The organism is Gillisia sp. Hel_I_86 (assembly GCF_007827275.1).
In the GTDB taxonomy this organism is placed as follows: domain Bacteria; phylum Bacteroidota; class Bacteroidia; order Flavobacteriales; family Flavobacteriaceae; genus Gillisia.
The window spans coordinates 2,422,201-2,479,871 of sequence record NZ_VISE01000001.1 but is presented as its reverse complement, the minus strand read 5'-3'; the positions used below and the strand labels follow the sequence as shown (position 1 = coordinate 2,479,871).

General features: G+C 37.6%; 58 protein-coding genes, 1 tRNA gene, 1 pseudogene and 1 riboswitch (1 of these 61 running past the window's edge). Of the genes and pseudogenes, 10 read left to right on the top strand and 50 right to left on the bottom strand.

Features of this window, described 5'->3' with window-relative positions; translation table 11 throughout:
- Nucleotides 1-177 (top strand): annotated as a pseudogene (locus JM83_RS11250) (transposase); its annotated part reaches 186 nt to the left of the window's first position; the annotation flags it as partial.
- 82 nt (nt 178-259) lie between these two features.
- On the opposite strand, the gene JM83_RS11245 reads toward JM83_RS11250, so the two are convergent.
- Nucleotides 260-1,156 carry a formylglycine-generating enzyme family protein gene (locus tag JM83_RS11245; RefSeq protein ID WP_144962146.1) on the bottom strand — a complete coding sequence of 299 codons (897 nt, stop codon included), beginning with the start codon at nt 1,154-1,156 and terminating at the stop codon, nt 260-262.
- Between the two features lie 901 nt (nt 1,157-2,057).
- Between JM83_RS11245 and JM83_RS11240 the strand changes: the two genes are divergently transcribed.
- Nucleotides 2,058-2,378: a helix-turn-helix domain-containing protein gene (locus JM83_RS11240; RefSeq protein ID WP_144962145.1), complete on the top strand. Its 321-nt coding sequence runs from the start codon at nt 2,058-2,060 to the stop codon at nt 2,376-2,378.
- Entirely contained in the window at nt 2,378-3,640 is a 1,263-nt protein-coding gene (locus JM83_RS11235; protein WP_144962144.1) for a type II toxin-antitoxin system HipA family toxin, read from the top strand. The genes JM83_RS11240 and JM83_RS11235 overlap by 1 nt, the downstream gene beginning before the upstream one ends.
- Nucleotides 3,641-3,848: 208 nt before the next feature.
- Here JM83_RS11235 and JM83_RS11230 read toward each other — a convergent pair whose 3' ends face one another.
- The 11 genes from JM83_RS11230 to JM83_RS11185 form a co-directional block, all read right to left on the bottom strand.
- A complete protein-coding gene (locus JM83_RS11230; RefSeq protein ID WP_222430231.1) occupies nt 3,849-4,553 on the bottom strand; it encodes a nucleotidyl transferase AbiEii/AbiGii toxin family protein in 705 nt (234 codons plus the stop codon).
- Between the two features lie 29 nt (nt 4,554-4,582).
- Complete coding sequence (locus tag JM83_RS19785; protein WP_409994705.1) at nt 4,583-4,702, bottom strand: nucleotidyl transferase AbiEii/AbiGii toxin family protein; 120 nt, start codon at nt 4,700-4,702, stop codon at nt 4,583-4,585.
- Between the two features lie 31 nt (nt 4,703-4,733).
- Complete coding sequence (locus JM83_RS11225; protein ID WP_261376445.1) at nt 4,734-5,519, bottom strand: type IV toxin-antitoxin system AbiEi family antitoxin; 786 nt, start codon at nt 5,517-5,519, stop codon at nt 4,734-4,736.
- A gap of 342 nt (nt 5,520-5,861) precedes the next feature.
- Entirely contained in the window at nt 5,862-7,217 is a 1,356-nt protein-coding gene (locus JM83_RS11220) for a site-specific integrase (protein WP_144962143.1), read from the bottom strand.
- 229 nt (nt 7,218-7,446) lie between these two features.
- Nucleotides 7,447-7,520: transfer RNA gene (locus JM83_RS11215), tRNA-Arg, on the bottom strand.
- 129 nt (nt 7,521-7,649) lie between these two features.
- Entirely contained in the window at nt 7,650-8,486 is an 837-nt protein-coding gene (locus JM83_RS11210) for a M57 family metalloprotease (protein WP_144962141.1), read from the bottom strand.
- A gap of 134 nt (nt 8,487-8,620) precedes the next feature.
- Nucleotides 8,621-8,899 carry an ATP-dependent Clp protease adaptor ClpS gene (locus JM83_RS11205; protein WP_144962139.1) on the bottom strand — a complete coding sequence of 93 codons (279 nt, stop codon included), beginning with the start codon at nt 8,897-8,899 and terminating at the stop codon, nt 8,621-8,623.
- A 54-nt stretch (nt 8,900-8,953) separates the two neighbouring features.
- The gene (gene prmA / locus JM83_RS11200; protein ID WP_144962137.1) at nt 8,954-9,787 is read right to left on the bottom strand and encodes a 50S ribosomal protein L11 methyltransferase; all 834 of its coding nucleotides are present in this window, start codon (nt 9,785-9,787) and stop codon (nt 8,954-8,956) included.
- Nucleotides 9,787-10,542, bottom strand: coding sequence for a triose-phosphate isomerase (gene tpiA, locus JM83_RS11195; protein WP_144962135.1), 756 nt, complete (start codon nt 10,540-10,542; stop codon nt 9,787-9,789). The genes prmA and tpiA overlap by 1 nt, the downstream gene beginning before the upstream one ends.
- 186 nt (nt 10,543-10,728) lie before the next feature.
- Nucleotides 10,729-11,826, bottom strand: a complete 1,098-nt coding sequence (locus JM83_RS11190) for a BT_3928 family protein (RefSeq protein ID WP_144962133.1) — start codon at nt 11,824-11,826, stop codon at nt 10,729-10,731.
- Between the two features lie 13 nt (nt 11,827-11,839).
- A complete protein-coding gene (locus tag JM83_RS11185) occupies nt 11,840-12,385 on the bottom strand; it encodes a DUF1599 domain-containing protein (protein ID WP_144962131.1) in 546 nt (181 codons plus the stop codon).
- A 97-nt stretch (nt 12,386-12,482) separates the two neighbouring features.
- On the opposite strand from JM83_RS11185, the gene folP reads away from it, so the two are divergent.
- Together folP and JM83_RS11175 are read left to right on the top strand one after the other, a co-directional pair.
- The gene (gene folP, locus JM83_RS11180) at nt 12,483-13,307 is read left to right on the top strand and encodes a dihydropteroate synthase (RefSeq protein ID WP_144962129.1); all 825 of its coding nucleotides are present in this window, start codon (nt 12,483-12,485) and stop codon (nt 13,305-13,307) included.
- A 29-nt stretch (nt 13,308-13,336) separates the two neighbouring features.
- Complete coding sequence (locus tag JM83_RS11175; RefSeq protein WP_144962127.1) at nt 13,337-14,110, top strand: diadenylate cyclase; 774 nt, start codon at nt 13,337-13,339, stop codon at nt 14,108-14,110.
- Nucleotides 14,111-14,227: 117 nt separating this feature from the next.
- Here JM83_RS11175 and JM83_RS11170 read toward each other — a convergent pair whose 3' ends face one another.
- Nucleotides 14,228-15,997, bottom strand: a complete 1,770-nt coding sequence (locus JM83_RS11170; RefSeq protein ID WP_144962125.1) for an ABC transporter ATP-binding protein — start codon at nt 15,995-15,997, stop codon at nt 14,228-14,230.
- Complete coding sequence (truA, locus tag JM83_RS11165; RefSeq protein WP_144962123.1) at nt 15,998-16,744, bottom strand: tRNA pseudouridine(38-40) synthase TruA; 747 nt, start codon at nt 16,742-16,744, stop codon at nt 15,998-16,000. It abuts the gene before it with no gap.
- Between the two features lie 109 nt (nt 16,745-16,853).
- On the opposite strand from truA, the gene JM83_RS11160 reads away from it, so the two are divergent.
- On the top strand, nt 16,854-17,345 hold the full coding sequence (locus JM83_RS11160) for a metallophosphoesterase family protein (protein ID WP_144962121.1): 492 nt from the start codon (nt 16,854-16,856) through the stop codon (nt 17,343-17,345).
- Nucleotides 17,346-17,485: 140 nt separating this feature from the next.
- Here the strand turns inward: JM83_RS11160 and JM83_RS11155 are convergent, their stop codons facing one another.
- Nucleotides 17,486-17,896, bottom strand: coding sequence for a DUF4293 domain-containing protein (locus JM83_RS11155; protein ID WP_144962119.1), 411 nt, complete (start codon nt 17,894-17,896; stop codon nt 17,486-17,488).
- 187 nt (nt 17,897-18,083) lie between these two features.
- On the opposite strand from JM83_RS11155, the gene rho reads away from it, so the two are divergent.
- Nucleotides 18,084-19,817, top strand: coding sequence for a transcription termination factor Rho (rho, locus tag JM83_RS11150; RefSeq protein WP_144962117.1), 1,734 nt, complete (start codon nt 18,084-18,086; stop codon nt 19,815-19,817).
- 269 nt (nt 19,818-20,086) lie between these two features.
- Here rho and gldC read toward each other — a convergent pair whose 3' ends face one another.
- Together gldC and gldB are read right to left on the bottom strand one after the other, a co-directional pair.
- Nucleotides 20,087-20,422, bottom strand: coding sequence for a gliding motility protein GldC (gene gldC / locus JM83_RS11145; RefSeq protein WP_144962115.1), 336 nt, complete (start codon nt 20,420-20,422; stop codon nt 20,087-20,089).
- Nucleotides 20,422-21,381, bottom strand: coding sequence for a gliding motility lipoprotein GldB (gldB, locus tag JM83_RS11140; RefSeq protein WP_144962113.1), 960 nt, complete (start codon nt 21,379-21,381; stop codon nt 20,422-20,424). The genes gldC and gldB overlap by 1 nt, the downstream gene beginning before the upstream one ends.
- 105 nt (nt 21,382-21,486) lie before the next feature.
- On the opposite strand from gldB, the gene nadE reads away from it, so the two are divergent.
- On the top strand, nt 21,487-22,278 hold the full coding sequence (gene nadE, locus JM83_RS11135) for an NAD(+) synthase (RefSeq protein ID WP_144962111.1): 792 nt from the start codon (nt 21,487-21,489) through the stop codon (nt 22,276-22,278).
- 126 nt (nt 22,279-22,404) lie between these two features.
- The gene (locus tag JM83_RS11130; protein WP_144962109.1) at nt 22,405-23,043 is read left to right on the top strand and encodes a response regulator transcription factor; all 639 of its coding nucleotides are present in this window, start codon (nt 22,405-22,407) and stop codon (nt 23,041-23,043) included.
- Here the strand turns inward: JM83_RS11130 and dnaG are convergent.
- The 16 genes from dnaG to JM83_RS11050 all read right to left on the bottom strand — a co-directional run bounded on the left by dnaG (nt 23,036) and on the right by JM83_RS11050 (nt 38,519).
- Nucleotides 23,036-24,997: a DNA primase gene (gene dnaG / locus JM83_RS11125; protein ID WP_144962107.1), complete on the bottom strand. Its 1,962-nt coding sequence runs from the start codon at nt 24,995-24,997 to the stop codon at nt 23,036-23,038. The genes JM83_RS11130 and dnaG overlap by 8 nt on opposite strands.
- Nucleotides 24,998-25,110: 113 nt before the next feature.
- Nucleotides 25,111-26,166, bottom strand: coding sequence for a hypothetical protein (locus JM83_RS11120; RefSeq protein WP_144962105.1), 1,056 nt, complete (start codon nt 26,164-26,166; stop codon nt 25,111-25,113).
- A 226-nt stretch (nt 26,167-26,392) separates the two neighbouring features.
- Nucleotides 26,393-27,151, bottom strand: coding sequence for a hypothetical protein (locus JM83_RS11115; protein WP_144962103.1), 759 nt, complete (start codon nt 27,149-27,151; stop codon nt 26,393-26,395).
- The gene (locus JM83_RS11110; RefSeq protein ID WP_144962101.1) at nt 27,141-27,701 is read right to left on the bottom strand and encodes an RNA polymerase sigma factor; all 561 of its coding nucleotides are present in this window, start codon (nt 27,699-27,701) and stop codon (nt 27,141-27,143) included. The genes JM83_RS11115 and JM83_RS11110 overlap by 11 nt, the downstream gene beginning before the upstream one ends.
- 256 nt (nt 27,702-27,957) lie before the next feature.
- Entirely contained in the window at nt 27,958-28,935 is a 978-nt protein-coding gene (locus JM83_RS11105) for a polyprenyl synthetase family protein (protein WP_144962099.1), read from the bottom strand.
- A 48-nt stretch (nt 28,936-28,983) separates the two neighbouring features.
- Nucleotides 28,984-30,027: a 23S rRNA (adenine(2503)-C(2))-methyltransferase RlmN gene (gene rlmN, locus JM83_RS11100; protein WP_144962097.1), complete on the bottom strand. Its 1,044-nt coding sequence runs from the start codon at nt 30,025-30,027 to the stop codon at nt 28,984-28,986.
- A 134-nt stretch (nt 30,028-30,161) separates the two neighbouring features.
- Entirely contained in the window at nt 30,162-31,217 is a 1,056-nt protein-coding gene (gene queA / locus JM83_RS11095) for a tRNA preQ1(34) S-adenosylmethionine ribosyltransferase-isomerase QueA (protein WP_261376444.1), read from the bottom strand.
- An 87-nt stretch (nt 31,218-31,304) separates the two neighbouring features.
- Entirely contained in the window at nt 31,305-32,528 is a 1,224-nt protein-coding gene (gene aroA, locus JM83_RS11090; protein WP_144962093.1) for a 3-phosphoshikimate 1-carboxyvinyltransferase, read from the bottom strand.
- Nucleotides 32,529-32,574: 46 nt separating this feature from the next.
- Entirely contained in the window at nt 32,575-32,841 is a 267-nt protein-coding gene (locus JM83_RS11085; RefSeq protein ID WP_144962091.1) for a hypothetical protein, read from the bottom strand.
- Nucleotides 32,841-33,167: a nucleotide pyrophosphohydrolase gene (locus JM83_RS11080; RefSeq protein ID WP_144962089.1), complete on the bottom strand. Its 327-nt coding sequence runs from the start codon at nt 33,165-33,167 to the stop codon at nt 32,841-32,843. Before JM83_RS11080 ends, JM83_RS11085 begins: the two co-directional genes overlap by 1 nt.
- The gene (dtd, locus tag JM83_RS11075; protein WP_144962087.1) at nt 33,167-33,619 is read right to left on the bottom strand and encodes a D-aminoacyl-tRNA deacylase; all 453 of its coding nucleotides are present in this window, start codon (nt 33,617-33,619) and stop codon (nt 33,167-33,169) included. The genes JM83_RS11080 and dtd overlap by 1 nt, the downstream gene beginning before the upstream one ends.
- The gene (rsgA, locus tag JM83_RS11070; RefSeq protein WP_144962085.1) at nt 33,616-34,572 is read right to left on the bottom strand and encodes a ribosome small subunit-dependent GTPase A; all 957 of its coding nucleotides are present in this window, start codon (nt 34,570-34,572) and stop codon (nt 33,616-33,618) included. Before rsgA ends, dtd begins: the two co-directional genes overlap by 4 nt.
- Nucleotides 34,573-34,597: 25 nt before the next feature.
- A complete protein-coding gene (locus JM83_RS11065) occupies nt 34,598-35,680 on the bottom strand; it encodes a bifunctional 3-deoxy-7-phosphoheptulonate synthase/chorismate mutase type II (RefSeq protein ID WP_144962083.1) in 1,083 nt (360 codons plus the stop codon).
- A gap of 24 nt (nt 35,681-35,704) precedes the next feature.
- The gene (locus tag JM83_RS11060) at nt 35,705-36,553 is read right to left on the bottom strand and encodes a prephenate dehydrogenase (RefSeq protein ID WP_144962081.1); all 849 of its coding nucleotides are present in this window, start codon (nt 36,551-36,553) and stop codon (nt 35,705-35,707) included.
- Nucleotides 36,553-37,695 carry a pyridoxal phosphate-dependent aminotransferase gene (locus JM83_RS11055; protein ID WP_144962079.1) on the bottom strand — a complete coding sequence of 381 codons (1,143 nt, stop codon included), beginning with the start codon at nt 37,693-37,695 and terminating at the stop codon, nt 36,553-36,555. The genes JM83_RS11060 and JM83_RS11055 overlap by 1 nt, the downstream gene beginning before the upstream one ends.
- Entirely contained in the window at nt 37,695-38,519 is an 825-nt protein-coding gene (locus tag JM83_RS11050) for a prephenate dehydratase (protein WP_144962078.1), read from the bottom strand. Before JM83_RS11050 ends, JM83_RS11055 begins: the two co-directional genes overlap by 1 nt.
- A 285-nt stretch (nt 38,520-38,804) precedes the next feature.
- Here JM83_RS11050 and gldA point away from each other — a divergent pair, with 285 nt between their 5' ends.
- Entirely contained in the window at nt 38,805-39,704 is a 900-nt protein-coding gene (gene gldA, locus JM83_RS11045) for a gliding motility-associated ABC transporter ATP-binding subunit GldA (protein ID WP_144962076.1), read from the top strand.
- Here gldA and JM83_RS11040 read toward each other — a convergent pair.
- From JM83_RS11040 to JM83_RS10960, 17 genes are all read right to left on the bottom strand, one after another.
- Nucleotides 39,691-40,443, bottom strand: coding sequence for a head GIN domain-containing protein (locus JM83_RS11040; protein ID WP_144962074.1), 753 nt, complete (start codon nt 40,441-40,443; stop codon nt 39,691-39,693). The genes gldA and JM83_RS11040 overlap by 14 nt on opposite strands.
- Nucleotides 40,444-40,446: 3 nt before the next feature.
- On the bottom strand, nt 40,447-41,550 hold the full coding sequence (locus JM83_RS11035) for an acyloxyacyl hydrolase (RefSeq protein ID WP_144962072.1): 1,104 nt from the start codon (nt 41,548-41,550) through the stop codon (nt 40,447-40,449).
- Between the two features lie 24 nt (nt 41,551-41,574).
- Nucleotides 41,575-42,531: a methylenetetrahydrofolate reductase [NAD(P)H] gene (metF, locus tag JM83_RS11030; RefSeq protein WP_144962070.1), complete on the bottom strand. Its 957-nt coding sequence runs from the start codon at nt 42,529-42,531 to the stop codon at nt 41,575-41,577.
- 4 nt (nt 42,532-42,535) lie between these two features.
- Nucleotides 42,536-45,223 (bottom strand): methionine synthase, encoded by a 2,688-nt coding sequence (gene metH, locus JM83_RS11025; protein WP_261376443.1) that lies wholly within the window; start codon nt 45,221-45,223, stop codon nt 42,536-42,538.
- A gap of 2 nt (nt 45,224-45,225) precedes the next feature.
- On the bottom strand, nt 45,226-46,245 hold the full coding sequence (locus JM83_RS11020; RefSeq protein ID WP_144962066.1) for a homocysteine S-methyltransferase family protein: 1,020 nt from the start codon (nt 46,243-46,245) through the stop codon (nt 45,226-45,228).
- 47 nt (nt 46,246-46,292) lie between these two features.
- Nucleotides 46,293-46,397: riboswitch (SAM riboswitch) on the bottom strand.
- 208 nt (nt 46,398-46,605) lie between these two features.
- Nucleotides 46,606-47,028, bottom strand: coding sequence for an OsmC family protein (locus tag JM83_RS11015; RefSeq protein WP_144962064.1), 423 nt, complete (start codon nt 47,026-47,028; stop codon nt 46,606-46,608).
- A 67-nt stretch (nt 47,029-47,095) separates the two neighbouring features.
- Nucleotides 47,096-48,352, bottom strand: coding sequence for a sulfate adenylyltransferase subunit 1 (locus tag JM83_RS11010; RefSeq protein ID WP_144962062.1), 1,257 nt, complete (start codon nt 48,350-48,352; stop codon nt 47,096-47,098).
- A gap of 15 nt (nt 48,353-48,367) precedes the next feature.
- Entirely contained in the window at nt 48,368-49,267 is a 900-nt protein-coding gene (cysD, locus tag JM83_RS11005; RefSeq protein WP_144962060.1) for a sulfate adenylyltransferase subunit CysD, read from the bottom strand.
- 11 nt (nt 49,268-49,278) lie between these two features.
- Entirely contained in the window at nt 49,279-49,908 is a 630-nt protein-coding gene (locus tag JM83_RS11000) for a phosphoadenosine phosphosulfate reductase family protein (protein ID WP_144962058.1), read from the bottom strand.
- A 370-nt stretch (nt 49,909-50,278) separates the two neighbouring features.
- On the bottom strand, nt 50,279-51,343 hold the full coding sequence (locus tag JM83_RS10995) for an NAD(P)/FAD-dependent oxidoreductase (RefSeq protein WP_144962056.1): 1,065 nt from the start codon (nt 51,341-51,343) through the stop codon (nt 50,279-50,281).
- Entirely contained in the window at nt 51,336-51,929 is a 594-nt protein-coding gene (locus JM83_RS10990) for a bifunctional precorrin-2 dehydrogenase/sirohydrochlorin ferrochelatase (protein WP_144962054.1), read from the bottom strand. Before JM83_RS10990 ends, JM83_RS10995 begins: the two co-directional genes overlap by 8 nt.
- A 2-nt stretch (nt 51,930-51,931) precedes the next feature.
- Entirely contained in the window at nt 51,932-52,756 is an 825-nt protein-coding gene (gene cobA / locus JM83_RS10985; RefSeq protein WP_409994696.1) for a uroporphyrinogen-III C-methyltransferase, read from the bottom strand.
- Complete coding sequence (locus JM83_RS10980) at nt 52,722-54,815, bottom strand: HEPN domain-containing protein (RefSeq protein ID WP_144962051.1); 2,094 nt, start codon at nt 54,813-54,815, stop codon at nt 52,722-52,724. Before JM83_RS10980 ends, cobA begins: the two co-directional genes overlap by 35 nt.
- A 382-nt stretch (nt 54,816-55,197) precedes the next feature.
- Nucleotides 55,198-55,602 carry a phosphoadenosine phosphosulfate reductase family protein gene (locus JM83_RS19725; protein WP_315897849.1) on the bottom strand — a complete coding sequence of 135 codons (405 nt, stop codon included), beginning with the start codon at nt 55,600-55,602 and terminating at the stop codon, nt 55,198-55,200.
- A 2-nt stretch (nt 55,603-55,604) separates the two neighbouring features.
- Complete coding sequence (locus JM83_RS10970) at nt 55,605-55,859, bottom strand: DUF2061 domain-containing protein (protein ID WP_409994695.1); 255 nt, start codon at nt 55,857-55,859, stop codon at nt 55,605-55,607.
- A 151-nt stretch (nt 55,860-56,010) separates the two neighbouring features.
- Entirely contained in the window at nt 56,011-56,418 is a 408-nt protein-coding gene (locus JM83_RS10965; protein ID WP_144962049.1) for an RrF2 family transcriptional regulator, read from the bottom strand.
- A 154-nt stretch (nt 56,419-56,572) separates the two neighbouring features.
- Entirely contained in the window at nt 56,573-57,643 is a 1,071-nt protein-coding gene (locus tag JM83_RS10960; RefSeq protein ID WP_144962047.1) for an aspartate kinase, read from the bottom strand.
- Between the last annotated feature and the right edge of the window lie 28 nt (nt 57,644-57,671).

Here is a 57,671-nt window from a genome sequence, read left to right as displayed (position 1 = left end):
TTGTTTAAAATGTGCCTTTTGCAAAGTTGGTACGGATTGAGCGATTATGAAGTAGAAGACCGGTTGAACGATAGTATCTCATTCAGTTGTTTTTGTGGAATGCACATAGATGAAGTTGCACCCGACCATAGTACCTTGAGCAGGTTTAGGACCGCCCTGACCAAAACCAAGACCTTTGAGAAGCTCTTCGGTCCCATCAATGATCAGCTTGAGGCCCACAAGATCATTGTCAAAAAAGGGATCATAGTGGATGCCAGTGTCATAGACACGCCACTTCGTCCAAAAGGAAAGACCAATCGCTTGTATATTCCCAGATATTTCCGGCCATATCATATATCCCATAGGGATTGGAAGGAAAGGATTTTACTGGCGCTATACCTTCAAAACCATCTTCTTTGGTATTGGTGGTAGGGAACTCTCCTTCCCAGGAATTAGCATTTTCAGATAGTTTTTCAAAATCATCTCCCCAGGTAAAAATCGCATCAGGCTGGCCACCTCTGGCGGCATACTCCCATTCTGACTCCGTAGGCAAACGTTTTCCTGCCCAATTTGCATAGGCCTGCGCATCTTCAAAAGCAATATGCACTACAGGATAATCCTCTTTTCCTTTAATAGAGCTTTTCGGTCCTTCCGGATGTTTCCAACTAGCTCCAATGCTCCAATTCCACCATTGAGAATAGTCATAGAGGTTAGGAACACTATTTTTAGTTTTCTTAAAAGTAAGCGAACCTGGTTGTAATATGGAATCATGAGGCTTAGGAGTACCAGGGGGCAGTTGGTTTTTCATTTCTTCCCAATCAATTTTACGTTCTGCTACCGTAACATATCCCGTCTCATCAACGAATTTTCGAAATTGGGCATTGGTCACTTCGGTTTTATCCATAAAGAATCCGTCAACTGCAACTTCATGCGCTGGTTTTTCGTGGTTCATTGCCATTTCATCTGAAGTAACAGCACCTTGTATAAAAGTCCCACCGGGTATCCAAACCATACCCTCAGGAACCTCGACTCCTTCAGGCTTTTCTTTGATTAATTTATATTCTTCCTTTACTGCTCTTTCCGTTTTGGTTATTGATTCACTGGTTTCTGGTTTTTCATCCCTACAAGAGACCATTATCACCAAAAATGCCAGTAGTATTCCTAAATTATTTTTCATAAAATCTAAAATAAAAAAATTGTGTGGATATTCTCTCTTTTTTACTTCTTTTATAATAGCCTTTTTTATTGCTTTTTTGAATTTCCTTCTGCTCTTTCGTTATAATAATCTTTTTTATTTTTTTATAAATTCCTTACGGGAATAGTGAATTTTTAGGATCAAGGAGAAACCAAATTGAACAGAGAAGTATATAACCACCTACTTAATGCGATAGGTGATAGGTTAGCTCCTAGTTTGGATCCCTGAAATATGTCGTCTGAAATCCTGATATTTAAAAGGCTGAACGATCAGGTATAACAACTTTAATGTATTTAAGGGGCATCTTTCTTTTTACCCTTCATAAAAGCAGAAGGAGTAAGTAATGAATTACAAACGTACGAGGTAACACCGACAGTACGGTAGTAGGTCTAAAGGACTTTGCGAAGTACCAACACATGGGAAGCGGCACCAAACGGTTAAATAGAATTACTACCAAGCGGACGCTATTCGCAATTTTGGTTCAGGAATGAAGTGTCCCTTCCCGGCAGCACGGGAAGGGTTAACGCAGTAGAAAGTAGAAATTGGGGATGGTGTCCAAGACTTTTCAAGGAAGCTCTTTGCCCGGAATGCAGCTTTTCGCGGAATGCAGGGGAGTGGGCTGAGTGAACTCCATAAAAGAATAATTCATTTCGGGCAAATTATGCTTTATAATGGAAAATATTTAGCTAAAATTTTCTCATAATGGAAAAAATTTGTTTTTAAATAATATAAGCGCCTTCTTAATGGAAAATATTTGTAACAAATTCAATTGTCCCAAAAAAAACACTTTTTTTGGGACAAAAATTAAGTTCTCTATATTTTTTTAAATAACGTAAAATACTATTTACTTTTTTACCTATATTTGTAAAATATATTTAACGTTATGTCTAGAAATAGTATTATTTTACTGCCTAAAAATAAGAAGCTTTTGCAAGCAGTGGGAGAAAATATCAAATTAGCACGCTTACGTAGGAAACTGACAATGGATCAGGTTTCAGAACGAGCAGGGATTTCCCGTCCCACACTTTCTTCCCTAGAAAAAGGAAGTCCTTCAATTTCTTTAGGTATTATTCTCCAAGTTTTATTAGTATTAGGGTTGGAGAAGGATATATTGCTTTTGGCCGACGATGATGTATTGGGCAGAAAAATACAGGATGCCAATCTAACCGTAAAGGAACGCGGCCCAAAAAATACCAAGAAATAATGGCACTGGAACGAAAAGAAATATTTATATATGCGCATTGGGAAGGAATTGAAGCTCCATTCTTAATGGGGAGTTTATACGCTACGCCATCTAGAGGGAAAGAAATATTTTCCTTTGAATATGATAAAGGATGGTTACAATCGGATTATGCCCAGATTATAGATCCAGACCTACAATTATTCGAAGGAGCTCAGTACCTCAATGATGAGAAGTCCAATTTCGGTATTTTCTTGGATTCCTCACCTGATCGATGGGGAAGGGTGCTAATGATGCGTAAAGAGGCTGCTAAAGCCAGGAAAGAAAATCGACGCCCCAAAACTTTAATGGAGTCGGATTATCTACTCGGGGTTTACGACAGTAACCGAATGGGAGGACTTCGTTTTAAAACAGTACAGGATGGTGCTTTTTTAGATGATAATGCAGCTATGGCCGCACCGCCTTTCGCTGCACTTAGAGATCTTGAATTTGCCAGCTTACAGCTAGAGAAAGAAGATGCCCCAGATAATCCGGAATACCTAAAATGGCTCAATAAGCTAATGGCTCCTGGATCTTCCTTAGGAGGCGCAAGACCCAAGGCAAATATACAGGATACAGATGGTAGTTTGTGGATTGCTAAATTTCCAAGCCAAAATGACCAGCAGGATATGGGTGCTTGGGAAATGTTGGCGTATCGACTTGCCATTCAATCCGGCATTGATATGGCACCATCAAGAATCCAAAAATTTTCACATCAACAGCATACCTTTATGACACAACGCTTTGATAGGACGAACGATGATACCCGTATCCATTTTGCTTCTGCGATGACCTTATTGGGATATACTGATGGAACGGACTATCAAGATGGAGTCAGTTATTTAGAGCTTCTGGAATTTTTAATGGAGAATGGTGCTGATGTTGATAATGATCTCAAGAAATTATGGAGACGTATTGCGTTCAATGTTTGTATTTCCAATACGGATGACCACCTTCGCAATCACGGATTTCTGTTAATGGATTCAGGTTGGATACTTTCGCCGGCTTATGATATCAATCCAACCCCGAACGGTACTGGTTTAAAACTTAATATTTCAGAAAATGACAATGCTTTGGATTTAGACCTGGTACGAGAAGTCGCGCCTTATTTTCGGTTAAAAGAAAAAGAAGCCAATGCTATTATCAATACAATTCAGCAGAATGTAGGTCAATGGCAACAACTGGCAATCGATTTAGGTATTCCAAGAAATGAAATGGAATTAATGAAAAATGCGTTTAAGCAATAAAATATTTCATCGATAATATTTTTTGCTACAAAATAATATCATTTGAAATCAAGATAAATGTCAAATCGAAAATACTACGATTCTTTACTTATTCTGTACTATATGAAATAAAAAAAAGGCTCTCGATTTCTCGAAAGCCTTGATTTTACTAGTAGCGGGAACTGGACTCGAACCAGTGACCTTCGGGTTATGAGTTGAGGTGTTATTGTTATCCTAGCAACTTTTTTAATGCTGTATGGAATATATTATACTTCTCTAAATTATTTGCCTTAAGTTTCGTGAGATTCTGCAATTTCCATTGCACGGCTGGAAACCGTTCAAAATCGTATATACTCCAACCAGGGTTTAAGTCGCTAAAACTTAGTAAAAACTTCTTGTCTTGAGCGGTTAAATTTTGAAGTATCGTTTCGATCGATTTTGTTCTAGTTTTCTTAAAATCTTCATAAGTAAAGGTTTCAGCACTCATACCATCAAAGTGATTGACCATTGTTTCCCTTTGGTCAATTAAGTTGGGCTGCAACATTTCGTTGATAGGTCGGTTGCTACTTAATAAAAGCAGCATAAATCCTTTTCTAATATCATCCGTGAATCCTTCATCCTCCAGCAAGTGTTTTATATCAAAGAGGTCGCGTGGATGTTGACGGTCAAGGGCAGCACAAATTTTACCACCATATAATTGTCCCATTGACACTACCTGAATTACACAAAACGCATCAAATTCCTCTTGAGCTTTATTGCATAATTTCAATTCTACAAGTCCATCCAATAAACCTCTATTTATTTGACTTACTTCTAATTTTATTTGCGCCTTAGCTGTTGTAATCTGCAATTTCAAAATCTTCTCCTTTACTGTAATTTCTGCATCAGGTAATATTTTTTCAGGATTTACTTTAATGCTTGCCAAAGCTGCCACGATTTTTTGAAGTGATGTTTCCCGATCTTCTATTGGGATATAGGTAAGTCAATATTTACCGATAATCGAGGCATATCCCTAATAAATAGATTAATTGCAGTGCCTCCGTGAAGTGCAAAGCATCTCTCTTTGGCTACCTCTGGCAACATTTGTAATAATAAAGCAACTTGATTTTTATAACTATTCATATTCTACCAGTGCTTTGGGAACAGTGATGCCATATTTGGCTATATAAACGCCATCTTTTACTAAAGACCGCTTCCCTTTTCCTATATCTATTTTTTCTGCATCCATATACTTGAACCAATCGTGATTTGATTTTTCGCTCATATATAAAAAAAGCCGTTTCACTTTTACAGAGGTGCATTGCTCTAAAAGATCATAAACCTGATTTGGTCTAAGGTTATTAAGTCCTTGCATTATTTCATAACACTCCACAAGGTCTTGTTTTTTTGGGGTCAGATATAAACATTCCATTAACGCTCTTATAGGGTTCGATATTTTCAAACTAAAATTGCCACGCTCTAAAGCCTGTAATCCTACGTTTGCCGGCAAAAAGGAAGTGCTAAAGTAATTTACTTTTACGTCCCAATTGTACTTAGTGAACCATGCAGGGAGTTTTTCTTTACTGCCACCGAACAGTGTAACTTGTTGTGTGGATAATTCTAAATAATGTGCCTTCCCTAATAAAGAGAGGGCTGTTTTGCCCCCCAAATGGATACTCTTATCACACTGTTGTTGCAATGCATATATTGCACCTTCGTATCTGGGTTCTTCTCCCACTCGCATCCAAGCACCTGTTCCGATGGAATAAAGCCAATTACTTTTCTTATAACGATTAAGCAATTGTGCGGAAAACCCATTTTCAGTTAACCATGAGCTTAGATAGACAGCCCCAGAAGGCTGGGAATTAAGTAAGCGGTTTATTTTTTGTTCTTTTCCCAAACTATTAGTTTCTATTTTCACCTTTTATTAAACTATTGAGATGTTGTTTAAATTACTTCAAATACACAAACTATTAGTTTGTGTATGAATATTTTTTTAAACTAAATAAAATATCATGGAGAGAAAAAAATAAAGTTTAATTAAACATTGCTTGGAACAGTTCGAGTGAACCATCTAAACAGGCGCTATTAGAAGTTTAGAAAAGGATTCAAGATAACTTCCATTATGAAGAGTGGCGATTCAGAAAACCAAAACATCCGGTGATAAAATCCGATTTAAGATAATGAAAGCGTCCGGATAAAATAATAGTAACCACAGCGCATTATGCGATCTAATTATTAACCACATCAATCATAATTAGGATTATTTATTAAGCACATTGTTCAACTTCTCAAGGAGTTCTCCTTTCGTCATATGTGAATAATTTTTCTTCTCAGCCGCAATAATCTTTTCCCGTAAATGCATAAGTTCTTTTTCCTCTTCAAGTTGCCTCGCTTTTTCATTAAGCCTTTTCTGAACCGCATCCATATCAGACTTTATTTTATGGTCCATCACACGAGCATAAATTTGAGTTGTTGTAATTTTAGTATGTCCCAAGATTTTGGAAACGGTTTCAATGGGCATTCCATTGCTCAATGCCACTGTTGTTGCAAACGTATGACGAGCCATATGAAAAGTTAGGTTTTTTTCAATTCCCACCTCCTTCGCAATTTCTTTCAAATATAAATTTGCTTTCTCATTTGTTATCGTGGGTAAAAGGGTATCCGATATTTCGGTGACTGGATGCACATCATTTTTATTCAGAATTTGTTCTGCTCTAAACAATAATGGGATCTTGATTTTATTATTTGTTTTTTGCCTAAATGTGCTAATCCATTTGTTGCCCTCATCGTCTCCTATCCATACATTCTTCTTGGTCAAATTCTTAATATCGACGAAAGAAATACCAGTATAGCTACTGAAAACAAAAAGATCCCTAACACGATCTAAACGGTCAATCTTGAAATGATGTGTTGCCAATTTCGACAGTTCGTTATCGGATAAAAACTCTCTATCCACTTTATCAAATTTCGATTTCCATCTACGGAAGGGATCTTCTTTTATCCATTCAAGGTTATATGCAAGCGTTACCATTTTCCGTAATCGTTGTATGTGCTTTGTTACGGTATTATGACTCATTGCCTTAGGATGACCTTTTGGATAGTATCCGTTAAGAAAGTTTTCGAAGTCACATAAAAACTCATAATTCAAATTAGATAAAGAGATATCAGTAAGCTTTTTTTTCTTTAAAAAACGTACAATATAACCTTCAGTCACTTTAAAATTTCTAATTGACCCAATTGCCAGAGTATTTTCAATTTTGAGACTGTGATATCTTAACAATTCAAGAATTGTTTTTGACTCTTCTCCTTCTTGTAGAAATTCATTCTTTATATTGGCTGCCGTAATAGGTTTATTATCACTGCGTAGAATTTGGTAAGTACTATAAATTTCCGATTTGGTTACTTCCAGATAATCATTAATTTCTTTTGATTTAGCAGAATTGCCTGTCATCTTTCGTTGTTTAAAATCCCAATGATCTAATGGGACTTTTCTTTTCAAGCTGATATTGACACGTTTCTTGTCAACAGTAATTCGTGCGTAAAGAAGCACTTCACCATCAATTTCTTTTTGCTTGTTAACCCAGAAATGAATTCCGAGAGTTTTCGATGTTCTCATAGTTGTTGTTTTAAATTAAACTTGATTTACGAAAGTCAAAATCAAACGAACAATTGAGCGATACCATTTTAGCTTAAAATACACCCGAGGTAACTTTTTAAAAATGAGGTAACCTCCGAGGTATCATTTTATACCAAACAACATCAAATTAAATGAACCCCTAAAAACCACGAAACCACGCAAATCTAAGGATTTGCGTGGTTTTGATGCTATTTAAGATAGCTTTTAGTGACCTCGGCTGGATTCAAACCAGCAACCTCTTGAGCCGTAATCAAGTGCGCTATTCAGTTGCGCCACGAGGCCTTTTTGCGGGTGCAAATATATGTTTTATTTTAAAATTAGAGAAGCATTATTGATCTTTTTTGAATAAAAAAAGTGAGCGTTGGGAACGCTCACTTCAGATTTTGAAACACCTTTCTGGTTGGTTAAGTTTTAATATAAATAATTGAATGCAGTAACATCATTAGACCCAAATTCTCCATCTTCGTTTGCAGAGAAACAAGCCAACATTACAGAAGTAGAATCATAGCCGGTTGGAGTGCCTGGAATATGCACAGCTCCATCAGGTTCTGCAGCTTCTCCAGATTGCCCACAGCTTTGACGACTAAACCAATCTGTATGGCGCATTCCTAAGGTGTGACCAATTTCATGTGTCATTACATGCTCATTGGTATCTACACTATATTGCTCCATTCCATTAAATATCTGAATATATTTGTAAGGATTACCATTACTTGGGAAGCCAGCTACCCCACCTGCTTGACCATTTGTAGTTTGATAAACTACAATATCGTAAGGTGTATAGTTCGTTCCAAAAGTCAAGGTAAAAGACAATCCAATATTTAAGGCATTGTAATTATTTATTGCATACTGTAAAGCTGTTCTTTGTTTAGAAGTTAAAGCTTGAGAACCTCCAGTATATCCAATTACATTTATCGTTCTGTTATTACTAACTAAATTATATGTACGATACTGTTTATCTTGAATATTGCTGGGACTCATATTATTAAGCTGGCTAGCACTTAATGCAATATCTCCTTCAACTATATAGGTTTTTTCGAAACCGCCACCTGGCAACATGATTTTTCCCACTTCCGCTCCTTTAGGGTTAAAATGTAGGGCTGCAATTTTTTGAAGTACAGATTCCGGCACTTCAGAATTTATGGCTAAAGCTTCTTCTTCTGGCAATGTGGTTAATTCATCTTTTTCACAAGAAGTGAATAATAATCCTGCTCCCGCAAGAAATAAAAATAATTTGTTAGTTTTCATAAGTAGGTTTTAGTTATAATAACCGTCAAGGTGTTTCGAAATCCTTAACTATTATGGCACAAACTTACGAAAATTATAATATATGTAGGAAAAATATTTCAATAATTTCAAAACAAAAAGCTAAAATTCAACCTTTAATCTGTTATTTCTGCACTTAATCCAGCTTCCAGCAATTTTGAGCATCTTGGTTTTAGATCATTATAAGGTCCTGTTTTTACTGTACATTTCCCTTTATAATGCACCAAAAGAGAACATTGCTCGGCTTGCTCCGGGGTATGGTCGCAAGCATAAATAAGGGTTTCAATCACATGATCAAAAGTATTATGCTCATCATTGAACAATACGATTTCATGGTTTTTATTCTCTTTAGTAACGGTTTTTCTTTCTTCTAATACCTCTTCTTTCGTGCTCATCTTCAAATGCTTATGTTTTATAAATTCGATTACAAAGATACAAATTCTTATAAATTATTCTTTCACAAAACTTGCTGCAGTCCAATTATTTTTAACCAATTTATTTTCAAATTTCAGTCCGTTTTTAGTGCAAACTTCCTCTATCGCTGGAATATCTTCAGTGTAAAATCCGCTTAAAAACAGCTTGCCTCCACTATTTAAACATTTGCCATAAGCAGGAATATCTTCCAGCAGTATATTTCGGTTGATATTGGCAAGCACCACATCGTATTGTTTGCCTTCCAACAATGCTGCTGTTCCCTCGGAAACGGTAATGTTTTTACAATTATTTCGCTCTATATTTTCCAGGGTATTTAAATAACACCAATTATCGATATCTATTGCATCTAATGTGGTGGCTCCCTTCATTTCTGCAAGAATAGCTAAAACCCCGGTTCCGCAACCCATATCCAACACTGATTTTCCTTCCCATTCAGCATTAAGAATATGCTGAAGCATCATATGCGTAGTTGCATGATGTCCGGTCCCAAAAGACATTTTTGGTTCAATAACAATATCATATTCTGTATCCGGTTTTTCATGGAAGGGTGCTCGCACCGAACATTTATTGGCCACTACAATTGGATTGAAATTCTTCTCCCACTCACTGTTCCAATTAACTTGTTCTATTTCTTGGGAAGAATAAGTTATCTCAAACTCATCTGACTCCAAGATTTGAATATCCTCCAAAATCTGATCCTTAAACTCATCAGTCTGAATATAGGCAGTGATTCCATCTTCATTTTCAACAAAACTTTCAAAACCTGCATCCCCCAATTCTGCGATCAATATCTCCGAACCTGGTTGTGTTGGGCTTATTTTAAATTGAACTTCTAAATAATTAGCCATTATTCAAAAGCATTTACAATGGCTAAAAAATCTATGGCATTTAAACTAGCTCCACCAATAAGTCCTCCATCCACATCTTCCTTCTCAAAGATCTCTGCGGCATTACCAGGTTTCACACTACCACCATATAAAATAGAAACATCCTGAGCGATCTCGTCCCCAAACTTATTTGCAACCAAACCTCTTACATATTTATGCATTTCCTGAGCTTGCTCAGGAGATGCTGTTTCTCCTGTTCCAATGGCCCAAACTGGTTCGTAGGCAAGAACAATATTTTTCCAGGAATCTTTACTCACATGAAATAAGCCATTTTCGAGCTGCTCTTTCACAACCTCGAAATGCTTTTCAGATTTCCTTTCTTTCAGTTCTTCCCCGAAACAAAAAATAATCTCCATATCATTTTTAAGCGCTGTATTTACTTTTTTTGCCAGCAATTCATCGGTTTCGTTAAAAAGTGCTCTACGTTCACTATGGCCTAAAATCACGGTATTCACCCCAATACTCTTTAACATTTTTGCTGAAACCTCTCCGGTGTATGCACCGCTTGCTGCATAATGCATATTTTGGGCAGCAACTTTTACCACAGTTCCTTTAAGCGACTGAAAGGTGTTATATAAATTCACAAAAGAAGGTGCCACATAAACCTCGCAGGTTGGTTCCTTAACCATTTGCAGCTTTAAATGTGAGATCAGTTCCTGCGTTTCAGCCAGGTCATTGTTCATTTTCCAGTTTCCTGCAACTATATTTTTTCTCATTATATATATTTTAAATTATTATAAATCTATCTCTGATGCATCTCCCCATCTCGTCACCCTGAACTTGTTTCAGGGTCTCCTCCCGTATTACTGGGATGCTGAAACAAGTTCAGCATGACGAAAAACCTAAATATAGATTAGTCAAAAGTAATTACTGGTATAAAAAGTATATTCAATTCAATTAAATTATTTTAAATCTATTTCTAATGCATCTCCCCAATGCTTTTTCTGGGTTATTGTGGCATTCATTAATGTCAGGATCCCAGGGTTTGCCCGAACAATTGTCTTAAGCACTGTTTCATCGCTCTGATAAAAATCAAATTTCAAACTAAATTTAGAAGTGATCTCTTTTTTAAGATCATCTCCGGAAGCGGTTAACCCCACTACCGTATATCCCTTTTTAAGTGCTTTCCCGCTCAATTCTTTTATGGCACTAAAACCTTCTCTCTCCGTTTTTCTTAGATCGTAGGCAACTATGAGCAGCAATTTCTTTTTGCTCAAGATCTCCTTAGTAATATCCTGTCCATCTTTTAAAATTGAAAAATCCGGGATTTTCGGTTTAAATCCTTCAGAAATTAAAGCTGTTTCTACACCCACATATTCACCTTTTACATTAGGATAAGCCCCAGAATTTTTAATAAGTACCTCTTCTCCATTCCTATCAAATTTCCAACGATATTCATAAACCGCTTTTTTAGCATCCTTTGGGATTTTCATCTCCTCCAGCAAATTATTGCCCACTTTATAAGCTCTAAAATCTATTGCCGGTAAATGCATAAGCACATAATAAGCAAAAATAAAACAAAGCATAAACGACAAGAAAATGATCCATCTATGGGAAACTGGAGCAAATATTGGAGCAATCAACTTTCTATTAAAGAAAAGCAGTAAAATAAGCCCTAATAAGATGGCATCTTTATAAAAGGACTGCCATGGTGTGAGCGGCAACGCATCCCCAAAGCACCCACAATCTTTAACCTTATCGAAATATGCCGAATAAAATGTAAGAAAAGTGAAGAACACGATCATTAACAGGAGGCTCCAAAGTGTGAATTTTGGCAAGTATCCTATAATAAGCATGATCCCTAGCACCAATTCAAAAATAACAAGAAAAATAGCAATTACCAGCGCAAAAGGCACTAAAACCTCTATATTTAATACTTCTGCACTAAAATATTCCTGAAGCTTAAAAGAAAATCCTATTGGATCATTCAGCTTTATAAATCCGGAGATTATAAACAAAATGCCCACAAATATTCTGGCAACCCCAACAAATATCTTCATTTATTTCTACTTTTCAGGCAGTATTTCCTTCCATTAAAATCATGGCAAAGACCGCATAATTTATCATATCTTGGTAATTGGCATCTATCCCCTCGCTTACAAGCGTTTTACCTCTATTGTCCTCGATTTGTTTAACCCTAAGCAATTTCTGGATAATAAGATCTGTCAAGGAACTCACCCGCATATCCCGCCAAGCTTCCCCGTAATCATGGTTTTTATTTTCCATTAACTCCTTTGTAAACTTGATTTTCTCATTATACAGCCTCATTGCTTCCTCTACTGATAGATCTGGTTGCGTAGCAATTCCCAGTTCCAACTGAATTAATGCCATTATTGAATAATTGATGATCCCTATAAATTCCGGTTTTTCGTCTTCTTCTACTTTCCTTACCCCATTCTCCTGAAGGCTTCTTATGCGTTGTGCTTTAATAAAAATCTGGTCTGTTAAAGACGGAAGCCTTAAAATGCGCCATGCACAACCGTAATCTTTCATTTTATTTACAAACAACTCGCGACAAGTTTTAATTACCGCATCGTATTGTTTTGAGGTATCCTTCATAGAACTATTCTAATTTGCGTAAATTTCGGGCAAATAATTTAGATAGTCAAAGTTAATTTAGCCTCCTCTTTTCAGAAGAAATATTATAAATTCCGCCATGACCATTAACTGTAAAGGTACTTTAATAGACTTAGCAACCCCCAAAGTAATGGGGATCCTTAACATTACCCCAGACTCCTTCTATTCTGAAAGTCGAAATGTGTCATTATTAACCTTGCTTAAAACTGCTGAAGAAATGTTGGAACAAGGAGCCACATTTTTAGATATTGGAGGATATAGCACAAGGCCCGGCGCCCAAGATATTTCTGAAGCTGAAGAATTAGATCGTATAATCCCAGCCATTCAAGCTATTCTCAAGAATTTCCCTGAAAGCATTATCTCCATAGATACTTTTAGAAGTACAGTTGCGACTGAAGCTTTGAAAGCCGGTGCGGCCATGGTAAACGATATTTCTGCCGGAAACCTGGATGAAAATATGCTGAAAGTGGTTGCAGAATTTCAGGTTCCATATATCATGATGCACATGCGGGGCAACCCAAAAACCATGAAAAATCTTAAGGACTATACAGACCTTACTCAAGAGCTACTATTTTATTTTTCTGAAAAAATCTCGGCTGCGAGGGCTTTGGGAATCAATGATATAATTGTAGATCCCGGGTTTGGGTTTTCCAAAAATATAGATCAGAATTTTGAATTGCTTTCCAATCTCAGGAAGTTCAAGGTGCTAGGGCTTCCCATCCTTGCTGGGTTATCCCGAAAATCCACTATTTATAAAACTTTGGGTTGTTCTCCGCTAGAGGCACTTAATGGAACCACAGTTCTAAATACGATGGCAATTGCCAATGGCACCAACATTTTACGTGTGCACGATGTAAAAGAAGCTATGGAAACCGTAAAATTAATGAGTCAGCTTACATTCTAATTTTCTATTTTTACACAAAGCCTTAAAATTTGGATTTCTTAAACCTTCGTATTCTGGATATTGTAGACATTGTTTTTGTTGCAATATTGCTTTACTATCTATACAAGCTTGTAAAAGGGACGGTTGCAGTAAACATCTTTATTGGTATCGTGATCGTTTACCTTATGTGGAAGCTTACAGAATTGCTTCAAATGGAACTTTTAAGCAGCGTGCTGGGAGAATTCATTGGGGTGGGAATGTTCGCCCTAATTGTGGTTTTTCAGCAGGAAATACGTAAATTCTTGCTGATGATTGGCTCCACAAACTTCACACAGAGAAGAAAATTCTTCAGGCAATTTAAGTTTGTGAAAGACGACACGCAAATAAAAACCAACCTCAATGCGATAGTGAAAGCCTGCGAAAGCATGGCGAGATCTTATACCGGCGCCCTTATTGTAATTCAAAAAAGCACAAAACTGGACTTTATTAAAATTTCCGGGGATGCCATGAATATTGAATTGAATCAGCCAATCATTGAGTCGGTGTTTTTCAAAAATTCCCCACTTCACGATGGCGCCATGATTATTGAAGATAATAAAATCACCGCCACAAGAGTCATACTTCCTGTATCTAACGATAGATCCATCCCCTTAAGATTTGGGTTAAGGCATCGCGCCGCTGTCGGGATTACTGAAAAAACAGATGCCCTGGCATTGGTAGTAAGTGAGGAAAACGGACAGATCTCTTATTTAAAGGATGGTGAATTTGTCATTTTTGAAGACACCAACGAGTTGGTGAATAAACTGAAAGAAGATCTTACCTGATACCTCGAGAAGCAAATCAAAAACCTCGGAGTAAGTCCACGAGGTATGTACTAGAAACACTTTTGACAAATTTGAGGTAAACCTCGGGGAATTTTTCGCTCAAACCCTCAATGAGGGTTAAATAGACTCCTCTTCTGCCATAAATTGCACTTCATATAAATTCTTATAGAAACCATTAGCAACCTTCAAGAGTTGTTTGTGCGTCCCTATTTCAACTATTTTTCCGGCATCCATCACCAAAATCCTATTTGCTTTTTTGATGGTTGCCAATCTATGAGCGATCACTATGGACGTTCTGTTCGCCGTAATTTTATCTGTTGCATCCTGGATCAACTGCTCGCTGTAAGAATCTACAGAGGAGGTTGCTTCATCCAGCACCAAAATACTAGGGTTAGACACATAAGCCCTTAAAAATGAGATGAGTTGGCGTTGCCCAGATGAAAGCATCACTCCCCGTTCCTTTACATTATAGTGATAGCCATTTGGCAATGAGCTTATAAATTCATGAATTCCAATCTCCTTTGCAGCTTTTATCACATCTTCTTCGCTAACCTCAGGATTATGAAGCGTGATATTATTCAGGATTGTATCTGCAAATAAAAACACATTTTGTAATACTACTGCAATCTCCGCCCGCAATGTTTTGAGGGTGATATCCTTAATATCCATTCCGTCTACCAAAATCCTTCCGGCATCAATTTCATAAAACCTATTCAGCAAATTGATCACCGTAGACTTGCCGGCTCCCGTAGCCCCAACAATAGCGATGGTTTCACCAAGTTCAGCTTTAAAAGAAACTCCTTTAAGCACTTCTTCGCCTTCATCATATCCAAATCGAACATTTTCAAATTCAATTTCTCCTTTTAAATTTGATATCGCTTTGGTCCCGGTATCCTTAATCACAGAGTCTGTGTCCAGAATCGCAAAAATCCTATTGGCAGCAACCATCCCCATTTGAAGGGTATTGAATTTATCGGCTATTTGACGAAGTGGCCTAAAGAGCATTTGAGCCAGTTCAATAAACATGATAATAATTCCCAAACTAAGCGCATCGCTTTCTACCACTCGCAAACCACCATACCAAACTATTAAACCAATAGTGATGGAAGTAGACATCTCTGCAATGGGAAAGAAAATGGAGTTATACCAAACGGTCTTAATCCAAGCGCTTTTATGTTTTTTATTAATATCTTTAAAATTCTGATATTCAACATCTTCCCTTGTAAAAATCTGAACGATTTTCATACCTGTAATACGCTCTTGTACAAAGGTGTTTAAGTTCGCAACCTGATTTCGAACATCTTCAAAAGCGATCTTCATTTTTTTCTGAAAAATCCGGGTTGCGTATAAAATAAAGGGCAAAACTATTAAAACCAATAAGGTTAACTGCCAACTTTTATAGAACATAAATCCAAGAACAACCAACATTTTTAAGAGATCACTGGCAATCATAAACAGCCCTTCGCTAAAGATACTTGCGATGGTTTCAATATCACTTACCGCTCGAGTTACCAGCCTCCCAACTGCAGATTTATCGTAATACTTCATTTTAAACTGAAGCATATGCCTAAACAAATTCACTCTTAGATCGCGTACCACTTCCTGCCCCAGCCAGTTGGCAAAATAAATAAAGAGGAACTGAAAGATCACCTCTAGAAATAAGACTGCCAACATCAGGGAGATATAGAAAACCAGATTATCATTGTCTTTGGGAATTATGGAATCATCTATGGTTATTTGAAGTAAATAAGGCCTTAAAACCGCAAAAAAGGACAACAATATGGCAGCCAAGGCCACAAAATAAAATGTCCACTTATATGGATTCGTATATTTTATAAGTCTTTTAAAAAGACCAAAATCAAATGCGTTACCTGTAGCTGCTGCCATTTATTTATTTAAAATAGATGTTGGATATTCAATTTTAACAAGGAACAGTGCTTTTGCCGGAACAGAGGTTCCCGCTTCCTGCCTGTCCCTGCTTTCTATTATTTCATGCAACCTGGAAACGGGAGTTTTACCTAAACCTATTTCCAATAATGTGCCCACAATTGCCCTTACCATATTCCGCAAGAACCTATCTGCCGAGATCTTAAATATCAAAACGTCCTTTTCCCTTACCCATTGTGCCGAAATGATCTTACAATTATAGGTGTGCACATCGGTTTTGGATTTGGAAAAACATTTAAAATCTGTATAATTTAATAAGGTGCCTGCTGCCTCATTCATTTTATTTACATCCAACCCGTTTTTCACATAATGAGCAGTTTCAAATCTAAATGGATCCTTTTGCTGCACCACATAGTACGCATAACTTCTACCAGTAGCATTAAAGCGTGCATGTGCTTCGTCGCTAACTTCAATGAGATCGTACACGGCAATATCATCTGGCAGTAAGGAATTCAGCTTATAAATCAATTTATCTTTATGCTTAATCTCTTTACTGTCGAAATGTGCGAAATATTCACTGGCATGAACCCCGGCATCGGTTCTTCCAGCACCAACTACGGGAGTTTCCACCCGCAATGCGGTTAAAAGGACTTTCTCCAAAATTTCTTGTACGGAAATAGCATTTGGTTGATATTGCCAACCATGATATGCCTTCCCATTATACGCCAGTTCTATAAAATATCTCAATCTAAATTGATACTTTTACGTGATTGCCTGCAAAGATACGGCAAACTTCGTAACCCTATCAGGGTTCATTAATCAGTTTTCAGAAAAACCAAAAATTAGAATTTAAGATTTGAAAAAGATTTTATTATTAAGCGATACCCATAGTCATATAGACGACCGAATTTTACACTATGTAAAAGAAGCAGATGAAGTATGGCATGCTGGCGATATAGGGGATCCAAAAGTAACCGACCAAATTAAAGCGTTAAAACCTTTGAAGGCTGTCTTTGGAAATATAGACAATCATGAAATCCGAAAGGAATTTCCATTGAATCAACGTTTTCTATGCGAAGAGCTGGATGTTTGGATCACCCATATTGGTGGTTATCCCGGGCGATATTCGCCCGCGGTCAAAGAAGAAATCAAGAAAAATCCGCCAAAATTATTTATAAGTGGACATTCGCATATTTTAAAGGTGATGAATGATAAATCCCTTCAACTACTACATATGAATCCCGGCGCAGCAGGAAAATATGGATTTCATAAAAAGAGGACCATGCTACGTTTTAAAGTTGAAGGAAGCACTATTTTCGATTTGGAAGTGATAGAACTGGAGAGTTAAATGCCATTTTAAATGTTCTAAGGCAATAAGTGTGTGGATTGAAAAAAATCTTCAAAATTTAAACCCACTTGTGGGCATAAAAAAACCCGAAGCTTTCACTTCGGGTTTTCTACGCACTAATAACACTAAGATAATAGGTTTTATCGTAACCGGTCTACAGATTTTACGAGATCTTCATCCTTTTTTATGGCCTTATTGGCCAAAACTAAAAAAACGATAGAAAGAACAGGAATAAACATCCCAATACCCTTCTCGGAGATTTCCATCTCTCCAGGTACACTTAGAGACCAATACACAAAAACTCCTAGCAAAAAAAAGTTTAATAATATATTGATTCGCCCCAAAACAAATTGAAGCTTTCTGTTTTTAAATAAAAATATACTAATAAAAGAAAGAACTGCAGAGCCTAAGAAAAGGCCCATCGCTACCAACACTTCTTCAACAAAAATGGATTCTCCCGCTTCATTGCTCCACAAAGAAACAAAAAATATTAAAACACCACTTATTAAAGCGGCAAGAAATAAATAAATAGTTTGAATACGTTGCAACATGATATTACCTCTATTTGGACAGCAAAAATAAGTGTTTCTTTTTAGAAATGGTATTCAAAAATTTAAAATAAAGTTGTATTATTGCAGTAAGAATATGTAACCAATTCAAAGTAGGTTACTTAAGTCTCCAAATTTTTTTTTCGATTCTTCCCCGAGAAGTTTACAATAAACAAACACAATCTTATTCATGTTTGAAATTTCAGATTTAAAAGCTAAAAAGCTTCCTGAGCTTCAGGATATCGCCAAATCATTAAATGTCCCTAAATACAAAACGGTTAAAAAGCTCGATTTGGTATACCAGATTCTGGATTATCAGGCAGCAAACCCAACTAAAGTGAAAGAGGCATTGAAAGATGAAAGCCCAGCCAAACCGGATAGCTCCGCTAGTCCGAAAAGCAAGAGCCCTGCAAAGACCAGGACCAAAAGCAAACCCGCTAAAAAAGCAACACCAAATCCTAGCAAGAAGGAACCTGAAGCAAAACCTTCGGCTACTTCTGATAAGACTGATGAAACTAAACCGGTTTCCAAAGAAACTTCTCAGGAACGAACTACAGAAAGAAAACCAAGACAGGAAAGATCGAGTGATGCTCCAAAGCGTCCTGTTCATAAAAATCAGCCTGTAAAAAAGGACGATAAACAAAACACTTCCCGAGACACCAGATCCTCTAGAGAACCTAGAAAAGATTCTAAGGACAACAGAGGAAACAGATCTGATGGGAATAGAGCTGATGGCAATAACTCGGGAAGCTCTAAGAACAATGGAAATAGGGATAGTAGAAATAGGTACCGCGAACCAGACTATGAATTTGATGCGATCATAGAAAGTGAAGGAGTTCTGGATATTATGCAGGATAACTATGGTTTCCTAAGATCTTCAGATTATAATTACCTTTCTTCTCCAGATGATATATATGTATCCCAATCTCAAATTAGATTATTCGGGCTGAAAACCGGAGATACTGTTTTAGGACAAATTAGGCCTCCAAAAGAAGGAGAAAAATATTTTCCGCTTATAAAAATCAGCAAAATTAATGGGTTGGACCCACAAGTGGTTCGTGACCGTATTTCTTTTGAGCATTTGACCCCTTTATTCCCAAAGGAGAAATTCAACATTGCAGAAAGACAGAGTACCGTTTCTACAAGAATCATGGACTTGTTTTCTCCAATTGGAAAAGGACAACGTGGAATGATTGTTTCCCAGCCAAAAACTGGTAAAACAATGTTGCTTAAGGATATTGCAAATGCAATTGCGGCCAATCATCCAGAAGTATATCAAATAATTCTTTTAATAGATGAGCGTCCAGAAGAAGTAACAGATATGCAACGTAACGTTAAAGGAGAAGTTGTTGCTTCTACTTTTGATAGGGAAGCTCATGAGCATGTAAGAGTTGCCAACATCGTTTTGGAAAAAGCAAAGAGAATGGTAGAATGCGGGCATGATGTAGTGATTTTACTTGATTCCATTACCCGTTTGGCAAGAGCATACAACACCGTTCAACCTGCCAGTGGTAAGGTATTAAGTGGTGGTGTAGATGCAAATGCTTTACATAAACCAAAACGTTTCTTTGGTGCTGCCAGAAATATTGAAAATGGCGGATCTCTTTCTATTATTGCAACTGCTTTAACAGATACTGGTTCTAAAATGGATGAAGTTATCTTTGAAGAGTTCAAAGGTACCGGAAACATGGAACTACAACTGGACAGAAAGATTGCAAACAGAAGAATTTTCCCTGCTATAGACCTTACTTCTTCAAGTACACGTCGTGACGACTTGCTTCTTGACGAAACGACCTTACAACGCATGTGGGTAATGAGAAAGTATCTTGCAGATATGAACCCTGTGGAAGCAATGGAATTTATAAATCAGCGTTTTAAACAAACGAAAAACAACGAAGAGTTTTTGATCTCCATGAATGGATAAAAGAGTCCACCGACTCATTTAAATATAAAAAAACCCCAACAATTTTAAAATTGTTGGGGTTTATATATTGATTTGCTTGCCAATAAAATATCAAACCAAACAAGAAGGTCATTCTGTCCCGAGCGTTCGGTTGTTTCCGAATCTTTATTGAGTGTAAATGAAGATAATATTGAGACCCTGAAATATCCCGAGGCTTCGGGACAGGGTGACAAAAGGTTTATTCTGTCATAGAACGAATATATTAAATATATTCACCTCAACTTTAACAACTACTGCTTCAACTCCATTTTTTCAGCAAAATAATCGCAGAAATCCTTCATGGTAGCGGTCATTTTTTCGTCTTGTGTAGCTCTATTAAAAGTATCGCTCATTGCAACCAGTGTTTGATGAAAGAACTTCTTCATTTCATCTACAGGCATATCTTTGGTCCATAGGTCTATGCGTAAAGTTTCTTGCTGCTTGCCATCCCACATGGACAACATCATGGCTTTAGCTTCCTCTTTATGGATAGCTCCATCGTCTGCGCTCCAGTACAATTCTTCGGGAACTTTATTCTCATCTAATATAACTTCAATATTGATTTCAGATTTCTTGAATTCTGCCATTATTTCTTTGGTTTATAATTTGCCTTATTAAAAATTGTTTCTGCATCTGTAGTCAGCATTTCCTGAATACTCAGCTCATTTTTGTCCATATATCGCCGTATCACTTGCCAGCCTATAAACTGTCCTAATCTTGCCGGGGATTCTGCATCCAGTTCTAAATAGAATTTAGAAAATGGAGCAGGATAAAGGAACCTGGAATACAGTTCAGGATTCGTATCGAATATCACTTCTTTTTCAACGAAATATCTCCATATTTCTTCCTCATTTTCAAGTGCCCACTTCAATTCTTCTTCTGTATATCCAATTTTATTATGATCGGCTACCTTTGGCAAAAAGCGATCTTTTAAATAAAGGATTTTACCGTAGTAAAGCATATGCGCCAAAAAAGTTTTAGAATCAGGCTGAGGCACATACACCTCTGCGATCTCATTGGCAATATCTGGAAGGATCTGGTCTTTTTCAAAATTCTTTTTTAGATATTCCTGTAATCCTATATAAAACGGGTGCTCTTTTCCTAAATATGTATCTAACGAAATGAATAAATAATCTGGAGTCAATAACACTTTATTTCTATAATCCACTTCAGAAGTAATCGTGATTACATGTGGAACCTTAAAAGATGGAAAGTAATATTTAGCATGCTGAAAAAGGGCATATAACCCATCTTCTTCCGAAGAAAAATCAGGGAAGGCTTTTTCCACCTCTTCATTTAATTCTTGCTGAATGGTATCATTGGCTTTTGCAAGCCACATACTATCTGTAAATTTTTCAGGAAACAAATAAGGGTATTCAGCTTTTAATTGAGGTAAATTATCTGCCGTGACCTGTGCGAATTTCTTGTCGAAACGAGTTACTTGTAGATCTATGGATATCTTCTCGATCTCTTTCTCCTCTTCTGACCGTGATTCGCAGGCAACCAAAATTAAAATCAAAAAGACAACCCCAAATAATCTAAACATATGTTATTATTGTGAAGCCTTTAACGCAGGCGGTTTTTAATACTACTTTAAACTTGCTAAATTTGCTTGCAAAGGTATTACTTAGAAATTTAAACACCCAAAATTATGCAAACTGAAAAGGTAGTAAATCACATTGTAGATTGGTTAAAAGACTATGCGACCGCAGCCAATATGAATGGATTTATTGTCGGGATAAGTGGAGGGATAGACTCGGCCGTTACTTCAGCCCTATGTGCCAAAACCGGAATGCGCACCTTGTGTGTAGAAATGCCAATCCACCAAGCCCTTACCCAAGTGGGACGGGCCCAATACCATATTGCCTATTTAAAAGAACATTTTGCCAATGTTACCAACTTAGCTGTAGATCTCACCCCTGTTTTCGAACAATTTAGGGAAGCAGTGCCTTTTGAAGGGGAAAACCCAAATATCGAACTCACTTTAGCAAATACGAGAGCAAGATTGCGTATGACCTCCTTATATTATTTTGCTGGTTTACATAAATATTTGGTGGCCGGAACCGGCAATAAAGTTGAAGATTTTGGTGTAGGATTTTACACCAAGTATGGAGATGGTGGAGTAGATTTAAGCCCTATTGCAGACTTAATGAAAAGCGAAGTTTACGAAATTGGAAGGTTCTTAAATATAAGTGAAGAGATTTTGAATGCAGCCCCTACAGATGGACTGTTTGGGGATAGCAGAAGTGACGAAGACCAAATTGGAGCGAGCTACGACGAACTGGAATGGGCAATGGAAATGGACCGATTGGGAATGAATGTCGAAGATTATTCTGGAAGAGAACACGAAGTTTTTGAGATCTTCAAAAGCAGGAATAAAGCAAATAAGCATAAAATGGTTCCAATACCCCTTTGCGAAATCCCCATTAATCTTAAAAATTAAACTTTTTATCGATTAAATGAGTTGAGTGGTTCTATTAAAAGATTAAACTGGTAATTTTAAATTAATTCATCTAACAATCGAACTAACGGGCATACCTGCTGCTGTAGTCTAAGCCAACACATTCCTATGAGTACAATTTTAATTGCAGACCACCATCCTATTACACGTGAAGGAATAGAATCCTTACTTAGGGAGCAAAATGAACTAAACGTTATTGGAAGCGTAACCAACAGCAATGAGCTAACAAAATCCCTAAGAATTCATTCTCCAGACGTTCTAGTGATAGAAATAGACCTACCAGAGATAAATGGAATTACTGCGCTGCGCACCATTAAAACCGAATTTCCCAGAATTAGGATTTTGGTTTTTAGTTGTCACCCCGAGGAAATGTATGCATTAAGTGCGATAAAAGCAGGTGCGTCCGGTTATTTATCTAAAACAGCTTCTATAGAGAAACTTTTTAATGCAATCCAACAAGTGGCAAGAGGTGGGATTTACTTGAACAAGAATATAACCGATAAAATAAACTCTGGAGCTACACACGGAAATGGTTTAATCGCGAAATTCAAAAGGTTATCTACCAGGGAAACCGAAGTTCTTAATTTACTTTCTAATGGTAAACGGAACAAAGATATCGCCGAAGCCTTGGACATCAATGAGAAAACTGTGAGTACTTATAAGACCAGGTTGCTGAAGAAACTTAAAGTAGATAACCTAGCCGATCTTATTAACCAATCTAGATTGCTACAACTTCGCGTTACATAACACGGTTCAACTTATCGGAAAGAATTTTCTTAAGCGAAAAATAATCAATAATATCATCCAGAGAACTTGGCGCACCATCTACAGTAGATGCTTCTTTAATTTCTTTGGATAATTCATCGATCTTTTTGGTAATTAAAAAACGCCTAAGCGCAAGGATAGTCTCATTTACCAATCTGGCAATACTGGCATCTTTTTGCTTTACCATGATATCCATACGTTCCCAATCATGTAGGATATACTGTTCCTCTTCCATCAAGATATTGGTAACCTCACCAGATAATTTAGCATCCAGTTCATTCACGAAGGTTTCTAGGGTGAGCTTGCCTTCCTCATTCAGCTTAGCTATCACAAGTCCGTATAATTCCTTAAAGAGTTCATTGGTAAAGGCCACCTCATCTTCCTGAAGATCCAAATAGATCTTCTCAAAAACCTTCGCTTTTTGTACTTCGGGCTCTAAAACCAATTCTCCCTGTTTATTCTCTTTCCAAACCAGGTCTTCAAATTCCTCCTCCACAGATCCATATAAAAGCAAGAGGCTGATTATTTTTCTTTCCAGCACAAATAGCTCATCGACCTTTGTTTGCGGAGAGGTTGCCTCCTTTACTACTTCAAAAGTTTTTTTGTTTCCTTTATTTTGGGAAGTGTTTTTCCCTTCTTTAACCAGCAGTTGGGACAAAGTGGAAAACAACACTTCTTCAGAAATATCCATGATCCTGGAACATTCCTGAATATAGACTTCCTGCTGAATTTGATTTGGGATCTTTGCAATACTCGAAACCATATCATGAATTAAATTTGCACGCTTCACAGGATCGTTCTTCGCATCTTGATATAAAAGAGAAGCCTTGAATTCTATAAAATCTTTTGAATTTTCTTCTAAATATTCCTCCAATTCGGTTTGGGAATTCTTCTTTGCAAAGCTATCTGGATCTTCGCCATCTGGGAAAACCACCACTTTTACATTCATCCCTTGCTCCAAGATCAGATCGATCCCGCGAATGGCTGCACGCATTCCTGCTGCATCTCCATCAAAAAGCACGGTAATATTCTTGGTGAGCCGATTGATAAGCCTTATTTGCTCTGACGTTAAGGCGGTACCAGAAGAAGAAACGGTATTTTCGATTCCACTTTGATGAAACTGGATTACATCTGTATACCCTTCCACCAAATAACAGTTATCTTCCTTCGCAATGGATTGCTTTGCATGATAAATACCATAAAGCACGTTGCTCTTATGGTAAATATCGCTTTCTGGGGAGTTTAAATATTTAGCTGCTTTTTTATCGCTCGTCAAGATCCTCCCTCCAAATCCAAGAACCCTACCAGACATGGATTGGATAGGGAACATTACCCTTCCTTTAAACCTATCGAATTGCTTTTCGCCCTTTACGATGGTCAATCCGGTTTTTTCCAGATAATCCAATTTGTAGCCTTTGCGGATCGCTTCGGAAGTAAACGCATCCCATTCGTCCAAACAATAACCTAGTCCGAATTTTTTGATGGTTTCATCTGTAAAACCGCGTTCTTTAAAATAACCAAGACCAATGGCTTTCCCTTGATCGGTTTTAAGCATGGTATTCTGAAAATACGTACTGGCAAATTCAGAAACCAGGTACATACTTTCACGTTCATCTAAAAGTTGTTTCTGCTCGTCGGTCTGCTCGGTCTCTTCAATCTCTATATTATACTTCTTGGCGAGATATTTTATAGCCTCGGGATAGGTGAAGTGTTCGTGCTCCATCAAAAAGGCCACGACATTCCCTCCTTTTCCACTGGAAAAATCTTTCCAGATCTGTTTCACGGGAGAAACCATAAAACTTGGCGAACGTTCATCGGTAAACGGACTTAAACCCTTGAAATTAGATCCAGATTTTTTCAACTGCACAAAATCGCCCAAAACCTCCTCTACCCGGGCGGTTTCAAAAACTTGGTCTATGGTGTTTTTTGAAATCAACTATTTTAGGAAAATATAATTTGTAAGTTGAACCAAATGTAACAATAAATAAAAAAAGAGACTATTTTTCTATTGCTAGAAATAGTCCCTTTCTCCAACTTAGCAGATGGTACTTAATCTATGTCAAAACGCAAACCAAGGGAGATGTTCCGCATTTCCAAATTAGGATCGTCAAATAAAGGATTTAGATCATATTTTATATAAAGTGCCGTTCCTCCAAGGCTTACATAACTGCTTAAACCATATACAAAATCATTGGTATTGTAGTTACCTTTCAACTTATCCTTCTTTTTATCACCATCTACCTTATATTTTAGTTTTTGGCGCTCCCCAATATTGAATCCGGCGTAGCCACCAACTCCTATTTTAAACTGGTTTTTGGTGCTGAATCTAAAATAATCTGCTCCTTCTGTCTTCTTGGAAGGTCCAAATTCAAAATGTAAAGGAAATACCAGATTATCTGTTCTAAACTTAGATTTATCCAAATCGTATTCAAATTCTTCCAATTCTGTTAGATCTCCATTTTCAACAAAGTATCTATTGTCTGTAGGTTTTAATCCATTGAATTGAAAGGAAACCCCATATTTTACGCGTAGCCAATTTGTATTTTGAAATACCCTTGTTTTCCAAGCCCATCCAATTTCAAAAAAGCGGCTTCCACCTATTTTAAAGTCGGAATCATCCAAAGAGTTTTCATCTGAGATCACATTATTGAAACCTGCAGCAAGTACAAGATCACTGGTAGTCCTGCGATCAAAAATACGTTTTCCATCACTTGTATTAATATTCAAATCTATTATTTTACCATTATCAAAAATACCTAGATAATCTGTATGCTTATTTCTCCCCTCCAAAGCTATCTCATTTTCTAAAATGGCTATTCTATTTTCTATATTTAATGCTCGTTTTTCAGCTGCTTTTATTTTCATTGAACTTGCCTGATCCGGAGTGATCAAATTATTTTCTAATCTGTAAGCGATACCTTCTAGATCAAGTTTTAACGCTACTTTTTCCTCTTCAATAATCTTTTGTTTTTGTTTTTCAAAAAACTCACTTTTAATGTATAATGAATCTTTTGAATTGGAAGGAATACTGTCATTTTGCGCTTGCATCTCCTGCATGGCAAAACTGAACATAATAAGGCTAAGAGTTACGATAATTGTTTTCATGATGATGTTGGTTTTTAAATGTCCTCTGCCTACCTCCTCTTTGGAAGAGGTGGCTTATTGGACTTGATTGATGAATGATTTAATCCCTCATTGAGGGTTTTATTCCCCGAGGCTTGCCTCGAATTTTTAAAAGTGTTTTTCAATTTATGCCTCATGGGCTTGTGGCAAGTTTATTGAATTTTACTTTCAAATCTTTGTGATGATATAATGGCTAATTCTATCCTACTTAATAATTCCTGTTTGCAACTGCGGTCCTCGCTTTTGAGTATCCTTCTTTTAGCATCTCAAAAATCTTGTCGCGAAAGGAATTGTCCATTTCAAATTCTACATCTTGCAAGAGTTCCTCAGGGTTCACCTTTCCTACTGCAACATCTGTTTTATACTGCTCCTGGCTAATTTTAGCGGCCGCTTCTGCAAGCAACATATTCACCTCAGCATCTGTAACGGTTTCTCCGTTTTTGGTTTGCGCAAGTACATTTGCCAAGGCATCGTTTATTGTTAAGTCCAGTAATTTATCGGTGGTAGGTTCTATAGATGTGCTTATCTTTTGTTCTTTTAGCAAAGCCTTATTATCCAAACCTACTATTTCCCCTCTATTTTTTACTAAAGACGTTCTTTCATTATTTTTTGGAATAGCTAATTCATCTGTATTTTCTGAAATAGCCACTTGTTCTGCCTCTTTCTGAACTTCAGTAAAAATCTCTTTTGAAGATTCTGCTGGAGTTTTCTCGATTTTCACTTCATCTTTAGGCATATCCACCATTTTTGGTGAACCTGAAGGAGTTGAGTTATTAAAAACCAAACTTAAGATCAAAATTCCACCAATGATACTTGCAGCAATTCCCATCCAAAATGCAACTGGTCTTTTCTTTTCTTGGGTCGAATCTAATTTATCACTTAGTTTCTCCCAACTTCCCGCAGATGGAGCGATCTCCCGAGCCTGCAACTGCTGTTTTATTTTATCTTCAAATCTTTCAGTTTCCATAACTTGAAGTGTTTTTTAGCTCTAATTGTTCCTGTAACATTTTCTTCGCTTTAAACAATTGGGATTTTGAAGTCCCAACCGTTATTTTAAGTAATTCTGCAATTTCTGCGTGCTTATACCCCTCAACTGCATAGAGCACAAAAACCGATTTATAGCCTTCCGGTAATTCATCTATTAATTGCTGAATATGCTCTGCATCTATTTCAGCCTGAATAGCATCAAATCCTTCACTTTTCACAGATTCCATTTCTTCCTGAAACTCCAGCTCATTTTTTTTCCGAAGAAAAGAAATTGACTCTCGTATCATGATCTTTCTCACCCAACCTTCAAAACTACCTTCATGTTTAAAATCTTTTAAATGTGTGAACACCTTAAAAAATCCCGTTAACATGGCATCCTCGGCATGCTGAAGATCTTTGATATACATTCTGCAAACGCTCAACATTTTACCAGAATGTTTGTCATAGAGATGCTGTTGGGCATCGCGATGGTTTTTCGCAGCTCTTGCAATTAATTGCTTTTCGTTTTTAAAAAGAGGTATTACTTTCACTAAGCTTATTTCAATTACTTGTAAGTTCCCTCACAAGGCATCTGTTTCGAAAACTAATTTTAAAATCGAGGCGAACCCGAAAAACCAAAGCCATCTATTTATATAGACGCAAGAAAATTACAAAAGGTTGCCTAGGTATTTATTTATTTTTGAATAAAGTTTGAAAAATGGCTTTTTAGGTGAGGAATTTATTTGTTTTGATAATGACATCTCGACTCCGCTCGATGTGACAATTGACAATTGTTTATTGAAGACATTATTTTTTCCGCTCTATCACGTAGTTCACCATCAGGACAAGGGAATCTTTATATGTAGATTCCGGATAATCGTTCAGGATAGAAAGTGCTTCTTTTTGATATTCCTTCATTTTGGTAACGGCATAATCCAATCCGCCATTGGATTTTACCAGAGCGATCACTTCTTTCACGCTCTTTTTATCCTTGTTATGGTTCTTGATAGAATTAATGATCCATTTTTTTTCTTTTGGAGTAGAATTATTAAGCACGTAGATCAATGGGAGTGTCATTTTTTGTTCTTTAATATCAATCCCGGTTGGTTTTCCTATTTGCTCTTCTCCATAATCGAACAGGTCATCTTTTATTTGAAATGCCATTCCAATAAGTTCCCCAAAGCGGCGCATTTTAGCAATTTCTGAAGATTCCGGTTTTACTGAAGCAGCGCCTAAACCACAACAAGCCGCAATTAAAGTTGCCGTTTTCTGGCGAATAATATCATAATAAACAGCTTCGGTAATATCCAAACGTCTGGCTTTTTCTATTTGAAGCAACTCCCCTTCACTCATTTCTTTCACGGCAATAGAGATGATCTTCAACAAATCGAAATCATTATTATCTATAGAAAGCAACAAGCCTTTGGAGAGGAGATAATCTCCCACCAAAACGGCGATCTTATTTTTCCAAAGTGCATTAATGCTGAAGAAACCTCGTCTTCTATTGGAGTCGTCCACTACATCATCATGAACCAAGGTTGCTGTATGGATAAGTTCTATCACCGCAGCTCCACGATAGGTGCGCTCGTTCACCTGTCCTTCAGAAACCATTTTGGCCACCAAAAACACGAACATGGGGCGCATTTGCTTCCCTTTCCTGTTAACTATATAATGGGTGATCCTGTTTAAAAGTGCCACTTTTGAAGACATGGACTCGAAGAACTTTTTTTCAAAAAGTTCCATTTCTTTTTCTACCGGTAATTTTATTTGTGAGATTACCTTCATACGGAATCAAATATAGCTAAAGATTATGGTTTAGGTATTTTTAGAATTTTATGAAGATTTGTTTGCCAATTGTCCACATGCCGCATCTATATCTTTTCCCCTGGACCTTCTTACAGTAACGGTAATTCCATTACGCTCCAAGAGAGACTCGTACATATGTGTTGCCTCTGAAGAAGCTTGCTGAAAAACCCCATCATCTATCGGATTGTATTCTATTAAATTCACTTTACAAGGCACATATTTACAGAACTGCACCAATGCTTCGGCATCTTTACGGGTATCGTTGATCCCTTCCCAAACAATATACTCATAGGTGATCCTGCTTTTGGTCTTTTCAAACCAATATTCCAGCGCTTCCCGAAGATCTACCAACGGAAAAGTAGCATTAAAAGGCATTATAGTGGTTCTTATGTCATCTATCGCAGAGTGAAGCGAAACCGCAAGTTTTACCTTAGTTTCATCATCTGCCAATTTCTTGATCATTTTTGGAACCCCGGAAGTAGAAATGGTAATACGCTTGGAAGACATCCCCAAGCCTTCTTTGGAAGTGATCTTCTCTACTGCCTTCATTACGTTGTTGTAATTCATAAGCGGCTCTCCCATGCCCATAAACACGATGTTGGACAAGGGTCTATCAAAATACAACCTGCTTTCGTTATCTATTGCCACCACCTGATCGTAAATTTCATCTGGATTTAAATTACGCATACGTTTTAGGGTAGCAGTTGCACAAAATTTACAATCCAAGCTACATCCAACCTGTGAAGATACACAAGCAGTAGTCCTCTTAGAAGTTGGAATTAATACCGATTCTACAGTTAGATCATCATGAAGTCTTACGGCGTTTTTAATAGTGCCATCACTACTTCTTTGCATTTGATCTACACGAATATGATTGATCACAAAATTCTCTTTCATCATCTGTCTGGTAGCCTTGGAAATATTGGTCATATCTTCAAAACTATGGGCACTTTTGTTCCAAAGCCACTCGTAAACCTGAGACCCACGAAAGGACTTATCTCCCTGAGCTACAAAGAATTCTTGTAATTGTTCCTTGGTTAAAGCCCGTATATCTTTCTTCTTGTCTTTCACGCTGCAAAAGTATGAAGATTATTAGGATTTACGGTAGGAACAAACAAATTCAAAATAGTGCCGAAAAAAGAAAACCACGAAGACTTCTCTTTAAATGAGCATATTCGTGGTCTAAATTGTTTTGAAAATGAATATTAGATAATCAACATTGCATCTCCATAAGTATAAAACTTATATTTTTCTTTAATTGCTTCGTCATATGCCTTTTTCATGAAATCGTGTCCTGCAAATGCAGAAACCATCATCATCAAAGTGGACTTAGGTGTATGGAAGTTAGTTATCATAGAATTAGCGATGCTAAAATCATATGGAGGAAAAATAAATTTATTGGTCCAGCCACTAAATTCGTTTAAAGTATGGTTAGAAGAAACCGCACTTTCCAACACACGCATACTGGTGGTACCAACAGCACAAATTCTGCGTTTTTCGCTCAAAGCCTTATTGATAATTTTAGTTGCTTTCTCTTCAATAAAAGCTTCTTCACTGTCCATTTTGTGCTTGGAAAGATCCTCTACTTCAACCGGGCTAAAAGTTCCCAATCCTACGTGAAGTGTAACTTCAGCAAAATCTATCCCTTTAATTTCAAGACGTTTTAATAGGTGCTTGGAAAAATGCAATCCTGCAGTTGGAGCTGCAACAGCACCTTCGTTCTTGGCATAAATAGTTTGGTAACGTTCCTGATCTTCTGGCTGTACCTCTCTCTTGATATATTTGGGAAGCGGGGTTTCCCCTAGTTCCTGTAATTTTTTTCTGAATTCTTGGTAAGAACCATCATATAAGAAACGGAGGGTTCTACCACGAGAAGTAGTATTATCTATAACTTCAGCAACAAGACTTTCATCTTCACCAAAATATAATTTATTCCCTATTCTTATTTTCCTTGCCGGATCCACCAACACATCCCAAAGCTTGGTTTCTGGATTTAATTCCCTTAACAAAAACACTTCGATACGAGCTCCCGTTTTTTCTTTGTTTCCGAATAAACGCGCAGGAAATACTTTTGTATTATTAAGAACCATCACATCTTGTGGTTCAAAATAATCCATTATATCCTTAAATAATTTATGCTCAATTGTTTGGTCTTTTCTGTTTAGTACCATCAAACGTGCCTCATCCCTGTTTTCTGCAGGATATTCAGCGAGAAGTTCATCCGGAAGTTCAAAACCAAATTGTGAAAGTTTCATTCCCATATTTTCATTTTTTAAAGGTCGCAAATATACAACCTCAACATAGGGGTTGTCAAGTAAATAGGTGTTTATTTAAGAATAGGGTTTGATCTAGACTTTCCCTACAGAAAATCCGATGGATTCCAGGTCTTCCCAAAACTCCGGATACGATTTTGAAACCACTCCGGCATCTTTAATTGTAAGCGGAACTCTTAACGCTAAAGGGGCAAAAGCCATTGCCATTCTATGATCGTTATAAGTTTCTACTTCTATATTTTTTTCTAAAGTAGTACATGGAGCTAGAGACAAGCTGTTGTTGGTAATTTCTACGATGGCTCCAAATTTCTCTAATTCGATTTTCAAAGCAACTAATCTATCAGTTTCCTTGATCTTTAGTGTATGAAGCCCTTTTAATTCACAAGCCATCCCCAAACCTAGACAAGTAACCGCGATCGTTTGTGCTAAATCTGGCATGTTTTGAAGATCCAAATGTAAACTTTTAGATTTTTTCCTCGATTCTTTTTTTAGCGAAATAGAGTTTTCATTAAAAGACGTATCAACTCCCAATCCCTTATAAATAGAAACTATTTTAGAATCCCCTTGCAAGCTTGTTTCACGAAAATTGCTTAATGTGAACTCTGCATTTTCGCTTAATGCTGCCAAAGAGAAAAAATACGAAGCAGAACTCCAATCTGATTCTATTGCCAAAGTTTTGGCTTTCACTTTTTTTGTAGGTTTAATTTTAATCGATTGTCCTTCAAATTGAGCCTGAATCCCAAAATACCTAAGCAATTCCAAAGTCATTTCAATATATGGCACAGAGGTAATTGGCCCTTCCAATTCGATCTCTAAACCATTCGGAAGCGATGGGGCAATAAGCATTAAAGCCGAAATATACTGACTGCTGATATTTGCTTGAACTTTTACAGATGATTTTTCAAGGTTTTTCCCCTTAATCCCTAATGGTGGAAATCCATCCTTTTCAGTATAGGTAATGTTTGCACCTAACCTACATAACGCATCTACCAATAGCTTAATTGGGCGCTCTTTCATTCTTGGGCTGCCGGTTAACACTGTTTCCATCCCCTCTTGAGTTGAAAAAAATGCTGTAAGAAACCGCATTGCTGTTCCCGCATGATGAATATCCACAGAACCCCCATTCGCCTTTAAGGCTTCTTGTAAAACAGAGGTATCATCACTATTGGATAAGTTGCTCAAAGAAATTGAAGGATACAAAGCTTGCAAAATCAAAGCTCGATTAGATTCACTTTTGGAACCGGTAATTTGAATTTCTCCAAAAAGCTTGGAATTGGGATGACTTAACTGAGCGTTCATATAACTTAAGATAAAAATAGATTAATGAGGAAAAATTATAGAATGTTCAATGCTCTCTTTCTTCCTTTTTTTGTTTTATGGAAAATTGTCCAAAGGTGATTATGAAGCCATATAAAAACCCTGAAAGAAGAGACCCCAACACAAATCGCATCCATCTTCCTTGAGATAGGTTCTGCTCGAAATAGCCACTAAAATCAAAGCCTCCAAAAGCAAAAAGCATGGTAATAATATGATAGACCACGATAAACGAAATCCCCATTCCGACTACGGACCTCCAGAAACCCTTTGCATTAATAACTTTTTTGAAGTTCATTATTTCAATTTATCATTGTTATGATGCCTGTCGTGGTCACGCTTGGTTTTTATCTCCAATTTCTTATCGAAAGCTTCCTGTAGATTGATCCCTGTTTGATTTGCCAAACAAAGCACAACAAATAGCACATCTGCGAGTTCTTCTCCCAGATCCTTGCTTTTATCACTTTCCTTTTCACTTTGTTCTCCATATCGACGTGCAATAATCCTAGCTACTTCGCCAACTTCTTCTGTAAGTTGCGCCATATTGGTAAGCTCGTTAAAATAACGAACTCCATGATCTTGAATCCATCTATCTACTGCTTCTTGTGCGTTTTGTATGTTCATTATTCCCTGCTTTTTGAATCTATCATAATTGTAACAGGCCCATCATTTATTAAAGAAACTTTCATATCTGCTCCAAAAATTCCACATTCCACTTTTTTGCCGAGCTGATTTTCCAGCTCTAGAAGAAAACTCTCATAAAGTGGAACTGCAGTTTTTGGCTTGGCTGCCTTAATATAACTAGGCCTATTTCCTTTTTTTGTGCTGGCATGCAGGGTGAACTGACTTATAACCAATACTTCTCCATCAATATCCTGAATTGAACCATTCATTACTCCAGCCTCATCGTTAAAAATCCGCATTTTCAAGATCTTGTTGCACAACCAGACAACATCTTCTTTCGAGTCTGCTTCTTCAATTCCCACAAGAATTAAAAGTCCGTTGCCAATCTTACCACTCACTTTTCCGTCAATGCCAACCGATGCTTTCGAGACTCTTTGGAGAACTATTCTCATTGCTCCTCGGGAAAATTATCCGTTCTATATTGTTGCTCATCTTCTCCTTCAATAATTTGCAAATAACTTTTATATCTGGACCATGCGATGTCCCCATCCTCCAAACCATCTTTAACGGCGCAATGTGGTTCTTCTATATGCAGGCAATTATTGAATTTACATTCCTGTTTTACAGCGAAAAATTCTGGGAAATAATTACCCAATTCCTCTTTTTCCATCTCTACCACTCCAAATCCTTTAATCCCAGGAGTGTCAATGATCCTCGCATCAAAACCAAGATCATACATCTCTGCAAAAGTAGTAGTATGCTGCCCTTGCTTATGCTGGGCACTTATTTTCGAAGTTTTAAGATCTAAAGTGGGTTCCAATGCATTGATAAGTGTAGATTTCCCGGTTCCACTATGTCCAGAGAACATACTGGTTTTACCTACCATCATTTCCTTGACCTTATCTAGATTCTTCCCCGTCTTTGCTGAAATTCCTATACATTCGTAACCAACATCCCGGTATAATGCTGCCAAGAATTTAATCTCACCTAGCTCCTCTTCATTATAAGTGTCAACTTTATTGAACAGCAATACCGTTTTAATATGATAGGCTTCGGCTGTTACCAGAAACCTATCTATAAAAGTGGTAAAAGTGGGCGGATTATTAAGGGTGACCAGCAAAAAAGCAACATCAATATTTGAAGCAATAATATGGGTTTGTTTGGAGAGGTTCACCGATTTACGAATAATGTAATTATCCCGCTCTTCAATTGTGTTTATAACCCCAAAAGTATCGTCCCCTGTTTCTTCCAATTCAAATTGCACCTTATCGCCCACCGCAACCGGATTGGTGCTTTTAATCCCTTGCATGCGGAATTTGCCCTTTATCCTACAGCGGTAAAAAACCCCACTTTCAGCCTTTACATGATACCAACTTCCTGTAGATTTATATACAATTCCTGTCATGCTACAAAGGTGCAAAATCCCACGCTTATTCGCTAATTACTTTTTTCTGATGATTAATGGATTCCTGGTGTATGGCCTTGAACATTTTTAATACAAATTCCTCACTCAATCCTTGTTGCTCCCCTTCTAGTATCATTTTACCCAGAATTTCATTCCATCTGGTGGTTTGAAGGATCGAAACATTTTGAGATTTTTTAATTCTCCCAATCTCATCGGCGATTTTCATTCTTTTTGACAGCGTCTCCAATAATTGATGATCTGCAATATCTATCTTGGCCCTAAGGTTCTTCAAACTGTTCAAAAATTCCTCGCTTTCTGAAATTTCCTTTCTGATTTTAAGATCCTTCATAAACTGAATTAAAGTAGCAGGGGTAATTTGTTGTGCTGCATCGCTCCATGCATTATCCGGATCATGATGCGTTTCTACCATCAATCCGTCATAGTTAAGGTCCAATGCTGTTTGGCAAAGATCAAATAGGATATCACGTCTTCCCGCAATATGCGAAGGATCTAAAATAAGCGGCAGGTCCGGAAACCTATTTTGCAAATCGATAGGTATTTGCCATTCCGGATTGTTCCTATATTTGGTCTTTTCATAGGTAGAAAATCCACGGTGTATCACTCCTAAATTCTTGACATCGGCAGTATAAAAACGCTCTACAGCACCTAACCATAAAGAAAGGTCTGGGTTCACAGGATTTTTTATCAATACTGTTTTATCGGTGCCTTTTAAGGCTTCAGCAATTTCTTGAACGATGAATGGAGAAACGGTGGTCCTGGCACCAATCCATAAAATATCAACATCATTTTCCAATGCAAGTTCTACATGATTGGCATTTGCAACTTCTGTAGTAGTTAACAAACCTGTTTCTTCTTTGGCAGTTTTCATCCATTTGAGGCCCAAAGCACCAACTCCTTCGAAATTCCCCGGGCGGGTTCTAGGTTTCCAAAGTCCTGCTCGCAAAACGCTAACATCGCTATCCTTTAATTGTTTTGCGATCTCCACCAACTGGTCTTCTGTCTCTGCACTGCAAGGGCCTGCTATCACCAAAGGATGATCTAAGTTGAATTTATTTAACCAGGTTCCTAATTCTTTTTTGTTTTCCATTGTAACTGTTATATAATTGATTTTTTAATTGATTCCGTTTAATATGGTTTTGATATGGTTTGTCTTCTCCATTTCATTATAGACTCCTTCAAAGTCGTTGTTCTCCAATAAATCTTTAAACATATTGAGGTTCTGAATATATTCGGTTAAAATCTCCACCACATTTTCTTTGTTTTGCTCAAAAATGGGAGACCACATAGCAGGAGAGCTTTTGGCCAATCTTACAGTTGAAGCAAAACCACTACCGGCAAGATCAAATATGTTGCGTTCGTTTTTTTCTTTTTCCAAAACTGTTTTTCCAAGCATAAAGGAACTTATATGCGATAAATGTGAAACATAAGCAATATGCCTGTCATGGGATTTTGGGTCCATGTAACATATTCTCATTCCTAATTTCTGGAAAAGCGCCAATGCTCTTTCCTGTAATTTGAATGCCGTTTTTTCTACTTCACATATAATATTTGTTTTATTCCTGTAAAGATCCTTTATTGCTGCTTGTGGTCCGGAAAACTCTGTGCCCGAAATGGGATGCGCAGCCAAGAAATTACGACGATTTGGATGAGTGCTTAAAGCCTCGCAGAGCTTGCCTTTAGTAGATCCGGTATCGATCACCAAGGTGTGATCTTCTACGACATCCAACACCTGTTTAATAAGTGGAATACTCACATCTACGGGCACCGCCACAATTACCAGGTCTGAGGACCTAACATCGTTTAATTCTTCAACCTTATCAATGATTCCTAAGGACAATGCCTGTTGAAGATGATCTGGATTATTATCTACACCAACCAACTGCACTCCAGAAAATGCATTTCTAATATCGATAGCGAACGATCCGCCTATGAGGCCCACACCTATAATATGTACTCTCATTATTTAATTCTATTAATTGCTTCCTTAATTTTCTCCTCTGTAGTACAAAGGGAGAAGCGTATATATCCTTCGCCTTGATCGCCAAAAATGAAACCAGGAGTTGCAAACAGATCATAGGTATGCAATAAACGATCTACAAATAATTCCGATGTGGTATCCAACGGCACCTTTGCCCATACAAACATCCCGGTTTGATCCTTTTCCGGAATACAGTTCAATTTTGAAGCTAGTTCCAATACCAATTTCTTTCGTGTTCCATAAATAGTATTCAATTCGTTAAACCATTCTTTGGGTAAACGCAAAGCTATGGCTGCTCCCGCTTGCAAAGGAAAAAACATGCCGCTATCCATATTGGATTTCACTTTTAAAACGGAATTTAAATTATCCTCATTTCCACATAGCATTCCTATTCGCCATCCGGCCATGTTAAAACTTTTGCTAAGCGAATTTAATTCCAGTGCTACCTCCTTAGCTCCTTCTGCTTCCAAAATACTAATAGGGTGATCGTTAAGAATGAAGCTATATGGATTATCGTTTACGATGAGGATATGATACTTTTTTGCAAATGCTACCAGATCCTGAAATACCTTTTTTGTTGCCGAAGCCCCGGTTGGCATATGGGGATAGTTCACCCACATCAATTTTACCTTACTAAGATCTTTCTTTGCTAAACTCTCCAAATCGGGCAACCAATTGCCTTGTCCATTCAGATCATAAAAAACAGGTTCTGCACCAACTAGTTTGGTAACCGAAAAATAAGTGGGATATCCAGGATTTGGAATTAAAACCTCATCGCCTTCGTTAAGAAAAGCCATAGAAATATGTAAAATCCCTTCTTTGCTCCCCATTAGGGGAAGAATTTCTTTTTCTGCATCAAGACCAACCGAGTAGTGGGCACTATAAAATTCTTTTATCGCATTTCTAAAATCTGTAGTTCCCTTATAAGGCTGGTATTGATGCGCTGCCGTATTTGCTAAGGCATCATTTAAACCTTTTATCACTTCTACGGGTGGAGGAAGATCCGGGCTTCCTATGCCCAAGTTGATAATTGGTTTCCCAGAGGCCTCCAACGCCCTTACTTCCCGCAATTTTGAAGAAAAATAGTATTCCTTTACCTCGTTCAATCGTTCTGCTTGGATCATTATAAATTATTTTTGTAGGTGCCTAAAATCTTTAGATGTTCTGTCATCACTTCCATGATTTCCATGGCTTTTTGGAATTCTGAGTAATCCTCGAAAATCACATCCACGAAAAATGAATATTTCCAAGGGGTTTCAATTATTGGCATGGACTGTATTTTAGTCATGTCCAAATTATAGTCCCGGATAATATTCAAGACAGATACCAGGCTTCCTCTTCGGCTTTCCAATTCAAATTTCAAGGAAGCCTTATCTATCTTTATTCCATTAGGTTCTTTTTTTGTGGTGCTTACAATCAAGAATCTGGTAGCATTGCTTTTTTTAGTGTGAATACCTTCAGCAAGAATTTCCAATCCAAATATTTCGGCTGCCATTGTACTCGCCACAGCTCCAATTCCCTTAGATTGTTTTTCTGAAATCCTTCTGGCTACTTCAGCGGTATCAGTATCCTCTATCAATTTTATATGTGGATGTTTTTTAAAAAATTCTTTGCACTGAAGCAGAGCCATAGGATGCGAATACACCTTTTTGATCTCAGAAATATCTTGTCCCGGCAATGCCATTAAATTCATATTAATAGGAATATAATGTTCACCTACCACCTTCAGGTCATGCTCATCAATAAGCGCATAATTTGGTAATATGGAACCAACGATAGAATTCTCTATAGCCATCACTATTTCCCGAGATTCTCCGGCAACAAGGGAATTCACTAACTCATGAAAAGACATACATTCCAGCACCTCCACGTTTGTTCCAAAATATTCTTGGGCAACCAAATGATGAAAAGAGCCTTGAACCCCTTGAATTCCTATTATTTTTTCCATTTTAAAATTTTTCAAAAAAAAGAGGTCCTGATTTAGATGAAATCAGGACCTCTTTATATAATTTATAAATTTAATTACATGACGCTCCCGATCTTATCTCCATAATAGAAATAAAAATAATAGAATGCAGTCCAGGTAATTATATTCTTCATTGTTGTTTTAACTACCGCTAATGTAGTATTTAATTTAATATGACCTATAATTTTTTATATTTTTTTCACGATAACGTTTTAGTGAGAACCCTTTTAAAATAAATTTATCCATACTTTTGAAAAAAGCTTTGCTATGTCCATTTCTGTTAAAGAAATATCTAAATATTACGGGGAACAAAAAGCCTTGGATAAGGTTTCCTTCCAAATCGAAAAAGGTGAGATCGTAGGATTTCTGGGGCCCAACGGGGCAGGAAAATCTACTCTTATGAAGATCCTTACGGGTTATTTAAGTGCATCTGAAGGCGTGGCGAGCGTGAACAACACGTTGCTTTCCGAAGATTTAAAAGCAGTACAGCGAGCTATTGGTTACTTACCGGAACACAATCCATTGTATACCGAAATGTACGTACGGGAATATTTGGCTTTTAATGCTTCTATATACAATACAGCTAATTCCAGGATCGAAGAAGTAATAGAAATGACTGGACTGGTGCCTGAAGCCAACAAAAAGATCGAGCAACTTTCTAAGGGATATAGACAACGGGTTGGGCTTGCCGCAGCGCTTTTACACGATCCGGAAGTATTGATTTTAGATGAACCCACTACCGGTTTAGACCCAAATCAGCTTACAGAGATTAGGAATTTGATCTTAAAGGTTGGAAAACAAAAAACCGTTTTTCTTTCCACGCATATCATGCAAGAGGTAGAAGCCATTTGCGACCGTGTTATCATAATAGACAAAGGTGTAATTGTAGCCGATATGAAAATGGAGGAATTGCGTGATGAAAAAGAGCAAATTATTCAGGTGGAATTCGATTATCGAATAGAGGAAGTTGCTTTAAACGCATTGCCAAATCTGGTGTCTGCAAAAAACATAGGCGGATTTCATTACGAACTTAAATTCAACACAGATAAAGACATGCGCCCGGCAGTTTTCGATTTCGCCCATGATAACGGGTTAAAAACCCTTCAGCTAAATAGAAAATCCAAGAATCTGGAAACCTTGTTTTCAGAATTGACTACTCAAAAATAAGCCTCCCGGTATAGTATTCCTCTACATCCACAATTGGAGGCCTGTTCTTTGCGATCACATTTCCACTGCTGCGTAATTCCCCTTTAAGGGATTGAACTGGGAACAAAATCATTTTATTGGTGCCCCTATGAAAGATCTCATATTTCTGAACAATTAAATTAGGAGCATCCAATCTGCTATCTCCTGCGGCAAAGAACACGTTAAAATTCTCCACTTTTCCCGACAGGAAATAATTGGAAACATTATCGTTGGTAATCCTTAAATTTCCCACATCCAAGTCTAAAATAAAATCGCCATCGGTGTGAATGGACAAATCGTTTTCCTGATTTACCGAGCGGAGCCAAAGATTGTTCAGTTTAAGGGTTCCAATAGATGCTATAGCGCTCCCGCTGCTGTTCTGAAGCCACGTAAGTTCTGGAACAGTTACATATACTTTAGTGATTTCATAATCCCGCACCAAGTTGCAGGAATTCCCATTTCGGATGCTCAATCTATTAGCTATTACTTCAACAGAAACATCTTTTCTTAGATTCTCCCCGGTTTCTATCAACACTTTTTGAACTGGTCCTTGCTGAATGAATAGCTTTACTCTTTCGTAAACAATTATTTCATTAAAAGAATCAACTAGAACTTCATCCTGCACGATCTCCCCTGCTTTTTTGAAACAACCGGGAGCATCTTCGGCATCACAACTACTTAGTAAAAAAGTAGAGAGTATTAAAAAAACCAACTTTTTCATATCCTACAATCTATATCCTATTGAAAATTCCACAGCTTCGGCATTGGCAGCATGAGACCTCACCGTTGCCGATGCCCACCAATGTTCGCTTATCTTTCTTCTTAAACCTAGTCTATTATACAACCGCTCCACGTAATTATCGTAAGGATAATAGGCATAGTAACCTACCTGAGTAATTAAAGACAATTTATTGAAGGTTAATTGATGTCCAATAAAAACCCCAACTCTTTTAGCATCTTCATCCCCAACGGTTTTTCCCTGCGGAAATGCAACAGATTGAAAATAGATAAATTCTTCCAAAGCCTTAGAAAAGAAAATTTCTGCCCCAGCTTGCAAAGTGCTTTTTTTATTGATCACTTTATCTGCAAAACCTGTAACCGTTAAAAACGGATACTGTTTGGAACCAATTACTCCTGTTGTGTTCACACCGCCTCTAAGGACAAAATTATAATGAACAGGTTCTGTATATTTTTTCTCCTTCGGGTCTTTTTCTACATATTCGGGAATATTTTCATAATCCAGTTGATAATTCAACCCAACATTAAAAGTAAAGGTATTGGTGCTGTTGTTGGGAGATTTAAAGTCGGCATTGGAATAGTGGATTATTGAAACTCCTGCCTGCACTCCAAATCCTTTATAAATATTTTGCCTATGATAGTTCCCCATGAGATAAGTAGAGCTCAACAATCTGGATCCGTAAGCATTATTGATATAATTGGATTCCGCATTATAAGGATTCGTGGCATAAGCCACCCCCTGTCCTATCCTGAACATTAAATTCCGCTTTAAAAAATAGAAATTAAAATGGGCATACAAGGCATAATTCTTACCTAAATACTGATTTTTAAGATCCTGATAGGTGAATGAATACCCAAAATCCGGGTAATTATATCTGCGCTCCCAAGCTTCTAAACCGTAGGTTTTTCTGTTGAAGCTTAAAATAATTCCAGTAGGATGGCCTGTAATTAAGTGGGCAATATCAGGGTTATGTTCAATGATGGAGCCATAAAAATAATTCGCATCTAAGGAATAATACTTTTTAATCTCCTCTTGAGCAGAAGAAGTGGCAGAAAAAACCAAAAGTAGGACTAGCAAGCATTTTTTCATAGGGGGCAAATCTAATCTATTATTTTAAAAAACCGAAGAAGCGATTTTATGAATATTTGTGCTTTTCCCCATAGAATAATAATGCAGCACATCTACACCAGAACTTATTAGTTCTTTGCTTTGAGCGGTGCACCATTCTACACCTACTTCCCGAACCTCCAAATCGGTCTTGCAATTATTAACTGCCTTTATAAGTTCTTCAGGCAAATCCACATGAAACCTATGTGGAATATTGGTAAGTTGCCTTTTGGTTGCAAGGGGTTTAAGCCCTGGAATTATTGGGACGGTAATGCCACTTTTTCTACATTTTGCCACAAACTCAAAGAATTTTGAATTATCGTAAAACATTTGGGTAACCACATATTCTGCTCCGGCAGCAACTTTTGTTTTCAACCTTTCTATGTCGTTATCCAAACTTGGTGCTTCCATATGCTTCTCAGGGTATCCAGCAACACCTACGCAAAAATCAGTGGTATGGTTTTTTTCCAAAGGAGTATCCAGATATTGCCCTTGGTTCATTTCTTGGATTTGAGAAACCAGATCTGATGCGAAACAATTGCCATTTGGCTCCGGTTTAAAATAGGTTTCGCTTTTCACGGCATCCCCGCGAAGTGCCATGACGTTGTTAATGCCCAAAAAATCAAGATCTATTAGGAAGTTCTCGGTATCTTCCTTGGTAAATCCTCCACAAAGGATATGCGGCACCGCATCTATTCCGTATTTGTTCTGAATTGCGGCACAAATACCCACCGTTCCTGGCCTTTTTCTAACCACTTTTTTTTCTAAAAATCCGTTGGGTTGCTCTATATACACATATTCTTCCCTATGATAGGTCACATCTATAAACGGAGGGTTGAACTCCATCAAGGGATCTATTCCATCAAAAATAGATTGGATGTTCTGCCCTTTTAGGGGCGGTAATATTTCAAAAGAAAAAAGTGTTTTGCCTTTAGCGGCAGTAATATGTTCTGTTATTTTCATCTATTTATTGATCTGAAATTGAAGGATTCAACCATTTCTCTGCTTTTTCTACAGGAATTTTTTTTCGTTTTGCAAAATCCTGCACCTGATCTAATTTTATCTTTCCAAGTCCGAAGTATTTAGCTTCAGAATTCCCAAAGTAATAGCCACTCACACTGGCTGCTGGCCACATAGCCAAACTATCCGTGAGTTTAACGCCTATGTTTTCTTCAACCTTCAGAACGTCCCAAATAGTGATTTTTTCTAAATGATCTGGACAGGCTGGATATCCGGGAGCAGGACGAATCCCTTTGTAGCTTTCTTTGATAAGATCTTCATTGGAAAGTTCTTCTTTGGCCGCATATCCCCAATCTTCGGTTCGTACCTTTTTATGAAGATACTCTGCAAAGGCTTCGGCCAATCTATCGGCCAGAGCTTTTACCATGATCGCATTGTAATCATCCAGATCGGCTTCAAATTTGGAAGCAAGTTCTTGGGTCCCAAAACCTGTACTCACACAAAAACAGCCAATATAATCCTGAATACCAGAATCCTTGGGCGCGATAAAATCTGCCAAAGCAAAATTTGGCTTGCCTTCATACTTTTTGAGTTGTTGCCTCAAAGTGCGAAAAACCTTCTTTTTTTCTTCATTCCCTTCAGAAATGGTTATCTCTATATCATCGTCTTCAACTGAATTTGCCGGAAATAATCCAAACACCGCTTTCGCCTTCAGTAATTTCTCATTTAGGATCTTCTTTAGAAGTTGCTGTGCTTCATTAAATAAAATTGACGCTTGTTCCCCCACAACCTCATCGGTTAAAATCGCAGGGTATTTACCATGCAGCTCCCAACTTCTGAAGAATGGCGTCCAATCCAAAAAAGGCACCAATTTTTCAAGCTCCAAATCTTCAATTACCTGAACTCCCAGTTTATTGGGCTTAACAATTTCCGAAGTTTTCCAATTGATCTGGAATTTATTTTCGCGTGCCAGTTCTAGCGGAAGAAAATCCTTCACTTTACTACGCTTCTGAAAATTGGTTCTGAAAACTTCATAATTTGTTTTGATATCTTTAAAATATTGTTCCGAAGTTTCTTTTTTCAGAAGATCATTTACCACATTTACTGCGCGGGAGGCATCATTCACATGGATCACTGCATTGGTGTAATGAGGATCTATCTTCACAGCAGTATGCGCTTTTGAAGTAGTAGCACCGCCAATTAATAAGGGAACCGTAAAATTTTGACGTTGCATTTCCTTGGCCAAATACACCATTTCATCTAAAGAAGGCGTTATAAGTCCGCTTAGGCCAATGGCATCCACATTTTCCAGTTTTGCTATCTCAATGATCTTTTCCGGAGCCACCATGACACCTAGATCTATGATTTCGTAATTATTGCAGCCCAGCACTACACCTACAATATTCTTCCCTATATCGTGCACATCTCCCTTAACGGTCGCCATTAAGATCCTGCCTTTTGCACCTTTTCCTGTAGAGCCATCTTTAGCTGCTTCTATAAATGGCAGCAAATAAGCTACCGCTTTTTTCATGACCCTAGCCGATTTCACCACTTGAGGCAAGAACATTTTCCCACTTCCAAAAAGATCTCCCACCACATTCATTCCGGTCATTAAAAAACCTTCAATCACCTCAATGGGTCTGGAAGATGCTAATCGGGCAATTTCCACATCCTCTAAAATATATGCATCCACACCTCTAACCAATGCGTGTGTAATTCTTTCCTGCAAAGGTTTTTCCCTCCATGAGAGATCTATCTTGTTCTCGCGAACAGAGCCGGTAACCGTTTCAGCAAAAGTTAAAAGCCGATCTGTTGCATCATCCCTTCTATCTAGAATAACATCTTCCACATGCTCTAAGAGATCTTTCGGAATATTATCGTACACCTCTAACATTGCCGGGTTAACTATTCCAATATTCATCCCGGCCTTTATGGCGTGGTATAAGAAAACCGAATGCATTGCTTCCCTCACAGGATTATTCCCTCTAAAGGAAAAAGACACATTGCTCACACCTCCACTAATACTGGCATGAGGTAGATTCGATTTTACCCAACGTGTTGCCTCGATAAAATCTATCGCATTTCTTCGGTGTTCGTCCATTCCTGTAGCCACCGGAAATATATTGAGATCGAAAATGATATCTTCTGGTGCGAGACCTACCTTTTGGGTAAGTATGTTATAGGACCGCTTTGCGATTTCTATTCTTCGATCCAATGTATCGGCTTGGCCCAATTCATCAAAAGCCATAATTATTACGGCGGCACCGTATCGTTTTACTTTTTTTGCCTGATCGATGAATACTTCTTCCCCTTCTTTTAAGCTAATGGAATTTACCACACATTTCCCCTGAACAACTCGTAACCCGGCTTCTATGATCTCCCATTTGGAACTATCTATCATTATTGGCACCCTGGCAATATCGGGTTCTGCAACGATCAAGTTCAGGAACTTAACCATAGCTGCTTTGCCATCTACCATGCCATCGTCCATGTTTACATCTATGATCTGCGCTCCTTCATCCACTTGTTCTCTCGCAATGCCAATGGCTTCTTCATATTTTTCCTCCTTTATTAATCGGAGGAATTTTTTGGAACCAGACATGTTCGTACGCTCGCCAACATTCACGAAATTGCTTTCTGGAGTAATAACAAGCGGCTCTAAACCCGAAAGTTTTAATGCTCTAAATTCTAACATATTTATAGGGTTGTTTCTGGGTTCAATATTTTTTTAAGCGGTCTGGGCTGGTATTCCTTGGCTATTTTTGCAATGGCTTTTATATGCGCAGGAGTTGTTCCACAACACCCACCCAAGATATTCACCAATCCTTTCTCCAAATATTCACGAATTTGCCCTGCCATGCTCTCTGGGGTTTCATCATATTCCCCAAAGGCATTTGGCAATCCTGCGTTTGGATAGGCAGAGATCCCAAAATTGCTTTTTCGTGCCAGAACCTCTAAATGTGGGGTGAGTTGACTTGCACCAAGGGCACAGTTGAAACCAACACTTAGCAAATTCATATGTGAAATTGAAATTAGAAATGCCTCTGCAGTTTGCCCAGAGAGGGTTCTTCCTGAAGCATCTGTAATAGTGCCACTTATCATCACAGGAATTTCGGATTGAAGTTCCTCTTTTAATTCATCTATTGCGTATAAAGCCGCTTTTGCATTTAGGGTATCAAATACAGTCTCCACCAATAAAACATCCACTCCGCCTTCTATTAAGGCACGAGCTTGAAGCTTATAGGCAACCAACAATTCTTCAAAAGAAATGGCCCTAAATCCCGGATCGTTCACCTCTGGGGACATGCTTGCCGTTTTGTTGGTAGGCCCGATTGCACCTGCTACAAACCTCGGTTTGGATGGCTCTTCCAAAGTAAGTTCTATCGCTACTTTTTTAGCGATTCTGGCCGATTCAAAATTTAGCTCATAGACCAGCTCTTCCATTCCATAATCTGCCATGGCTATGGTAGTTCCAGAAAAGGTGTTGGTCTCTACAATATCGGCACCCGCTAGAAAATATTTTCTATGGATCTCCTCGATAGCGTGAGGCTGGGTAAGCGATAAAAGATCATTATTGCCCTTTAGGGATTTTGGCCAATCGGCAAAACGAGCGCCACGGAAATCTTCTTCAGAGAATTTATATTCTTGAAGCATGGTGCCCATTGCACCATCGAGGATTAATATTTTTTCGGAAAGGATTTCTTCTAATTTTGACATTTTATAAAGTATATATGTATCAAAAAAGAAGGAAGAAAGGATTCTTTTTGTTATCTATCCACGCCTGAGCGTGGTAGAATGTAGCACCTTCTCCAAAAGGAGGGTTGCCAAGGTTTCATAGGGTCTTATCCCTCCACCTTTCTTGATAACGTTTTAAAAATAAATAAGAACTTAAATATCTTGTAAAGATACACTTAGTTTGCGCAATTCCAAGTGCTATCTTTAAAATCACAAACTTCAATGAAAGCCTACCAAGTGTGTTAAGATAATTATAGGGATAAAATTATTTTTGAAAACCCGAAACATCCAGATAGCGCTATCCGGATGGGAAGGAAATAAACCCTTTTTGAGGGGTTGAACTCAATTAATTTCTTCCCCATTTAAAGTGATAGAATAAGTAATAATCGCAGCTTTTCCCAACATTTTTGAAACCGAACAATATTTATCCATAGACAACTTAACTGCTCTCTTAACTTTGGCAGCGGATACATCTCCTTGTAAAATAAAATTTAAATTGATTTTTTTAAAGACATTTGGTATGGCCCCATCTTCGCGAAAACCTTCCACCTCGATTTGTAGATCTTCGAGTTCATGCTGCTGTTTTTTTAATATCATTACCACATCTATGCCGCTGCATCCTGCAATTCCTCTCAAAATAAGATCCATTGGGCTGGATCCTTTTGGTTCTTCTTCAGATTTGTTGTCGAGAAGCACCACATCTCCTCGCTCATTTTTGGTTTCAAAAAGATAGTTGGTGTTCAAACGTTTTAAATGGATCTTCATTTTGTTTCAGAATTTGGTCAAATTTAATAAATCCAGAATGAATATAGGTTAACAATTGAGGGAGAGATTAAATATTCAAAGAATCTATAAAACCTACTCCTGCCGTGGTATTGGTTATAGGATCTATAAGGATGAACCTTCCGTTTTCAGGATTATTCTTGTAAGTATCGGCATAAATATTCTTACTTAGCTTTAAAGTTACCTGCCCGATCTGATTTAAATACAAATTCGAATTTATCTCACCTGCATCATAATTCCCAATTTTCAGGGTTTCAATGGAATTGATCTTAGTAAGGATTCGGTTTGTATTATGTTGAAGTAAATACTTGGCACCCGGAACCAGGGATTTGGAATCCATCCAGCAAATGGTAGATCTTAAATTTTTAGAAGACGTTGCTATCTCATCAGATTTCACCAAAGTATCTCCTCGGGCAATGTTTATATCATCCTCCAAAGTAATTGTTACAGAACTTCCTGAACTTGCCTCCTCATATTTTTTATCGAAAAAATAGATCTCTTTGATCTTACTGCTGGTTAAACTGGGCAAGACGGTAACAAATTCTCCCACCTTTAGGTTTCCGCCACTCAACTTACCTGCATAGCCCCTAAAATCCCTATGCTCTTTGGTTTTGGGCCTAATAACGGTTTGCACCGGAAATCTGGCTTGGGTGTTTTTCTGAAAATCTTCGGTTTTAATGTTTTCAAGATGATCCAATACAGTGTCCCCTTGATACCACTCCATATTCGTAGAAGCTTCAGCTATGTTTTCGCCCCACAAAGCACTCACAGGGATAAATGTCACTTTTTGATCTTTATACTCACTTTCCTTCTGGATCTTTTTAAAATCTGATACTATTTCGTTGAAGACCTCTTCCGAATAATTCACCAGATCCATTTTATTCACCGCCACTACAACTTCTTTTAACCTTAAAAGATTATTGATAAAAAAGTGCCGTTGAGTTTGCTCGATCACCCCTTTTCTGGCATCGATCAAAATAATTGAAACCTGTGAAGTAGAAGCTCCTGTCACCATATTTCTTGTATATTCCACATGTCCAGGAGTATCAGCGATGATATAGCTCTTCTTTTTGGTCGAGAAATAAATATGTGCAACATCTATTGTGATCCCTTGTTCCCGCTCTGCCACCAACCCATCTGTAGCTAAAGAAAAATCCAGATAATCCAGGCCTTTCTTTCTACTGCTTTTTTCAATAGCTTCCAATTTGTCTGTAGTTAGGGATTTGGTGTCATACAACAATCTTCCTATCAACGTACTCTTCCCATCATCTACACTGCCTGCCGTTGCTATTTTTAGAACTTCCATTTTGTTATTTATTGTTTAAAAGTAACCTTGTTGTTTTCTTGTCTCCATTGCCGCCTCAGAGCGTTTATCATCTATTCTGGCGCCACGCTCAGAAATTGGCGAATTGGTGATCTCATGGACAATTTGCCCTATAGTTCTGGCATGGGATTCTACAGCTGCAGTACAGGTAACATCCCCCACAGTGCGAAACCTCACATTCCTGGTTTCCACCTCTTCTAAATCGTCTTTAAAAACATGTTCTGAAGCGGTCCAGATTAGCCCATCGCGTTCAAATATCTCACGCTCGTGTGAAAAATAGATCGATGGAATTTCGATTTCTTCCTGATCGATATATTTCCAAACATCCAATTCTGTCCAGTTAGAGATAGGAAAAACACGAACGTTCTGTCCTATATCTATCCGTCCATTAAGCATATCGAATACTTCGGGACGCTGATTTTTTTCGTCCCACTCTCCAAAGTCATTTCTTACAGAGAATATACGCTCCTTTGCTCTGGCCTTTTCCTCATCTCTTCGCGCTCCACCTATACAAGCATCAAACTTAAATTCTTCGATCGCCTCCAACAGCGTGTTTGTTTGCAAACTGTTTCGGCTGGAGTATTTCCCAGTTTCTTCAACAGACTTTCCATTATCTATATCATCCTGTACATTTCTTACAATGAGCTGAAGTCCCATTTCTTTTACCAGTTTATCTCTAAATGCGATGGTTTCTGGGAAATTATGCCCCGTATCTATATGCATTAAAGGGAATGGGATCCTAGAGGGATAAAAGGCCTTTTCTGCCAGCCTTACCAGGGTAATAGAATCTTTACCTCCAGAAAAAAGCAACACAGGATTTTCAAACTGGGTTACTACTTCCCTAAAAATATAGATCGCTTCGCTTTCCAATGGATTTTGATTTAAAATGTTGTTCATTTTTCTGCTATTTATGAATGTAACCCACACTCTCTATTGGAAAGTACTTTTGTAGGGTCGAAATATTTAAACTCGTTAGGTAATTGATGTTCTATTAGATAGGTATCCAATTCCTCATCGCTCCAATGATAAAATGGGCTTACCTTTAAAATGCCATTTTTGCTATAACTCAAAATATCGATACTGTCCCTAAAAGCCGTCTGCCCCTTTCTTAGATTGGTAAACCAAACATCCGGTTTTAACTCACCCATTGCCCTCATAAAGGGTTCTAATTTTACTTGTCTTGTAAATTCCTGGTGTCTCTCATCTTCCACCTGTGGAATTCCTCCAAAGAGGACCTCGCGATGTGCGGCAGTTTGCAACGGAGTATATAATTTAACGTTTAAATCAAGCTGAGATATTAAGTCTTCTGCATGTCTATAAGTTTGCGGAGTGTTATATCCGGTATCGCACCAAACGATCCTGATCCCTGGAACTACAGCTACACTAGCCTGTAGAATAGCCGCTTCGTAAGGTCTGAAGTTGGTGGTTACCACCGGTCTGTCTGCATCTTGAATTGCCCAGCTTATTATCTCTGAAGGTGTTTCACCTTTGAACCTTGTATTAAGGGCAAGTATTTCTTCTTCTGAATATTTTTTCATAATTATTCTTTTTCAAATTTGATGGCAATCCAAATGCGTCCATGCCAACAAATAAAGGATACTTTGTTTTAATAATTATATTATCCTATAGGATTAATAGGTTATGCAAAAATAGGATTCCTTTTAGGATTGGGCAATTAAAGAATCTTAAATTAAGATTTGTTGCATTTCTTCAAAATGAAATATAATGCAGCCATAATTTTTACGTATATCCGTTTTTTGTCAGAATAGTAGTTTCGTCACCCTGAATTTATTTTAGGGTCTTAATTTATCACGTTGATTTACAGTGCAATTAGATTCTGAAACAAGTTCAGAATGACGTCCTTTATCAGTTTAGGATACTTTACAGACAATTAATTTTAAAAGGACTTTACACTCCTATACTTTGCACCACTTCTTTCTTCGCTTCCTTTTTAGTGCCATCAAATCCTTCCACGCCACCCACTGTAGTATATTTTAACATATACTTCTTGCCGGGATTGATCCTTTGATAGGCGCTTTGGCACATAATTGCTGCTTCATGAAACCCAGAAAGAATCAACTTTAATTTTCCTTTATAGGTATTAACATCTCCAATGGCGTAAATCCCTGGAATGTTGGTTTGATAATCGTATGAGTTATCAACCTTAATCGCATTCTTCTCGATCTCTAAGCCCCAATTTGCCATGGGGCCCAATTTAGGTGAAAGTCCAAATAATGGAATAAAAGCGTCCACATCTTTAAACTCCTCGCCTCTAGCCTCATCTCTGTGCCGAATCACTACTTTTTCAAGGTGATCTTTCCCAGTAAGTCCCACAATTTCAGCATTGGTTATTAGATTGATCCTTCCAAGATTTGCCAATTCCGAAACTTTTTCAACAGAATCCAAAGCTCCTCTAAAATCATTTCGGCGGTGCACCAGGGAAACCTCAGATGCCACATCTGCAAGAAATATAACCCAGTCTAAAGCAGAGTCGCCTCCTCCGGCAATGATTACTTTTTTATCTCTATAAACTTCCGGATCCTTGATAAAATAGTTCACTCCTTTATCCTCATAATCCAAAATATTGACAATTGGTGGCTTTCTTGGTTCAAAGGAGCCCAAACCACCCGCTATTACCACCACCGGCGCATGATGCCTAGTGCCTTTATTGGTAGTTACAATAAACGTCCCGTCCTCTAATTTATCAATTGTTTCCGCCCGTTCTCCCAACGTAAAACCAGGTTCAAAGGGTTTGATCTGTTCAATCAAATTATTTACCAAATCTCCAGCCAGGATTTCCGGAAATGCCGGAATATCATAGATCGGTTTTTTAGGATAAATCTCGGAACATTGCCCACCAGGCTGTGGCAGTGCGTCTATTAAATGTGTCTTCAACTTTAGCAATCCTGCTTCAAAAACAGTAAAGAGACCGGTTGGCCCTGCACCTATTATTAAAATATCTGTTTTAATCATTCTTAACTTTTTTTTCAATTAATGTTTCTGTTATTTTATTCATTTGAGCTACCTTACTTTCAAAATCTCCTTTGATAGTTTGTCTGAATTCATTTAAATTCTCCACCATCAAATTGATATCCTCTGGTATGATCTCTTCAAATAACTGACGCAATCTTTTCGCAGTTGTAGGAGACTTTCCATTGGTAGAAATAGCGATTTTCACGTGCCCTTTATTCACAATTCCTCCCATATAAAAATCACATAACTCTGGGGTGTCTGCAATATTCGCCAGGAGACACCTTTTTCTAGCCTGTAAATATATTTTTTTGTTCAGCTTAGGATTATCGGTAGCAGCAATTACCAGATGTCTTCCTTTTAGATATTTGCGTTTGTACTTTCGCTTGGTCATTTTTACTTGATGTTTTTCTGCCAAGGCTATTGTCTCCGGTTTAAAGTATTTCGCTACCATTTCCACATTTGCACTTGGACTTGATTTCAACAGAAAATGCAATTTTTCAAGCCCCACATTGCCACCTCCTACAATAAGTACATTGAGTTTATTTACTTTTAGGAAAATTGGATATAATTCATTTCTTTCTTCCATAATTAAGCAGCATCTATTTGAGCAATTCTTACCTTGGAAGTCTTTGGAAAGGCTTGAAAATTTTGAGCTACGGCTTGCAGATAATGACTTTCCTTTACCACCTCACCAATTACAATAATAGCCGGAGCGGTTAATTGTTTATTTTCCACTACTTTTTCAATATCCTTTATACTCCCAAAACCGAATTTTTCGTTTAAAGTGGTGCCGTTTTGAATAACCCCAACCGGTACATCTTGTTTTCCTAGACCACAAAATATCTCCACAATTTCTGATAGCTTTGCCATTCCCATTAAGATCACAACAGTGGCTGTAGATTGTGCAGCAAGTTTTACGTCGGTAGAGAGTTTTCGCTTGGATGTGGTTCCCGTGATCACCCAGAAACTTTCGGAAACACCACGCTTGGTCAAAGGAATTCCCACATTTGCCGGAACGGCTATAGAAGAAGTAATCCCCGAAACTACAGCCGTTTCCAGACCTTTACTTCTGGCATAATCGATTTCTTCAGACCCTCTTCCAAAAATGAATGGATCTCCCCCTTTTAATCTTACCACGTGACCATATTCTAAAGCATATTTCACGATCAATTCATTGATCTCATCCTGACTGTACCTATGTTTATCTTTGCGTTTTCCAACAAAAATATGCTTGGCTTGTGGTGCATATTCCAACAGTTCTCGGTTTATAAGTGCGTCATACAATACAACCTGAGCAGATTGTAGGATTTTCACTGCTTTAATTGTGATCAACTCAGGATCTCCCGGCCCTGCACCAACTACACTTAATTTTGGTATGTTATACATGTTGTACCTCCTTTGTTCTATAGGCATCTGCCTTCTTAAGGAACAGCTGCGCGTCTTTTAAATATTGTTTTGCAAATTCTTCTGTGGGTGCGTTTTCATTTAGCTGAAATGCAAATTCCTTGAAAGAAGTAGAAAGAGAGATCTTTTGGGTTTGTACAAATAGCTCATCGAACTGGGCAATGATCCCGGCCTGTGTGTTGGTTGAAACATCATCTGATAACAATAAAGCTTTAGCCGAATTCACTATGGAAGTATAGGAATGATAGATGCTATCTGCCCAGGCCTTTCTTTTTATTGCACTTTTTGAATTATCAATTTTCTCTTCACTTTCAAAAAGCAACGTGGCTATAAGATCTATAATTACGCCGGCACATTCTCCTACCCCAACAGCTTGTATATAAGGTTTCTCGTGTCCCCAGTCTACAAACTCGTTTTCTGTGATATTGGAAATTTCCGACAACTCCTTCAAAAGGTCATAGAAATATTTTTTCCCTTGCCTGTCATAATAATCGATGAATTTTTCATTAGCTAAAGATGCTTTCTCAAAGTCATTTAAGAGGACACGCAAAGCTTGGGGACCACGTTTACTTGGAATTTTTATTATTTTATCTGAAAAGCGTCCCTTTCCATTTCCAAGAACTCCCCCCCCTAAAAGAACCTGCAATGCGGGAGCAACGCTATTATCTACTTTTATAGACATGCCTTGAAAACCTATTTCAGCCATATTATGCTGCCCACACGCATTCATACAACCGCTAATTTTGATGGTGATATCCTTCCCGTTGATATATTGCGGATACTCCTCTTTAATTACATCTTCCAATACATCTGCAATTCCCGTACTACTAGCTATTCCAAGATTACAGGTATCTGTGCCTGGGCAGGCAGTGATATCTATCGTTTTATTATAACCTGGTTCGGCAAAACCCAATTCCTTTAATTCAGCATAAAAGAAAGGCAACAAATCTTTTCGTACATGCCTAAGTAGAATATCCTGCCGTAGCGTGAACCTTAGTTCATTCCCTGCATATTTTTTAATAAGATCTGCCAGTTTCCTTGCGGCACCGGTATAAAAATCGCCTAATGGAACCCGAATTCCAATGGCGTACAATCCTTCTTGTTTTTGAGCTTGTAGATTTATGGATTTCCAAGTATCATATGCCTTTTGATCTTTTATGACCACAGAAGGGATTTCCACATCTTGTAACTCTGGCCCGGTTTCAAAGGCTGCAAGTTCAAATTCCACCTTTTCTCCTGATAACGCAGTTTTTTGTGCTGCTACCAATTCCATAAAAGCCTCTTTACCAATATCCTTGATCAAGAATTTCATTCTGGCTTTTAGACGTTTTGCTCGCTCTCCATATCTATCAAAAACCCGTAGTACAGATTCAGTAAGTTCTATGATATTTTCGGTTTCAATAAATTCGTATAGCACATCGGCATGTCTAGGCTGAGATCCCAATCCGCCACCAAGCATCACCTTAAAACCGCGTTTCCCATTCTCTGTTTTAGCTATAAAACCAAGATCATGGATAAAACTTAAGGCCGTATCTTCTTCTGAAGATGAAAAAGAGATCTTGAACTTTCTACCCATTTCCTGACAAATAGGGTTTCTTAAAAAGAACTGGAACATAGCATGAGCATAGGGGGAAACATCAAAAGGCTCATTTATATCTATTCCTGCCGTGGGGGACGCGGTGATATTTCTTACCGTATTTCCACAGGCTTCACGCAATGTGATGTCATCTTTTTCAAGTTGAGACCAAAGTTCCGGAGTTCTATCCAAACTAACATAATGTATCTGGATATCCTGCCTTGTGGTAATGTGTAACCTTCCTGTGGAATATTCATCGGAAACATCAGCTATTCTGTGAAGTTGTTCTGAAGTCACTTTCCCAAATGGCAGTTTTATTCTCACCATTTGAACTCCCGCCTGACGTTGGCCATATACACCACGCGCCAGCCTTAGACTTCTAAATTTTTCTTCATCGGCTTTTCCTTCTCGAAATAACCTGATCTTTTTTTCTAAATCCAGAATATCCTTTTGTACGAGTGGATTTTCCAGTTCTGTTCTAAAACTTTGCATGGATAGTAATTTTTAAAATGAAAAAAGTCCTTTAAAGTGAAACACTTAAAAGGACTCTTATAAATAAACTTATAGAAATAGCTTTTAGGTGTAAGGTTTATTGCCCATACACATATAACATGATTTTATAGAAATGGTATTAATCATTGTTCAATTTTTAAGCTTGTAAACTCCACTCTCTATTTCCGAGCACTCTTGTGGAATCAATATATTTAAATTTGTTAGGTGAATTTTCCTGTAACAGGTATCTATCCATTTGCTCATTGGTCCAATGACAGAACGGACTAACCTTTAAAACGCCATCTTTACTGTAGTTTAGAATTTGTATGTTATTACTAAATGCCGTTTGACCTTTTCTAAGATTAGTAAAACAAACATCTGGTCATTGCTCTGTCATTGCTCGCTGAAAAGGCTCTAATTGTATTTGACGGGTAAACTCATCGTGTAAAGGACTGCCAATTTGAGGTATGCCTCCAAAAAGCGCATCTCTATAAGCTGCTGTTTGTAGAGGGGAATAAATCTTCACATTCAAATTTAGCTCTTCAATTACAGATCTTGCGTGAAGATATGTTTGAGGACTATTATATCCTGAATCGCACCAAACAACCGTCATTTTAGGGTCAATCTTAACACATGCATTTAAAATGGCGGCTTCATAAGGCTTGAAATTTGTGGTTACTACTGGACGCTCACTTCTTTCCACGGCCCATTGGATTATTTCTGATGGACTAATTCCCTTAAATTGTTGATTGAGTATCTTTAACTCGCTTTGTGAATAATTTTTCATAATTATTGTCTCCCATAATTTATCCTATCCCATATTCTCTCATGCCCAAAATAAAGCAGCATCTTTGTCACCAATTCTACCGACCCAATTGCAAGCGCGGTTTTTATCTCTCCAGTTAAGATCCAAGAGATACCTATAGTATCAAGGGTTCCCACAACCCTCCAACTAATAGCTTTAAACATGCTCCGTAAAGGTTTCTCGGCACCCTTATCCTGTTTATACTTGCTTTTCTTAACTTGGTCCAACAGCATTAACATCTTTATTTTTTACTTAAACCCATAAACCTATAGGTTTAGTGGGTTATTAAGCAAATATAGACTCTAGTTTTGATATGTGCCAGTAATTTGGTGTTAAAATTAAATTTTAACAGTATTTATCTGCTATTTAAGAGATGCTAGAAGATGATAATCAGCAAAGATCTGCTAAGGTTTTTTCACTTAACACTTTAAGTGTACTGTCTCTTACCTCTATCATCAGTATATGAACAGAACAAGTAAGCTCATCTGGACAGTCATCGCATTTTTCATAATAATTCAAACTAACACAGGGAAGCATAGCAATAGGGCCTTCTAAAACACGAATTACTGTTTTCATTTGAATTTCCGTTGGATCTTTTATCAAATAATAACCTCCTCCCTTTCCTTTTTTGGAACCCAGAAAGCCAGACTTGCGCAAGTTTAATAAGATACTTTCTAAAAATTTAGGAGAGATATTTTCACTTCTCGCGATCTCCGCGGCCTGAACAGGTGACTTACCTGTCCTTTTGGCGAGATAGGATAAAGCTTTAATGCCGTATTTCGTCTTTTTTGAAAGCATTTAGCGAATATAGATAAATAATTTCTTTAAATTCTCCTGCCCAAAATTTATCATATAACCTATAAAAATAAATAGTCCCCTAATTCATTTTTTATATGTATTAGGGGACTACCTGTATTTCTCACTCATAGCGATGTCCTAGTAGGTCGGGACGCTAATATTTAACTGCCAACTTTGTAATATCGGCCAGAACTCCTCTAGCTGCAACTGCCGATCCAGCCCCAGCTCCTTGGATAATTATAGGATGGTCCCCATTGGATTCTGTGAAAATCTCGAAAGAAGCATCGGTGTTTTTTAATCTTCCTATCGCAGAATTTTCGTTCTCCCTTACTAATTTCACCTCTAAGCTTCCAGATTGCACATTCAGTTCGCCAATATGCCTTAACACCTCACCTGGCTTCAATCCCTCTTTTAACTCATCGAATTCTATATTGAGATCACTTAGGTTATTCTTGAAATAAGTCAAAGAACTAAACCTGCTTAAATGTTTGGGCACAAGGTTTTCTATCTTAACATCTGTTAACTCCTTCTTAAGCTGGAGCTCCCTTGCCAGAATGAGCAGTTTCCCGGCTACATCGATTCCAGAAAGGTCAATTCTGGGGTCACGCTCTGTAAGCCCAAGAATTCCAGCCTCCTCCAATAAGGAAGCAAACATTTTATTTTGCTTGGAAAATTCATTAAAGATATAACTCATAGATCCTGAAAATACTCCTCTCACTTTCGTTACTTTTTCTCCGGAAGCATGTAATCCCTGTAAGGTTTCGATTATAGGTAATCCTGCACCAACATTGGTTTCATACAAAAACTGCTTGTTGTATTTGTTTAAATCCCTTCTTAGGTTATTATAAAAATAGGTGGATCCCATATTCGCCGATTTATTCGAGGCAACTATATCAAAGCCATTTTTGATGAATGTGGAATAATTTTCGACAAATTCATCACTGGCCGTAGCATCGACCACGATCACTTTCTTAAATCCTTCTTTTTTTATATACCCAAGGATCTTATCTATATTATATTGGACTCCGAAGTATTTTAGATCTGTTCCCCAGGATGGGCGCACACACTTTTCTTCAAAAAATGCCTTAGTAGAATTAGCTACAATTGGAATATTTAATTCCACTTTTGAGTTTTTCTTAAGCAAATCCCTTCCTTCCAAGATTTGGTCGATCAAGGCACTTCCAACATTCCCTACCCCGAACAGTACTATATGAATCTTTTTCATAATTCTTTTTTTTAACAGATAAATGCCC

What these genes read in the sequence shown, in the direction of transcription:
- JM83_RS11245 (WP_144962146.1), bottom strand. Translation starts at nt 1,156, where the DNA reads ATGAAAAATAATTTAGGAATACTACTGGCATTTTTGGTGATAATGGTC.
- JM83_RS11240 (WP_144962145.1), top strand. Translation starts at nt 2,058, where the DNA reads ATGTCTAGAAATAGTATTATTTTACTGCCTAAAAATAAGAAGCTTTTG.
- JM83_RS11235 (WP_144962144.1), top strand. Translation starts at nt 2,378, where the DNA reads ATGGCACTGGAACGAAAAGAAATATTTATATATGCGCATTGGGAAGGA.
- JM83_RS19785 (WP_409994705.1), bottom strand. Translation starts at nt 4,702, where the DNA reads ATGTTGCCAGAGGTAGCCAAAGAGAGATGCTTTGCACTTCACGGAGGC.
- JM83_RS11220 (WP_144962143.1), bottom strand. Translation starts at nt 7,217, where the DNA reads ATGAGAACATCGAAAACTCTCGGAATTCATTTCTGGGTTAACAAGCAA.
- JM83_RS11210 (WP_144962141.1), bottom strand. Translation starts at nt 8,486, where the DNA reads ATGAAAACTAACAAATTATTTTTATTTCTTGCGGGAGCAGGATTATTA.
- JM83_RS11205 (WP_144962139.1), bottom strand. Translation starts at nt 8,899, where the DNA reads ATGAGCACGAAAGAAGAGGTATTAGAAGAAAGAAAAACCGTTACTAAA.
- prmA (WP_144962137.1), bottom strand. Translation starts at nt 9,787, where the DNA reads ATGGCTAATTATTTAGAAGTTCAATTTAAAATAAGCCCAACACAACCA.
- tpiA (WP_144962135.1), bottom strand. Translation starts at nt 10,542, where the DNA reads ATGAGAAAAAATATAGTTGCAGGAAACTGGAAAATGAACAATGACCTG.
- JM83_RS11190 (WP_144962133.1), bottom strand. Translation starts at nt 11,826, where the DNA reads ATGAAGATATTTGTTGGGGTTGCCAGAATATTTGTGGGCATTTTGTTT.
- JM83_RS11185 (WP_144962131.1), bottom strand. Translation starts at nt 12,385, where the DNA reads ATGAAGGATACCTCAAAACAATACGATGCGGTAATTAAAACTTGTCGC.
- folP (WP_144962129.1), top strand. Translation starts at nt 12,483, where the DNA reads ATGACCATTAACTGTAAAGGTACTTTAATAGACTTAGCAACCCCCAAA.
- JM83_RS11170 (WP_144962125.1), bottom strand. Translation starts at nt 15,997, where the DNA reads ATGGCAGCAGCTACAGGTAACGCATTTGATTTTGGTCTTTTTAAAAGA.
- JM83_RS11155 (WP_144962119.1), bottom strand. Translation starts at nt 17,896, where the DNA reads ATGTTGCAACGTATTCAAACTATTTATTTATTTCTTGCCGCTTTAATA.
- rho (WP_144962117.1), top strand. Translation starts at nt 18,084, where the DNA reads ATGTTTGAAATTTCAGATTTAAAAGCTAAAAAGCTTCCTGAGCTTCAG.
- gldC (WP_144962115.1), bottom strand. Translation starts at nt 20,422, where the DNA reads ATGGCAGAATTCAAGAAATCTGAAATCAATATTGAAGTTATATTAGAT.
- gldB (WP_144962113.1), bottom strand. Translation starts at nt 21,381, where the DNA reads ATGTTTAGATTATTTGGGGTTGTCTTTTTGATTTTAATTTTGGTTGCC.
- nadE (WP_144962111.1), top strand. Translation starts at nt 21,487, where the DNA reads ATGCAAACTGAAAAGGTAGTAAATCACATTGTAGATTGGTTAAAAGAC.
- JM83_RS11130 (WP_144962109.1), top strand. Translation starts at nt 22,405, where the DNA reads ATGAGTACAATTTTAATTGCAGACCACCATCCTATTACACGTGAAGGA.
- JM83_RS11120 (WP_144962105.1), bottom strand. Translation starts at nt 26,166, where the DNA reads ATGAAAACAATTATCGTAACTCTTAGCCTTATTATGTTCAGTTTTGCC.
- JM83_RS11115 (WP_144962103.1), bottom strand. Translation starts at nt 27,151, where the DNA reads ATGGAAACTGAAAGATTTGAAGATAAAATAAAACAGCAGTTGCAGGCT.
- JM83_RS11105 (WP_144962099.1), bottom strand. Translation starts at nt 28,935, where the DNA reads ATGAAGGTAATCTCACAAATAAAATTACCGGTAGAAAAAGAAATGGAA.
- queA (WP_261376444.1), bottom strand. Translation starts at nt 31,217, where the DNA reads ATGGGAATGAAACTTTCACAATTTGGTTTTGAACTTCCGGATGAACTT.
- aroA (WP_144962093.1), bottom strand. Translation starts at nt 32,528, where the DNA reads ATGAACGCTCAGTTAAGTCATCCCAATTCCAAGCTTTTTGGAGAAATT.
- JM83_RS11085 (WP_144962091.1), bottom strand. Translation starts at nt 32,841, where the DNA reads ATGAACTTCAAAAAAGTTATTAATGCAAAGGGTTTCTGGAGGTCCGTA.
- JM83_RS11080 (WP_144962089.1), bottom strand. Translation starts at nt 33,167, where the DNA reads ATGAACATACAAAACGCACAAGAAGCAGTAGATAGATGGATTCAAGAT.
- dtd (WP_144962087.1), bottom strand. Translation starts at nt 33,619, where the DNA reads ATGAGAATAGTTCTCCAAAGAGTCTCGAAAGCATCGGTTGGCATTGAC.
- rsgA (WP_144962085.1), bottom strand. Translation starts at nt 34,572, where the DNA reads ATGACAGGAATTGTATATAAATCTACAGGAAGTTGGTATCATGTAAAG.
- JM83_RS11065 (WP_144962083.1), bottom strand. Translation starts at nt 35,680, where the DNA reads ATGGAAAACAAAAAAGAATTAGGAACCTGGTTAAATAAATTCAACTTA.
- JM83_RS11060 (WP_144962081.1), bottom strand. Translation starts at nt 36,553, where the DNA reads ATGAGAGTACATATTATAGGTGTGGGCCTCATAGGCGGATCGTTCGCT.
- JM83_RS11055 (WP_144962079.1), bottom strand. Translation starts at nt 37,695, where the DNA reads ATGATCCAAGCAGAACGATTGAACGAGGTAAAGGAATACTATTTTTCT.
- JM83_RS11050 (WP_144962078.1), bottom strand. Translation starts at nt 38,519, where the DNA reads ATGGAAAAAATAATAGGAATTCAAGGGGTTCAAGGCTCTTTTCATCAT.
- gldA (WP_144962076.1), top strand. Translation starts at nt 38,805, where the DNA reads ATGTCCATTTCTGTTAAAGAAATATCTAAATATTACGGGGAACAAAAA.
- JM83_RS11040 (WP_144962074.1), bottom strand. Translation starts at nt 40,443, where the DNA reads ATGAAAAAGTTGGTTTTTTTAATACTCTCTACTTTTTTACTAAGTAGT.
- JM83_RS11035 (WP_144962072.1), bottom strand. Translation starts at nt 41,550, where the DNA reads ATGAAAAAATGCTTGCTAGTCCTACTTTTGGTTTTTTCTGCCACTTCT.
- metF (WP_144962070.1), bottom strand. Translation starts at nt 42,531, where the DNA reads ATGAAAATAACAGAACATATTACTGCCGCTAAAGGCAAAACACTTTTT.
- metH (WP_261376443.1), bottom strand. Translation starts at nt 45,223, where the DNA reads ATGTTAGAATTTAGAGCATTAAAACTTTCGGGTTTAGAGCCGCTTGTT.
- JM83_RS11020 (WP_144962066.1), bottom strand. Translation starts at nt 46,245, where the DNA reads ATGTCAAAATTAGAAGAAATCCTTTCCGAAAAAATATTAATCCTCGAT.
- JM83_RS11015 (WP_144962064.1), bottom strand. Translation starts at nt 47,028, where the DNA reads ATGAAGATCCATTTAAAACGTTTGAACACCAACTATCTTTTTGAAACC.
- JM83_RS11010 (WP_144962062.1), bottom strand. Translation starts at nt 48,352, where the DNA reads ATGGAAGTTCTAAAAATAGCAACGGCAGGCAGTGTAGATGATGGGAAG.
- cysD (WP_144962060.1), bottom strand. Translation starts at nt 49,267, where the DNA reads ATGAACAACATTTTAAATCAAAATCCATTGGAAAGCGAAGCGATCTAT.
- JM83_RS11000 (WP_144962058.1), bottom strand. Translation starts at nt 49,908, where the DNA reads ATGAAAAAATATTCAGAAGAAGAAATACTTGCCCTTAATACAAGGTTC.
- JM83_RS10995 (WP_144962056.1), bottom strand. Translation starts at nt 51,343, where the DNA reads ATGATTAAAACAGATATTTTAATAATAGGTGCAGGGCCAACCGGTCTC.
- JM83_RS10990 (WP_144962054.1), bottom strand. Translation starts at nt 51,929, where the DNA reads ATGGAAGAAAGAAATGAATTATATCCAATTTTCCTAAAAGTAAATAAA.
- cobA (WP_409994696.1), bottom strand. Translation starts at nt 52,756, where the DNA reads ATGCCTATAGAACAAAGGAGGTACAACATGTATAACATACCAAAATTA.
- JM83_RS10980 (WP_144962051.1), bottom strand. Translation starts at nt 54,815, where the DNA reads ATGCAAAGTTTTAGAACAGAACTGGAAAATCCACTCGTACAAAAGGAT.
- JM83_RS19725 (WP_315897849.1), bottom strand. Translation starts at nt 55,602, where the DNA reads ATGAAAAATTATTCACAAAGCGAGTTAAAGATACTCAATCAACAATTT.
- JM83_RS10970 (WP_409994695.1), bottom strand. Translation starts at nt 55,859, where the DNA reads ATGTTAATGCTGTTGGACCAAGTTAAGAAAAGCAAGTATAAACAGGAT.
- JM83_RS10965 (WP_144962049.1), bottom strand. Translation starts at nt 56,418, where the DNA reads ATGCTTTCAAAAAAGACGAAATACGGCATTAAAGCTTTATCCTATCTC.
- JM83_RS10960 (WP_144962047.1), bottom strand. Translation starts at nt 57,643, where the DNA reads ATGAAAAAGATTCATATAGTACTGTTCGGGGTAGGGAATGTTGGAAGT.